Raw genomic sequence first — 57,671 nt, forward strand, 5'->3', positions numbered from 1 at the left:
GCAGGGAAACGCCCGGTCCCATTCCGAACCCGGAAGCTAAGCCTGCGTCGCGCTGATGGTACTGCACTCGGGAGGGTGTGGGAGAGTAGGTTGCTGCCGACACTTAATAATTTCATGTTTTGAGGGTGGACCCGTTAAGGCCGTGTGCACGGTTTGTTCGGGTTCACCCTCTTTTTCGTGTCTCTTGGGGGTGTGCGCGGCTATCGTCAGGCTTTATGCCGAACACAAGACCTGCGTAGCAAACGACCACGCGGTTATTTTATGCGTCTACGTGTGATTATCCGGTTTATCTATACTCTTTTTATAGCCGCTTTGTGCTCGTCACTCCGTGACAGTTGGTTCAAATAGTTAGCCAGAACACCATGCATGCGGTAACCTCAAACCGGTTATTGATCATTTATTCCCGCATGGAGGCGCCGTGGAACCCATATCCGGAGTTTTATTGTTCATCATGGGTATACTCGCTGGCATTATTAACTCCGCAGTCGGCTCTGGTTCTCTGCTCACACTCCCAGTACTCCTAGCACTAGGCATTCCTCCTGGAGTCGCAGTACGAACCAACACTATCGGCATGATGTTCGCTTCTTTCGGTACGGTCTATGGCTTCCGCCGAGAGATACGCCGAGAGATTTCATTCCTCGTCCCAATGACGCTCGCCACGATTGTGTTTTCGGCCTTAGGCTCCATATTATTGCTCGGTGCCTCCACACAGGCGCTCGACTTTGTTATCCCAATTTTGATTATCTTTGCGTTGTTACTGGTGATCTTCCAACAACGCATTGTCTCGTATGCGTCTCGCTGGCAAAAGGAAACGCAGACGACTCAAGTACCAGCCGAACCAAATGCCGAACTATACAGTGTTGTCGGTGAGCCATATCGAAAACCAGGTTTGATCGCCCCGATGAGTCTGGCAGCCATGTACGGGGGATTCTTCACTGCCGCCCAAGGCATCCTCTACATGGCGATCCTCGGCGTCGGTACCGGCCGCTCATTTAAGGACGTTAATCCTGCGAAAAACTTCCTTTCGATGATCGTCAACGTCACGGCTGCCCTGGTCTATGTGGTCGCCTTTATTTTTTTCGGCTCGGAAGTTCTGTGGATCGGAGTAGCAGTCCTCGCGCTTGGCGGTGTACTTGGTGGAGTTATCGGCGCCGGCATCGCGAAGAAACTTTCCAACCGGGTGCTGAAAGGAATCATCGTCGTGGTGGCCCTCGCTGCCCTCATTCGCCAGTTCGTGTAATGCCGGGCGCTACGGCGCGCAGTGTTGAGCAACGACGATCCAAGCCGCCTGGAGACTTTGTTGACGAGCTATTTATTCTTTAGCGATGCCATATGAGTCGCGCAATTTCACGGTGCGTTCACCATCGAGATCGCCTTCGACCTGGTAGAAATCAATCTTGAAGGTATTCTCGCTGACGGTATACACCGCGAAGCTTTGTTTCAGCGATTGCCGATAGTTCGTGTGCGAGTCTTCGAATTCTGTCGAGTCATCCGGCTGTTCTGCTACGTCATAAAGACTATTCCAGTAGTCGGTATCGTCTGTGGTCATCCAATCTAGCTTGGGGCGTACGTTTGCGACGTGCTCTGCACCCTTTTGGTAAATCGCGTCGTAAGCCTTCGTACCGGAGTTATTCGGGATGACATAGGTGACGCCTTCTGGGTTCACGTGGTATTCGACGCCGTCGATTATTTTCTTTTCGGTGTCTTCGACTTCACCGTATGCAAAGTTGTCCGGTGTATAGACCAACGATTTGGTGCGGGTGAGGTTGTGGTCATGCCCCTGCATCACGATGTCGACGCCCAATTCGTCGGCAAGCTGCACGAACTCCTCACGAGTTACCTGCACATCTTCATCCTGTAAGGCGTGATAGGACGCGGAATATACCGGCTTATGGTAGGCCAGAACCACCCAGTTCGCGCCATTCTCACGAGCTTCGGCAATATCTTGCTTTGCCCATTCCATCTGTTCGCGTCCGATCGCGCCCTGCTCCGGGTTGTCTGCAGATTCTTTGTTGTCGTTGGTGTTCAACACAACGAAATGCGCACCAGAATGGTCAAACGAATAATATGAACCACCAGTGACAGCCTCGTTGGTGACCGGCACGTTGGTGTGTTCGTTAAATGCCGTCAGGTCCTTGTCATCGTGGTAAATCAAGTTGTATTCATCGTGATTACCCGGGGTATACGCGTGCGGAAGGTGCAGGTTGGATTCGCGGGCGAAATCCAGATTATCGACCCACTCGTCTTCCACGCTCGCGGTTTCCACGAAATCTCCGGTATGCAACGCAAACAACGCCTCTGGTGCGGTTTCACGGGCTAGCTCGAGAGTGTTAGCACCGTACTCGGCTTCGTTGTTCACATTCGCATTCCAGTAGGCGTTTTGGGTATCGGTGTAATGAATAAAGCTAAACTCCTCTGCATCAGCAGCAGAGGTGCGGAAGCTACCGACGTCAGAAAAGCCTTCTGTTTCTGATCCGACTTCGAAGAAGTACTCCGTCCCTGGTTCTAAGCCGGTGGCCGTGGCCTTATTGGTGTATTCAGTAACGTTGTGCAGCTCGAGATAGCCCAGCTTGGACCCTCCACCGGTCCATTCCTTGTTGCTGCGGTCTAATTGCTCATCAGTGAAATATCCGCGAATTTCTTCCGGCTTGCCTTCATCGTCGAGAAGAAAATCGCCATCGTCGTCAGTAGTGACGTCAGCGTAAATATAAAAACCGTCGGCATCGCGCTCGGCGTACTCACTGGTGGCTTCCTGGGTTTCTGCGGGGAATTCGACAGGCTCCGCCATGCTTGCATCCTTGGAAACACGAACCACCGAGTCTTCGATCTCGTCGGTGGTGTACCAGTTGAACGACATCTCCGTCGAAGGATCTTCCGGCAAATTCATCGCAATGCGGTTGGGCTCATTATTTTCTGCAACCGGAGCGACCGCAGGCTTGTGCTCGGTCAGCTGCACCGTCTGCGAACCAATCTCGGCGGTCATGGCTTCGGCAGTGGCGGTTGAATCAGCAGCGGAAGAATCAGCAGCACTGTCTTCGGCAGGTGCGGAACATCCGGCCAGCAACAGCGTGCAGCTGGCCGCCGCAATCAATGAATGGTTCGTCCGTGTAAGTTCCACCACGAAATTGTGTCCCTTCTCGATTTCTCAATGTGGCAACACACAGTGTGCCGTGGTGGGATAACTTGCGGGTTACGTCACACTGATTTCTGTGTGAACTCTTGTTAACCTGCGGATGAACTCGCAAATGCCTGCGAAATCCTGGCTTTAATCCAAAAGCAGCAGGTCGAGCCTTGTGTTTTGCACTTCTTCTAAACGATCCAGGTTTTTCTGCAGCTTTGTCCACTGGTCGTGGGGGATCGAAGTCCGCGCGATGCGCACAACCTCTGCATCTGGCGTGCCCCAGGCAATTGGCATGGGGCTAATCTGTCCCCACGTGTCTGGTCCTGAAGCATTACGTTGCAGACGACCAGATACCGCGGCAACCGGAACCTGCGCACCAACTTTTTTGTGCTCAAGACCAGGAATATTCGTCACGGTACGCAGCGCGAGAGCAGGCTGCGGCTGCGCCTGCGGATCAATCGCTGCATTGACCAAAGCCATCACCACCATGTCCCGCTCATTGACCTTGGCGACGATGGCCGGTGCGAGCGGGTAGCGATCATAGAGCTGCTGGGCCGTACCGACTTTCTTCGAACCGGCGACACCCACGATGGCCATCAAGATACCGAATAACGCTAAACCGATGCCGACGGTGATGCTCCACACCGGCTCAACGAACACGCCAATCAAAATTCCGACCGCCAACAAAATGCCGCCGAACAGAAGACCAGAGACCATCAGCCGCCGTGAATCGCGCAACATCTCATTGTGTTGTTTCGCAAATGCCTCATCGACGTCGAACTTGAATACTTTCATTGCCATGATCTGTTCCTTAGCCAGTTCCTTAGTCTGTTCTAGTCTGTTTTTGGTGCTCGGGTGTGCTGCGTAGCTGCGCAGTTATTCGTCGATAAGCTCTAATGATGGAATATCGGCGGCATCGACCAGGCGGTAGCCGTAGCCCTGTTCGGCGAGAAAGCGCTGTCGGTGCAGGGCGAATGTCGCGTCCACCGTATCGCGGGTAACCACTGTGTAGAAATAGGCCACTTCGCCGGTCGATTTCGGACGCAGCAGGCGACCGAGCCGCTGCGCTTCTTCTTGCCGGGAGCCGAAAGTGCCAGAAAGCTGCACCACCACGGCAGTATCCGGTAGATCGATCGAAAAGTTTGCCACTTTGGAAACCACCAACGTGGTGATCTCCCCGGCACGGAATTTCGCGAATAAGCGCTCGCGCTTTGCCGCTGAAGTACGACCATCGATCAGCGGGGCATCACAGCGTTTTGCTAAGGCTTTGAGCTGGTCAATATAGGCGCCGATCAACAAGGTTTGCTTGCCACGATGCTTGTCCAAAATCTTGTCGACGACCGAAAACTTCACCGAAGAGCAGGCAGCCAAGCGATAGCGATCCTTTGGCGCCGCGGTAGCGTATTCCATTTTCTCGGCGGTCGGCATGTCTGCGCGCACTTCGATGCATTCTGCGGTAGCGATAAAACCTTGGGTTTCCAGCTCTTTCCACGGTGCGTCGTAACGCTTCGGGCCGATGAGGGAAAAGACGTCGCCTTCGCGGCCATCTTCACGGATCAGCGTTGCGGTCAACCCCAAGCGACGTCGCGACTGTAAATCAGCTGCCATGCGGAACACCGGAGCGGGAAGCAGGTGTACCTCGTCATAGATGATGAGCCCCCAATCGCGGGAATCAAACAGTTCGAGTGCGCGGTATTCGCCCTGGGTTTTGCGGGTTACCACTTGGTAGGTCGCAATGGTGACTGGCTTGATTTCTTTTTTCTCCCCGGAATACTCACCGATTTCGTGTGCTTCGAGGCTGGTGCGGCGTATCAGTTCATCGCGCCATTGCCGGCCAGCGATTGTGCTGGTCACCAAGATCAAGGTGGTGGCTTGGGCTTTCGCCATCGCCGCTGCGCCCACCATTGTCTTGCCCGCCCCGCACGGCAGGACGACCACACCTGAGCCGCCTTGCCAAAACGATTCGGTGGCATAACGCTGGTAGTCGCGCAACTGCCAGTCGACGTTGGCCGTCGACAAAGAAATAGGGTGTGCTTCGCCGTCGACGTAGCCAGCCAAATCCTCGACGGGCCACCCGAGTTTCAGAAGCTCTTGTTTGAGTCGGCCACGCTCGGATGGAGGCACGGAAAAGGTGGACTCGTCGATACGTGTGCCCAGCATGCCTGCAATCACGCGGTGGCGGGAGACTTCTTCGAGCACCGCGCGCTCGGCAGATTCTAAGATCAACCCCTGCGTCGGGTGATTGTGCAGGCGCAGGCGCCCGTAGCGCGACATGGTTTCTGCAGTATCGACGAGCAGCGATTGCGGCACGGGGAACTTGGAGTAGGTTTCGAGAACATCGACGACTTGCTCGGCATCGAAGCCGGCCGCGCGTGCGTTCCAGAGCGCGAGCGGCGTGATGCGGTAAGTATGCACGTGCTCGGGGGCTTTTTCGAGCTCCGCGAACGGGGAGAGCGCAACACGCGCTGCATCGGCTTGTGGGTGGGCGATTTCGAGCAAACAGGTCTTATCTGATTGCACGATCAACGGACCATCGCCTAAGGGCACGGATTGCTCCTTTCTCACACAGACAGTCGTGCCCATGGTACTCGCTTGACGCTGCTAGACGGGTGCTTGGCGCTGGTGCGCTGTCTCCGTGTACGGTCGTTAACACAACCGCAAAAAGACAGGTGTACAAAGCAGAACTGCTTAAGAACTACGTTTTCTGCCGTTCGGGAGGAGAAATCCGTGCCAGGAGTTTTTGATGCTGTTGTTGAGTGCCAGCGCTGCCACCACATCGGTTTTGCCGACCCAGCCAAGGGGTGTACAGAATGCGGGCACCAGAATGTTTCTATCTTGGTGGCGTAATTAATCGTCCTGTGTGATATCGATGATGCGGTGCAGCGGAATCCGTCGTACCTGTTCACCACTGCCTGCATGAGTATCCGGCGCGTCACCGTCGCCGCCATCGCTCAGGCCATCCCCGGAGCCGGTGTCGCGCACGCGGATATCCACATTCCCGCCGAAAATTGACAACACCTGTGCACGAACCTGTTTACGCTGACCACTCTTCGTGGCATAGCCCAACACCACCGTGCGTCGGCTGCGCTGGGCAAGCTCGATGACGTTGCTGATCTCCGCCGGGCTGGTATCCGTATGCACTTCGGGGGCACCGGCAGTGAGCTTGTCGACGATAGCAGTAATCCGAGTGCGATGTAACCGCGGCGCAGATGCCGCTTTGGCGCGGGGCAGTGGTACCCGCGCCGGAGTATGACGAATATCGACGCCATGCCCATTGCTGTCTTCGGCGACGGCATAAAAACCATGCTGGGCCAACGCCTTGACGACGAATGCCACGGTTCGTTGCGATATCACCACCGTGGGAGCGATCCGGTGAATGGACAATTCTGCAGCCACCGCAGAATGTTCGAGCACATCTAGAGTGGCAGGATCCTCGCAACGCAGATACGACACGGCCGGTCCGCCGCGTAATCCACCATGATGGCGGGCTAGATCACGGATGACGGAGATCATGCCATCGGGCATCGGGGTCAGACTATGGTTGCGCAAAAATTCCACGATTTGTTCACCTGATCGACCCGCATCCAGGCTCCGGCGCACTGATGATTCTTCTAGGCGATACAAGCTAGCCAAGCCTGGTGATTCCATGTTCGCACACAGCTCTAGCTCGGTACGTACTGCTGGCTCTAATGGTCCGGGGCACATGATCGTGAAGTCTGCTTGCACGATAAATTCACTCACGGGTGCTGGACACAGCTGCTGTGCTGCGGCGGTGACGGGATCCACGGAACTCGCTGGATCTAATACAGCCTCGGGCCGCTGCCCAGATTGTGCGGTGGCGTCGTCGAGAAGCACCGCCACCGCAGGGGCAGTGAGAACCCCATCGTTGATCGCTCCGACCCATTCGGCCTCGCGCAGCAAGGGAGTGAGCAAAGGTTGGCTAGCAGGGGTGATCTGCTTCGGGTGTAAAAACAGCACATCTTGCCAAAATTCCAGTTCCGACGTCGGGGTTTCGGCGCTGCTGCGAGCAAAAGTGTGTAGTGCGAGACGGCGGAACGCAAGCAGTCGGTGCGCAGAAAATTCTGGGTGCAGAAGACGTTGCTGCGCCTCAGTGCCGGAAGACACTTGCCACCATGGCCACGGCGAATCGAGCCATCCGCGCAATACGGTCGACCACCGAGTCGCCAGATCTGCATCGTGCCAGTCATCTGCGTGCCGGGTCGGTGCAAGGTAGTTGCCTTCGCCGTCGGCAGGCAATGGTTTCGGCTCCCCGGTGCCGACGAGCCCTGCTGCGTGTGCGATAGCGACCGTGCGCTCAACGTCGTGGGGCGAGATACCGAGCCGTTGGGATAATTGCTTGGTGCTGCGTTGCCCGAGGCCACCGTTTTTTAACAGCGAGACTGGCTGTTCGCCAAGACAATCCAGCAGGCCAGAAATTTCGCGACAGGCTTCTAGACCTGCTGCGGTTCCTGCTTGGTTCGTGGCAATCGTGCGGTTGGAGCCGCTAGTCTGGGGTGCTTCGTCAGTGCCGTAGCCGGTCAACACGGTGGTGATGTCATCCCACAGTGCTGGGGCAATGCGGGCCGAGGGCAGTAGCTGCACATCGGTGGCAGGAACGCCGCTGAGAATACGGGCAACGGCGACCGGTAGAGCAACCGTCGCATCCGCAACGCGGTAGAGCACCCCCGAGGCAATCATCTGCGAGATTGGATGGTCCGGATCTGCATTATCGGCATGCTTCGTGGTCCCGAGTCCACCGCCAGCGTGAATCCGACGCAAAATTTCCTGGTGTTTTTCGGGAAGGGCAGCGATGGTATCCGGGCTGACCGAGCGCTGGTGTAAAAGGCGATCACGGTGGGACAGCAAGCTGTGAATCCGTGCCGGGACCCAGTAGGACACCGCCTGCGCATCGTCTGTCGGATAACTCAGCACGAGGGCTGTGGAGTGCAAATGGTGCAGGGTGTGCGAAAGCACTGAGTTGGTGTCACTACTGCTTGTGCTGGCGCTGGCGGCGCTGTCGCTGCTGGTGGCGCTGACGGTGTTGTTGGCGCTATCGACATGCGTTTTATCTAGTTGCGTGCCACGCACGGCGGCAAGGAGTTGGTCATGGCTGACTGGCTGCGTGTGCGCACCGGCAGTAAGCAAGGCTTCAAGTACTGCGAGTTCTGCAGCATTGCGCTGTTCTAGTGCGCGGGCGAGTGAGGCTGGGAGAAGTAGTCGGTGCGCGAGTGTGTGCATATCGCGTGGTTCCGGAATCCCGGCGTCGTCACGCGCCTGCAAAATCTCCGTGAGCTGCTGATTTGTGCGTGAGAGTAGCCACTGTGCGAGGTGCTGTGCAGGTGCTTGCATAATTGGATGATCAGCCATAGTACTGCCAGATTTTACGCTGCTGAATTTTGCGGTGGTTCCGCTTACTATTTGCAGAATTTTTTGGCAGAATAAGGTTTATGGCAAACGTAGAAAAATTCAACCCCGCATGGCCGACTCACCTGGAAGACGGTGATCACCCGGTCACTGAGCTGCATTCGAAATTGACCGGCGCATCGAGCCCATTCGGTGATGATTTGGTTCTGCCAATTCCCGCCGAAAAACTGAACTACGTGCACCCGTACACACGCATTAATAAATAACGCGTACTGACGATAGTAAAAACCTCCAGTCCCGAGGAAAACTCAGGGGCTGGAGGTTTTTCGTGCTGGATTGAGACCCAGCTGCGGTTTAGCGCAGGTTCAAGATGGCGTCGATGGCGCCAGCGTTGGCCTGGTAGAAGGCCTCAACGCTGGGGGCGCCAGCAACGGCCCCCTTGGCCTGTGCCAGGGCGTGTTGGTAAGCCTGTGTAATCGGAGCAGGAACAGCCAGGCCGTGCTCAGCCAGGGTGGATTCGATGCGCTGGTACAGATCCTCTACCGGCTGGAATGCATTGTTTTCTGCTGGGGCAGCGGCTTCACGCTGACCGGCGTATTGAGCCGGTGCTGGGGCAGGAGCTGGTGCGGCGCCGCCGTTAGGGGAACGGTCCAGGTTAGGAGCCGAGTTGAGGCCCAGTTTTGCGGAGCAGGCAGGCCATGCGCCCCAGCCTTGTCCGGCCAAAGTGCGTTCTGCAACCCAGATCTGCTGCGACTTGGTTGCCTGGTGTGCATTCGGCGCGAACTGTCCGCCGCCGAATGCGTGCCAGGTGGAGTTAGTGAACTGCAGACCACCGTGGAAGCCGTTTCCGGTGTTTATGGACCAGTCGCCATTTGATTCACACTGCGCCAAGCGCTCCCAGTCGGAGATCGGGGCAGCGTCAGCAGCTGGGCTGAATAGTGCAGCAGAAGCGCCAACGGCGGCGGTGGCTGCTGCAAGTTTGGTGATGCGCTTGCTCTTCACGTTGCTGTGGCGTCCCATTGGATTTCTCCTCGTGCCGCATACAGAACCCGTGTGTGACGATTGCTGCACAAATCGTAATGGCCATGATCGCGCCCTGCTCGGGTTCGTCGTGCGGACTTGTTTGGTGCAGGTGCGCGAAGCTGACCGTGTGCCTGTCTAGAAACACTAGCGATTTATAACGAATGTGTCACGCTTTGGCGCAAAATTGGATACAAATTCGTGAATGATGTGGTGAATGTGAATGAAAAATCCGCAAAATCGCAGTTCAGGGTTAATTGTGAACTGAAACACATAAAATCTCAGGTGCTTGCTCATCGGCTGATTTTGGGGTGTTTTTGCCGCGCGCGATGCGGGAAAAATCACGTCGCAGTGTAGTTGGTGCAGAAAATAATTGCCCGATATAATGGAGCCTTTACGCAGTGTCGAGCAGCAGACAATAAGCAATAACCAATGAGAAATAACAATGAGCAAGAATATCGAAGGTGGTGACGATCGTGCCGATTGGAAAAGTGAAGTGGTACGACGCTAACAAGGGATTTGGTTTCGCCTCCAACCCGGGAGATGCAGACGTATTCGTCGGCAAGAATGTATTGCCCAAAGGCGTCGACGAGCTATTACCAGGCCAGCGCATCGAATTCGATTTCGCTGCTGGCCGACGTGGGCCGCAAGCGCTGCGCGTTAAAGTGCTCGATAACCCGCGCCGTAAAGCCGGAATCGCCCGCAAGCCGGAAGAGCTGCATTCCCTGGTGTCTGATGTCATGACGGTGTTGGAAAACCAAGTGCAGCCAGCCTTAGAAAATGGTCGCTACCCAGACCGCAAGACCGGGCGCCACGTTTCGGAGATTCTGCGCGCAATCGCGAAAGACCTTGATAGCTAATTCCGTACCCGGCTGCTCGGCCGGGGCGGGGAGCTAGTTCTGCTCGTCTTTCATCGTGGAGATCGACCACACGACTGAATACGGAGACTCCTCGCCGTCATCATCGGTGCCTATCAACACCGTAGAGATCTCCACGACCAGCAGACGGGCATCGCCAGCCGACCCGTCAATTTCGACAGAATCGGTGTCGTAGGCGCCGTGCAGCACTTCGTCGTTGGCGGCCGGGTCGTCGTAAATCTGTAGTACCCGCCACTGTGTGCTGTAGATTTCTTTCGGAATATCAATGTGCAAGGTTTCGTCGGCGTCGACAAGCAACTCATTGACTTCTGCTTCGGGGCATTCCTCACCCAATTCGCACACTAAATACGGGCTAACCTCAATCTCCCGATCACCGACGCTGGCGTGCAAAGTAATATTGTCCGGCTCTGGCCCGGGGCGAGACGTCCACCAGTTTTGGAACACCAAGGCGGCGACCGCAACCACCGCGACGGCGACGATCAGCACCAAAATCTGAATCAGCGATTTTCGCTTAGCTTCTTTACGGGTAGCCATAGCTCCCAGCTTACTTTTCGCCGGGGGCCGCGCCGAACTCGCCTAGCCGAGAGCTATGGAGCGCCAGGCGCCGGCACAAACTCCACCTCGTACAAATCCGGCCAACGTTTTCCAGTGAGAAAGAAATGCCCGCTGCGCTGATCGAAGGCAATGCCGTTGAGCACATGATCAGGATCGGATTCGGCGTTATTCTCTAGTGCCGAGGCATCGATGATCGCATTCACCTCGCCGGTCAACGCCGAAAACCGGATGATCTCATCAGACATAAACCGGTTGGCATAAACCTCATCACCGATGCATTCCAATTCATTAATCTTGTCGACGGCGGCGCCACCGGCTGTAACCACTAGTTCTGCGCCATCGAGTAGTTCGAAGGTTTCCGGGTCACGCTTGTCGACGACCGCCGTGCCATCCGAGACCAATAACTCGCCATCGCGGGCGCAAATCCCCCAGCCCTCGCCGTCGTAATGAGCCCGCCCGATCTCTTCCAGGGTGTCGGCGTCCCGCTGGAATGCTTCACCAGATTGCCAGGTCAGATGCCAGATACTAGCGCCGCTGCGGGTGATACCTTCGCCGAAAAACTCGTCGGCAAGCTTGTGCTGTGTAGAGACCCGGTGGGTAGCAAGGTCTGCCCGGTAGATACGGGATTCCCCCCATTGTCCGGTGGCGACCAGCAAGGAGCCATCGTCGTCGAATTCGAGGCCCTGGGTGAACGAATCCGTAGAAAACGGGTGGGTGGCAATCACTCGTGGCACGAGTCGTTCAATCGGTGCGTCGCTGCCGGTATGCGTCGTTGTTTCGGACGGGCCAGCAGTCTGTGTGCCCGCACGTGTCTTTCCAGCAGTCTGCGCGGTTTCATCGGCACTGCTGCAGGAAGTCAGCAGCATTAGTGCAGTTAAGCCCAGCGCGGTGGCGCTGCTGCGAAAACGACGGTGCGAAGCTGTGAATATAGTCAGGGGACCCATGCATTTAATTGTGCCGTATGTGGTTCATAATGGGGTGCATGACAAGACCGTCTTCACAGGCAGAAGAATCTACTGCCGGACTCAATACAGTAAACGCACAGACTGAACGCGGTTTCCTAGACCGCTATTTCCACATCAGCGAGCGTGGCTCCACGATCCCATCCGAAATTCGCGCGGGTGTCGTCACCTTCTTCGCGATGGCTTATATCATCATCCTCAACCCATTGATCTTGGGAACCACAGAGGATGTGGAAGGCACCGTTCTCGGAATCCCGCAGGTTGCGGCCGTGACCGCGTTGGCGGCGGGCATCATGACCATCTTGTTCGGTGTCATCGCGAAATACCCCTTCGGATTCGCCGCCGGTTTAGGCATCAACACCCTGGTTGCCGTCACCCTGGTGATGGGGGAGGGCCTGACCTGGGCACAAGCCATGGGCTTGGTGGTCATCGACGGAATCATCATCGTCATTTTGGCGGTCACCGGTTTCCGTGAGGCCGTTTTCCACGCAATCCCAGCGGCCATGAAATCCGCAATCGGCGTCGGTATCGGTTTGTTCATCACCATGATCGGCATGGTCGATGCAGGCTTCGTGCGCCGCATCCCGGATGCCGCTGGCACTACCGTTCCAGTGCAACTCGGCATCGATGGTTCGATCGCCAGCTGGCCAACGCTCGTGTTCGTACTCGGTTTGTTGATCTGTGGTTTCATGATGGTCCGCGGGATTCGTGGTGGCCTGTTCATCGGCATCGTGGCTACCACCATCATTGCCGTCATCGTCGAAGCTGTCGTGGAAGCCGGACCGTCCGTTGATGCTGATGGTGAGGCTCATCCGACGGGCTGGAACCTGGCAGTACCGTCGGTGCCTGACTCTTTGGGTGGATTGCCTGACCTGTCTTTGGTCGGCGCCATTGACATCTTTGGTGCTTTCACTGAGGTCGGTGCTTTGGCAGCCACGCTGTTGGTGTTTGCGCTGGTGCTAGCGAACTTCTTCGATGCCATGGGCACGATGACCGCATTGGGTAAGCAGGGCAAGCTTGTCGACGACAACGGCAACCTTCCCAACCTGAAAAAAGCCCTGGTAGTTGAAGGCTTCGGTGCCGTACTTGGTGGTGCAACTTCGTCGTCGTCCAACACGGTCTATGCCGATTCCGCCGCTGGTGTCGCTGATGGTGCCCGCACTGGTCTGGCAAATGTTGTTACCGGACTGCTGTTTTTGGCCGCGATGTTTTTGACTCCGCTGTATGAGATCGTTCCGATGGAAGCAGCTGCGCCCGTCTTGGTCGTCGTCGGCGTGTTGATGATGGGGCAGGTCAAAGACATCGAATGGGATAAATTCCACATCGCGTTGCCGTCATTTTTGACCATCCTGGTGATGCCTTTTACATACTCGATCGTCAATGGCATCGGGGTGGGCGTGATTGCCTTCACCGCGATGAGCTTGTTCGCCGGCAAAGGACAGAAGATCCACTGGATCATGTGGTTGCTGACCGCACTGTTCGTTGTCTTCTTTGCCATTGAACCGCTGCGTGCGGTCGTGGGCTAGTTGCGCGAAATTTTCATGACTACGGCAAAGCACAACTCCTCTGCGCAGACACCACGGGTGATCACCGTGCATGACGGCGACGTCAGTCCAGACGACAGCCGGTTTTCTGATATTCGCCTGCTGAATCACCCGCGCCTGCGCCCGGATCGCCAGCCACGTTTGCAGCTTGCTGTACATGGCGAGTACGTGCCGGCGCAGCGAGAACCCGTCGTGCTTGCCGACGGTGCCCTGCCGGTGGCACGCATGTGCGCGGCTGATTCGTTGGTGGCCCCGAACGCCGTTTTTGGACGTGCCGAAAAACTGCGGCAATTCGCCGCGGAATACCCGAGCCAGTGGGCAGCGATAGCCACCCGAGAAATACCGGTCTATGAACTTTCGCAGCAGCTGTTACGTGAGATCGTCGGCTTTGAGTTGCACCGCGGTTTACTGGCGGTGGCGGCGCGCCCAGCAGCAGTCGAGCTTGGCGCTCTCAGCGAGAACCGCGACGCTGCTGAAGCAGACCACGATTCGGATCCGCTCGCTGGTGCCCGCACCGTCGTAGTTTTAGAAGGGGTAGGCGACCCGGACAATATCGGTGCGATCTTTCGTTCTGCAGCATCGCTGGGAGCAGACGCGATTGTCTTCGGCGCGGGGTGCTCTGATCAGTGGGACCGGCGCGTGGTCCGCGTGTCGATGGGGCAGGCACTACGTGTGCAGAGCGTGCAACTGCCCGGTGGCCCGAATGACTGGCACTACGGATTGGAAGAATTGCGCAACCGTGGTTTTCATGTGGCGGCGCTGAGCCCAGGCAGCGGTTCTGTGGAGCTACGCGATGGGTTGGTGGATGCTGCTGGGGCACCCCACGAGAAAGTAGCTCTGTTGCTGGGGGCGGAAGGCCCGGGGCTCAGCCAGCACGCGATGAAAGCTGCCGATAGCTTGGTGGTCATCCCGATGGCTGCCGGGGCGGATTCACTCAACGTCGCGACCACCGCTGCATGTTGTCTCTACGAGCGCTGGCGCAGCATGAGCGGGCGCTAGTCCCGATCCAGGTGGCGCAGTTGTTCGCGCAGCTTGCCCCATCCTTTGCGGGTTTGCCGTGCGGCAGTTTTACTGAACTTTCCGAGAACCCGCGCGGTGGTGGTGGCACCCGCCATAAAAGTCTCGGTAATCGAAGATTGTTCGGCTCGTGCCGCGTGATCTTCGTAGTCATCGTAATTTTCTATCTCAGCACCTGTTGCACGGTTTGCTGATGTGCGCCCGCCTGCGGCTGTCTTATTGCCGGTGGCTCCTTTGTCATTGCGCACCAGTGCGTGCGAGCCGCCGCGTTCGCGAGCGAATTTCGGTTCTGGACGCCCATCGAGCGCGAAGCCGACAACATCGATATCAGGGCCGTCGGCAGAAAAGTTAACGCCGAGCCAGGCTTTGTGGGCGTCGGCAAGCAAGTCAGCCGGTGCAAACGGCAAGGCAATGCCGCCCAGTTGTGGGCTGCGCTCCCCGGCCCACAGTGGAGCCTCGAAACCGTCGGGAAGCCCTTCGTTTTCAAACGTCGCATAGCGCGTGGCTGTCAGGCTGCGATAAAGCTCGCCGTTGTGCCAGTGAGCGATTCCACCAAATCCGGTGTGATCGTTGAATGCGAAAGCGTAGAGGTCTGTCGCCGGCAGCGAATTACGTAATTGGGTGGACAGTGCAGATAATTGCAAAGCATCGTCAATGATGGTTTGGACCACCGTGACGCCCGGGTAGGCGCCGATATAAAACTCATCGGCAGACACTTGCGCAGAACGATTCAGCGGGAACTGCCCCAACAGCGTTATCGGCGCCGATGGATACATTTGCGCCAGGTATTTTCGGCCAAACCCGCGATCGGCGACGGGGTTGCTCGCCAAGACGTCGGCAGGATTATCCGCAGAGTCTACAAACCACAAGGTGAGTACCGCAGAACGGTCTGCAGGCTGTGAACCGTCGGAAAGTGGGTCCGGACTGCCCGGCTGGTGAGACTCAAACTGCGTCATGGGAAACCTTCGATGCGATGGTGAGTGTTAGCGGCGAGGCCGCTTTGTGTTGGCACGAACGCCGAGCAAGACATCTTCCCAGTGCGGGGTGGTTGCTTTGCGACGGCGCTTTTTCGGTGTATCTGCTTCTGGATGTTGCAAGAAATCGTCGTCGCTGTCGTCGCCGTCGTTCGAGTTTTTCGTTCTTTTGGCGGATTCTTTTGCGGCGTAATCGTCGTCTTCTTGCACCACGGGGATATCGTCGCGGGTGTCTTCTTCGTCGTTGATCGGGTCGGAATTTTCGACTGCGTTCTGGGAGGTGTCCGCCGTCTGCAGAGGGTGCGAGGAACCATGCTTGCGTTTTTTGTGCGCTGCGAGCTCGTCATCTGCCAACGGGTCGCCAGAAATGATGCCGTCGAAACCCGCGTTGTAAGCATCGCGAGCAGCGTCGTCGACGCGCTGCGAACGGGTCAGCGACGTCACCGAGCGCACTGGCTGGATGAAGTCGGGATCAACGAGATCAGCGGCGACGGAATTGCGTGGCTCGACGGTATCCGCCGAGGTTGGGTGCCGGTGGAACAACCACTGTGCTGAATTCTGCGATAGGCCGGCGGTCCAGGAAACTTCGATCGTCCATGGCTCACCGGCGACGCTGCGGTGAGCATCCCAGTGTGAATCGGCGAGCGAGTGTCCGCGGGCGGCAAAAGCAGTGGCGAGTACTTCCCAGAGTGTGAGACGATCGGGACCGCCATCGCGCACTGGGTGGGCTTGTTTCGCCATCTCGGCGATGCGCTCGCGCTCCAGAACTACCGGGTGTGCGAATGGTTCTACGCGGGAGACGGCCACCCCCATTTCGTCGGCAAGCTCTTGTGCACTCGCCCCGGCACGGATGCGCTGCTGAATCTGGTTCGGGCGCATCGACATGGGTTGATTGCGGGAACGATCACGATCCGGTATGCCGCGACCCCCCGAGGCGCCGGTGCTGCCAGTGGAGCCGGTAGGGCTCAAGTGCGGAACTTCGGGAACGGCGCTTAAGTTCGGGCGCTCAGAACCTGGGTGCTCCGTGCCGTGCTCTTCCGCAGGTCCAACGTTCTCGTTGTCGTTGGTGGAAGCAGCAGTCTGTGCAGTCTGTGCAGTCTGCTCACCGTGGTCTGCGCCTGGTGCCGAGTCACCAACGTGTTCCGCAGAGCGCGTGTTGTCAGAGCCAGACTGGCCATCGGCGGTTGTCGGTGCAACCTCGTCGATGATGGTTACGGCAGAATCGTGCGCACCAGTTGCAGACGGTCCGGTGGACTTGTGGGTTCCTAAAATGCGTAGCAGCTCTTCGCTGACGGGTAGCTCAAAACTTTGGCCGGTCTCGTCGCGAAAGTAGAGAACTGACGCTTCTAGGTTGTGTCCCTCGAATGCTAACTGGTGCATACCTGACTCCTTAGTGTGCAGTAGCTGCAGAAAATACTACCGGTTCTGGCTACCGTTATCGAGAATATAATCGATAGCTTTCGTGAGGATGGAGACATCACCGGGTTCAATGGCGGGGAACATGCCAACGCGCAGCTGGTTGCGCCCAAGCTTTCGGTATGGTTCGACATCAAGGATTCCGTTAGCGCGCAGGGTTTTTGCCAACTGCGCTGCATCGACCGAATCATCGAAGTCAACCGTGCCGACGACTAGCGAGCGGCTGTCCTCATCGCTGATAAATGGCGTCGCTTCGGCGCGCTGGGTTGCCCAGTCATAAAGGATCGCCGATGACTCACGAGTGCGCTCTACCATGCCGGCCAAGCCACCGTTGTTGTTCATCCACTTGATCTGAGCGTTGAGCATCAGCAGCGTGGCGACGGCTGGCGTGTTGTACGTCTGGTTTTTGCGGGAATTGTCCACGGCGGTTTGTAGATCCAAAAATGCTGGAATGAAACGACCCGAATCTTTGATTTCCTGGATGCGTTCGATAGCAGCGGGGGAGACAATTGCACACCACAGGCCGCCGTCGGAGGCAAAGCACTTCTGTGGGGAGAAGTAGTAAACGTCAGTTTCTGCAATGTCGACCTCGAGGCCGCCGGCACCGGAAGTCGCATCAACGACGATCAACGCGTCGCTGTCTTTCGGGCGGGTGACTGGAACCATTGCACCCGTGGAGGTTTCGTTGTGCGCCCAAGCGATGACATCGCAGCCGTCCATCGCTTGCGGTTTTGGTGCGTTGCCAGGTTCTTCTTTGATGACCGTTGGCTCGTCCAACCACGGAGCTTGTTGGGAGGCCTTGGCGAACTTGGCGGAAAATTCACCGAAGCTCAAGTGGCCGGACTTTTTCTTGATTAAGCCATACGTTGCTGCATCCCAAAACGCGGTGGCGCCACCGACTGACATGATGACCTCATAGCCTTCGGGGATATTAAACAGCGTGGCCAATCCTTCGCGAATCTCGCCGACCAGGTTTTTGACTGCCGGTTGGCGGTGGGAGGTGCCGATGATGTTGTTGGCGCCGTCAACCACAGCCTGAATCTGGGCGGGCTGGACCTTGGAAGGGCCACAACCGAAGCGGCCATCCGAAGGGATTAAGTGTTCAGGCAACGTTAAAGGGTGTGCAGAATCCATTTCCAAGCAAGGCCTTTCCTGATTTTCGACGGTAGGCACGCTGCGCATCTCGCGTCTAGCGTGCGCAGCAAGCGTGCTCTTTTACTATAGGCTGTGAGTGCCCTGCACACGGCACAGGGCTAGAGTTTTGAGCCACTAAATAGCAAGTATTGTTGATGGCATCACACAGTTTGGTAGAGTAAGTGACACCAGGATGCGGCTGAAATTGGCCGGGTCCGCCGTAGGTGAGTCGTTTTCCGTACTATCGAATTTGTATCGAACTTGCGATTCAACCAAATAGCGAAAGGTTCATTGTGGCTTCTGACAATAATGACAAGGCTGTACTTCACTACCCTGGTGGTGAATACGAACTGCCAATCGTTAAAGCAACCGAAGGAAACTCCGGTCTTGCATTAGGCAAGATGCTCGGAGAAACCGGCTATGTTACGTACGATCCAGGCTACGTTTCTACTGGCTCGACTGAATCGGCAATCACCTTCATTGATGGTGATGAAGGCATTCTGCGTCACCGTGGATACGACATCGCAGACTTGGCCAACAACTGCAGCTTCAACGAAGTCGCCTACCTGTTGATCAAGGGCGAACTGCCAAACAAAGAGCAGCTGGACACTTGGAACAACGAAATCCTGCGCCACACCCTGCTGGATGAGGACTTCAAGGCGCAATTCAACATCTTCCCACGCGATGCTCACCCGATGGCGGTTCTGGCATCTTCGGTCAACATTTTGTCGACTTATTACCAAAACGAGCTGAACCCGCTCGATGAGAAGCAGCTCGACAAGGCAACTATCCGCCTGCTGGCCAAGGTTCCAATGCTGGCTGCCTACGCTTACCGCGCATCTCAGGGTAAGCCGTACATGTATCCGGACAACTCCCTGGACCCAGCATCGAACTTCTTGCGCATGATGTTCGGTTACCCAACTGAAAAATACGACGTAGACCCAGTCCTGTCCAAGGCGCTGGATAAACTCCTCATCCTGCACGCGGATCACGAGCAGAACTGCTCGACTTCCACTGTGCGCATGGTTGGTTCGGCGCAGGCCAACATGTTTGTTTCCATCGCAGGCGGTATCAACGCATTGTCCGGTCCTTTGCACGGTGGTGCGAACCAGGCCGTTCTGGAAATGCTGGACGATATCCAGAACAACCACGACGGCGATGCCACGGAATTCATGAACCGTGTGAAGAACAAGGAAAAAGGCGTACGCCTGATGGGCTTCGGCCACCGCGTGTACAAGAACTACGATCCACGCGCGGCCATCGTCAAGGAATCCGCACACGAGATTCTCGAGCACCTCGGTGGCGATCCAATGTTGGATCTGGCAATGAAGCTGGAAGAAATCGCCTTGAATGACGATTACTTCGTCGAGCGTAAGCTGTACCCGAACGTGGACTTCTACACCGGTTTGATTTACCGCGCTATGGGCTTTCCGACGGACTTCTTCACCGTCTTGTTCGCCATGGGCCGCCTGCCAGGCTGGATCGCGCAGTACCGCGAGCAGCTCACCGAGCAGACCAAGATCAACCGTCCGCGTCAGATTTACACCGGCGAAGGCCGTCGCGACGTGCCATCGCTGGACCAGCGCTAAACATAATCGCGTAGGTCGAAGGCTTGCCGTGGTTGGCGAGCACGTGGCTAACAGCTAGGCTGGATCTAGTTCGGCTAGGTCCAGCCTTTTTGGCTGCCACATTTGATCGCTCGTGGATGTTGGTAGATGCTAACGAAAAATCTCACCGCGTCCTGCACTCAGCGAGAAGATGAAGATATTTCCCAGTTCACAAGGAGAATTATGGCAATGGAAAAACCCGAGATCGAAGAATTTTCGGGACCAGCACCGACGGAGCTTGCGTCCACAGACATCGTTGTCGGCGATGGCGCGGAAGCCGAAGCAGGTTGCTTCGTCGAAGTTCATTACGTCGGCGTTGACTATGAAACCGGCCAGGAATTCGACTCGTCTTGGGATCGCGGGCAGTCCATTGAATTCCCGCTGCAGGGACTGATCGCCGGCTGGCAAGAAGGCATTCCGGGCATGAAGGTCGGCGGTCGTCGACAGTTGATCATTCCGCCGGACAAGGCGTATGGCCCTGCTGGCGGTGGACACCCATTGTCCGGCCGCACGCTCGTTTTCATGATCGACTTGTTGTCGGTGGGTGAAGGCAACTAGTGCTGAAGGCTCTGGCTAGCTAAAAATAGGCGCCGTGGTTCTCACGATCACGGCGCCTTTGGCGTATCTAGTGGCATCATGGGGGATATGTCTATTCCGAATTATGCACTTAACGATGACACGGTGATGCCACAGCTTGGTCTGGGCACCTATAAAATTGCGCCGGACGAGGTCGCATCGATTGTGCGCACGGCGATTGAGCTGGGCTACCGTCACTTCGATACCGCACGCCTTTATGACAATGAAGAAGCGGTGGGGCGGGCACTCAACGATGCGATTAATGCCGGTGATGTTACTCGCGAGGAGTTGTACGTCGTCAGCAAACTCTGGCACGATCAACACGGTACCGACGAGGCAAAACAGGGGTTCGCAGAATCGTTGCGCAAACTCGACGTGGGCTACCTGGATAACTTTTTGATCCATTGGCCGTACCCGCAGGGCGGACGCTTCGTAGAGACCTGGGAATCCTTGTTGCAAATTCGAGAGACCGATGAACTTGTCTCGGCGGGTGTCGCGAACTTTAACGCAGAGCATCTCGACGAGCTTGTCGATGCCACTGGAGTTGCGCCCAGCCTGAACCAAATTGAATTGCACCCGGGCTTCCATCAGCCAGAGCAACTTGCGGCGAACGAGAAGCACGGCATTCGTGTCGAAGCGTGGTCACCGTTAGCGCGTGGCATCGTGCTGAACAATCCGCAATTGGAAGAAATCGCTCTTGCTACTGGCTCGACCGTAGCGCAGGTCGTATTGCGTTACCTGCTGGACAAAGGCGTGTCGGTGGTTCCGAAAGCTTCTTCTGCGCAGCGCTTGCGGCAAAACGCTGCGGCGATCGACGTGGAGCTGTCAGCAGATGATACTGCCACGATTGATGGGTTGGCCGGTTTGCCGGGGTTCGGCCGTATTTTCGGTGACCCAGCGGTGTTTCCACACCAAACGTAGAAAGCGTGTGCGCAGCGCGGATACACCGTGTTGCAAAACCATTTCATTCATCGGTGCGCTGCTGCAGCGACGATGCAGCATTTTTGCAGAAATGATGTCTGTGCGCTGATGGCTTCATCGGCCCCGGTTCTCGCAAGAGCTAGCAATCCTAGTAATCGGGGCCACGTGGGGGATGAGGCTGTTTTTTATTTGTGCAGGTGATCACACCTATCGGGGGTGATTTCTTTTAGGAAACTTTCTTGTGATGGGGGTTAAGTTATTCCTGAGACTGTAAGCAAGGTAACATGTGATTCGCAGGAAAATGCCACACTCGCACAATTGTGTGGGTGGTGTTTCACAGTGAAGTGAACAGGAATGTGACGTGTAATCGTCGTACCAGAAGTAATAGGAGAGAAAATGGCAGGAGCTCCTTCCAATCAACCCCGGCGTAAAGCTACGTCCGAGGAATTTATTGAGATGAGCAAATCCGAAGAATTTGCTGATCTGAAGACTCGCTTTCGGGGGTTTACTTTCCCTGCGATCATCATCGCGCTGTTGTGGTTTTTCGTCTTCCTTGTTGTCGCTACGTTTTTCCCAGAAGCAATGGCGATTGAAGTGGGCGGTGGCTTCAACATCGGCTTAGTACTCGGCATCCTTCAATTTGTTACGACCTTCGTGATCACCTGGATGTATGTGAAATTTGCTAACAAGAACCTGGAACCGCGCCAGGCGGCTATCCGCGAGAAAATGGAGGGCTAAACTATGCTTACCGCTTCGCTTGCACAAGCAAGCACGAACGTCTCCACCGTGGCCCAGGCAGCAGCTGACGAAGGCCTTGACGCTGGTAACCCGTTGATCAATATTGCCGTGTTCGCGGCGTTCATTATCATCACGATGACAATCGTGACCAGTGTTGGTAAAACCACCTCAGAGGCATCGGACTTCTATACCGGTGGTGGACAGTTCTCCGGACGCCAGAATGGTCTGGCGATTTCTGGTGACTACCTCTCGGCCGCATCCTTCCTGGGAATTGTTGGTGCTATCGCCTTGCACGGCTACGACGGATTCCTGTATTCCATTGGATTCTTCGTCGCTTGGTTGTTTGCTCTGCTGCTCGTCGCAGAGCCAATGCGTAACGTCGGACGGTTTACCATGGCGGACGTGCTCTCGTTCCGCTTGCGGCAAAAGCCGGTGCGCCTGGCAGCCGCTATTGCGACCGTGTTCGTTTCGTTGTTCTACCTCGTTGCACAGATGGCTGGTGCAGGTTCCCTGGTGTCGGTTCTGCTGGGGCTGGATGAAAAAATCTGGCAGTACGTCACCGTCGGCATCGTTGGTCTGGTCATGACTGCCTACGTGTTGATCGGCGGAATGAAAGGCACCACCTATGTGCAGATGATCAAGGCCGTGTTGCTGGTGACCGCTGTTGTCATCATGATCATTCTGACCTTCGTTATTGCTGGTGGTGGGTTTACGACCCTGTTCGACCAGGCAGTGGAAACGCACCGCAACTCCGCGTACCTGGCAGAACGTGCCTATGAAGCAGAAGACATCATGAAGCCGGGCCTGAAATACGGCACGGATATCTGGACGCAGCTGGACTTCATTTCTTTGGGCGTTTCCCTGATCTTCGGTGTTGGTGGTCTGCCGCACGTGTTGATGCGCTTCTACACGGTTCCAACTGCGGTTGAGGCTCGACGCTCCGTGACCTGGGCGATCGTTATCATTGGTTCTTTCTACTTGATGACCCTGGTTCTGGGCTACGGCGCTGCTGCATTGGTTGGCCCGGATGCCATCATGGATGCACCAGGTACCGCTAACGCAGCTGCTCCACTGCTGGCATTGGAGCTGGCAGGACCAATTTTTATGGCCGTGGTCGCTGCGGTTGCCTTCGCTACCGTGCTGGCTGTGGTCGCGGGACTGACGATTACCGCCTCTGCCTCCGTGGCGCACGATATTTATGACGCTGTGTTGCGTGACGGCGAAGCTTCGGAAGAATCCCAGGTGCGTGTCTCGCGCATTACGGTAATCATCATGGGTGTTGTCTCTGTCATCCTGGGTATCCTGGCTATGGAACAAAACGTGGCATTCTTGGTCTCGCTGGCTTTCGCTATCGCGGCTTCTGCAAACTTGCCGACGATTCTCTACTCGCTGTACTGGCGTAAGTTCAGCACTAATGGTGCGGTTGCTTCGATGTATACCGGCTTGATCAGCTCGCTGCTGTTGATCTTCTTGTCGCCAGCCGTTTCTGGTACGCCTTCATCCATGGTTCCTGGTGCGGACTGGGCAATCTTCCCGCTGACCTCTCCAGGTCTGGTCTCTATTCCGCTGGCCTTCCTGGCCGGTTACCTGGGCACCGTCTTGTCCAAGCCGGACAAACTGGATCACCTCGCCGCAGAGATGGAAGTACGTTCCATGACCGGCGTCGGTGTCGAGGCACCTGTGGACCACTAATTCCACAGCTTGCAGCGCGGTGATGGTGTATTATCACATCATCCCATGACGCACACTGAGATCCCTGAGCGTAGCTTTACGCTCAGGGATCTTGCTATTGTGGTGCATCTTTTGCGGTATCGCCGCAGTGCGTTGTGGCTGTTTTGTAAAATGCCAAGTTGTGATGCATTCAAAATTTTCCGGGCTCCAGGCGTGGAGCTGGTTCGGCTTGATCTTCGCTGTTATTGCCATCATTATTGCCCTGGTAGCAGGAAGTCATAACGGTTCCAGTGCTTCGCATTTGGCGGTTAGCTCTAATGGGCAGCTTGCCGACGCTGAACAACGCGGCGATGGCGAAAGTAGCGATGGTCGCGACAACAGCGCTAGCAATCGTGAAGCCGGCGCTGCTGCGGCTGCAGACTCTGCAAGCCCAAGTGGCACTAAGAGCAAAGCACAGTCTGGCACGGAACTAACCCCGGACAGTAATATTTTGCGGCCGAAGAAAATCGATTTTGCCGAAAGCCTGCAAGGCAGTCAGTTCACTCTGTACCGGTTTTCGGATAACACCAAATTGGGAAGCACGAGCGACCGCCTGGCCCGGCCTGCATTGTCATTGGCAAAACTGTTTATTGCCGAATATGTGTTGGAAAACGGTACGGCAGCAGACGAAGAACTTGTCGAGGCCATGATCACGGAATCCAGTGACGCAGCAGCCGATCAATTATGGGCCCAGTATCCGGAATCGATTGACGAAATCGCTGAAGAGTATCGCCTGTTTTCTACTAGAGCGGGCCAGCGTTGGGGGTTTTCGGTTACTTCGACCTATGACGTCGTCAGCTTCATTGCCCAACTGAAAGACGACAATCCGCGTCACCCGTTGCTGGAGATGATGAAAAACACCGTGCCAGTCGCAGCTGATGGCTATGAGCAGGATTTCGGCACCGCGAAGCTTCCTGGGGTGCAGGGGTCTAAATGGGGCTGGTCTGATGATCGCACGCTGCATTCGTCAGTATCGTTCGGCAAAGATTTCGTAGCCGCTGCGGCGATCACCGGCAGTGCGGACGAGTTGTCTGCCACGGTGGAAAAACAGTTTTCTGACTACCTGAACTAGCATTCCCAAACGCTGTTCACCCCTGGGGATCGTCGATCACTCCGAATCCGTTGCCGGGTCTTTGATGTTAGGATAAGTTTGTAATCCACATCATATTTAGACCCGAAAGGATTCGCGTCACATCATGATCGACCACGAAGTGCGAACACGGCCTTCCGCAGAAGATTTTCCGTATGAGGAGCACTTGGCGCACAAGATCGCCACGGTCGCTGCTGACCCCGTTGAGGTCCCAGCTGATACCGCTGAGATGATCAAAAACCGCCTGATTGATAATGCATCGGTGGCAATGGCTTCGCTGGTACGCCGCCCGGTCACCTCGGCACGGGTAATGGCTACAGCGCATCCGGTCAGCGATGGGGGAGCCACAGTTTTCGGTGTCGATGGAACTTACTCCGCTGAATGGGCGGCCCTGGCCAACGGCACTGCGGTGCGTGAGCTGGATTTCCACGACACCTTCTTGGCAGCGGAATACTCCCACCCGGGCGATAACATTCCGCCGATTTTGGCTGTTGCTCAGCACAAGGGCTTGGACGGTAAAGCGCTGATCCGCGGTATTGCCACTGGATATGAAATTCAGGTCAACTTGGTCAAGGGCATCTGTTTGCACGAGTTCAAGATTGACCACGTTGCCCACCTCGGCCCCTCAGTGGCAGCCGGCATCGGCACGATGCTCAACCTTGACGTCGACACTATTTACCAGGCCATCGGCCAGGCATTGCACACCACGACCGCAACCCGGCAATCCCGCAAAGGCCTGATTTCTTCCTGGAAGGCTTACGCCCCAGCTTTCGCCGGAAAGATGGCGATCGAAGCAGTAGACCGCACCATGCGCGGAGAAGGTGCGCCAGCACCAATCTGGGAAGGTGAAGACGGTTTCATCGCCTGGATGCTGCACTCGCCAGACAAGACCTACACCGTCCCGCTGCCAGATAAGGGCGAAGAAAAGCGCGCGATCCTGGAAACCTACACCAAAGAACACTCTGCGGAATACCAGTCGCAGGCGCCGATCGATTTGGCCCGGCGCATGAAAAAGACCTTGGAAGACAAGGGCTTGGACGTCGCTGATATCGAATCAATTGTGCTGCACACCTCGCACCACACCCATTACGTCATCGGAACTGGCGCGAATGACCCGCAGAAGATGGATCCACACGCATCGCGCGAGACTCTGGATCACTCCATCATGTACATCTTCGCGGTTGCGCTGCAGGATGGCGATTGGCACCACATCGATAGCTATGCGCCAGAACGCGCGCAGCGGGAAGATACCGTTGAGCTGTGGCACAAGGTTTCCACGGTGGAAGACCCAGCGTGGACCAAGCGTTATCATTCGACTGATCCGAACGAAAAAGCCTTTGGTGCCAAAGCAGTGATCACCTTCAAAGATGGCACCGTTGTGGAAGATGAGATGGCCGTTGCCGACGCCCACCCATTCGGCGCACGCCCATTCGAGCGCGAGAACTACCGCGCGAAATTCCGCACTTTGGCAGAGGGCATCGTTTCCGAAGAAGAACAAGAACGCTTCTTGGCTGCGGTCGACAACTTGGAAAATCTCACCGACTTGCGTGAGCTCAACATTCAAGTTTCTGACGAGGTACTCGCGCAGGCACCACAGACTCCGGAGGGAATTTTCTAATGACAGGATTATTTTCTTCGCAGACTACTGCAAACCAAAAGCGCAAGAACTTTCGTGCCTCGTTGCAAGCAACAGAAATCACCACGCTGCCGGGAGCTTTCAACCCGCTAACTGCAAAGCTCATCGAGGATATCGGTGGTTTTTCCGGGGTCTATGTTTCCGGCGCCGTACTTGCCAATGATTTGGGCTTGCCGGATATTGGTTTGACGACGCTGACCGAAGTCGCCAATCGTGCAGGCCAGATCGCGCGTGCCACAGAACTGCCCGTGCTTGTCGACGCCGATACCGGCTTCGGCGAACCTATGTCAGCCGCGCGTACCATCTCCGCGCTGGAAGATACTGGGTTGGCGGGTTGCCACTTGGAAGACCAAGTCAATCCGAAGCGTTGTGGACACCTCGACGGCAAAGAAGTGGTGAGCACCGAGTTGATGGTGCGCCGGATCTCGGCAGCCGTTGGCCAGCGTCGCGACGACGATTTCGTGATTTGTGCCCGCACGGATGCCGCCGGAGTCAACGGCATCGATGATGCCATCGAGCGTGCCAAGGCTTATGCCGAGGCTGGCGCGGATTTGATTTTCACTGAAGCGCTGCGCACTACGGAAGATTTTGAAAAATTCCGTGCGGCCGTCGACACGCCACTGTTGGCGAATATGACGGAGTTCGGCAAAACCGAGCTGCAAAACGCCAAGACGCTGGAATCGATCGGCTATAACGCCGTGATCTGGCCAGTCTCGTCATTCCGCGTCGCTATGGGAGCAACCGAACGTTTCCTGCGCGACCTGCAAGCAAACGGCGACCAAAAATCCTGGTTGGACGATATGCAGCACCGTTCGCGGCTGTATGAGCTCGTACGTTACGAGGATTACAACGCGTTCGACCAAGACGTCTTTACCTATTCACCGGAGCAGAACCTGTGATCTAACTGATCGGTCCGGCATGCACGCAATGCATCGCCGTTCTAGCAAAAGCTCAGAAAGGAGCTTGACATGACTACCAACACTGAAATTCGTAAGGGCCTTTACGGGGTCGTGGCTGATTACACCGCGGTCTCCAAGGTGATGCCAGAAACCAACTCACTGACGTATGCCGGCTATCCGGTGCAGGAGTTGGCGAAACACTGCAGTTTTGAAGAAGTAGCCTACTTGCTGTGGAACGGTGAGCTGCCTGATGCCGAACAGCTAGCAGAATTTTCTGCTTCCGAACGTGAACTCCGCGGGTTGACCGATGCAGAAATCCAGCTGATTGAATCGATGCCGGATAACTGCCATCCGATGGACACTCTGCGCACTTTCACCTCGTTTGTTGGCCAGTTTGACCAGCCATTTACCCGAGACGCTGACCACATCCGGGAGATTGGTCTGCGGTTGCTCGCGAAGTTCCCGACAGCGGTGGCCTTGGACATTCGTCGTCGCAAAGGCAAAGGGTACGTGGAACCGTCGAAAGACAAAGGTTTTGCAGAAAACTTTTTGTCGATGGTCTTTGGGGATGAGCCAGACTCCCCGGCGCTGCAGAAAGAAGCCATCCAGGCTTTTGATCAATCGCTGATCCTGTATGCCGAGCACTCGTTTAATGCCTCGACGTTTAGCTCGCGCGTGATTACCTCGACGACCTCGGATGTATATTCTGCGGTCACCGGCGGTATTGGCGCGCTGAAAGGTCCACTGCATGGTGGAGCGAACGAGGCCGTCATGCACAATATGCTCGAGATTGGTGATCCTGACAAGGCCGAGCAGTGGTGCAAAGATCGGTTGTCCAACAAGCAAGTTGTCATGGGCTTTGGTCACCGCGTGTACAAAACGGGTGATTCTCGCGTGCCGACGATGGAAGCTGCGTTCAAAAAGCTTGCGGCCAACACCGGCGGTGCGGATAAATGGGTCGAGATGTACGACATCATGGCGAAGACGATGGAAGAAAACACTTCCATCAACATCAAGCCGAACCTGGACTTCCCGGCTGGTCCTGCCTACTACCTGTTGGGATTGGAGATTGAATTTTTCACCCCAATTTTTGTGATGGCACGTATCACGGGTTGGACGGCACACATCTTGGAGCAGTATGAAAACAACTCACTGATCCGCCCGCTGTCGGCATACAACGGGCCAGAAGAGCGCTCGGTTCCAGCAGAAAACTAGTCTGCCGGACGAACTAGGGCCACAAGCCTAGGAAATCTAGGCTTTTAGAGCCCGAATTGCTTGGCGAGGTGCGCGTTATCCTGGGCGAGTTTGATTAACTCTTGCAGGGTGCGCGCACCTTGCTGTACTGCAGGATCAGAGCTGAGCTGTTGCAGGTCGGCAAGGTTCGGTGGCGTCGTGCTACCTGGAATAGCTGGGAATTGACCTGGTGCGTTCTGCTGCTGTCCTTGTGGGCGTGGCTGGTTATTGTGTTGGTTGGTGTTTGGGGGAGTGCTGCCAGCTCCTGACGCGACGCCTGGCTTCCACTGTCCCCAATCCCGGGCATAGACGTTGTTGATGTCGCAGACCACGCCGCCGATGGTCTTCTGCTTGTTCTGTGGCAGCTGATGGATTGTGGTGCGCGGGTGGATTTTTCCGCCGGAACCCCAATCGTGCATCCAGAAATACGAACCGATGCCGTCTTTGATTGCCCAGTCGATGACGTTGTAGTTGCCGTAGATGCCAGCGGAATACCCGGAAGTTTTCAGCACAGCTTCGAATGCGCGAAGATATGGCGCGATTAAGCTGTCATACTCGTTGCGGCTCGGGTTGTCGTCGATAGCAATATAAATTGGACGGCCGGTTGGCCCACCCGCGCTGACGTGCAAAGCGATTGCCTTTGGCGCGTGCGTAGCTGCGCCCAATGCACCTTGTTTCCAGTCCGCGGTTTCCGCGCGCCCGAACTGGTAGACAGATGCAGTCTCTAGCCCCAGTGCCGCCAGGTTGTTGGTTTCGGTGGCGCTGACGGGCTTGCCCAGCATCCATGCTGCACCGGGGCGTCGTTCGGAAACGTAGCGCACGGCACCGAGAAAACCGCCATCTTTGATGGAGCGTGCCGACGGCACACCCGCGGCATAGTCCAGCACTTGACCGAGCACAGGGCCCGGACCCGGCGCAGCGGCAGCGAGCGGGGCAGTGCGTGCCGTGCCAGCGGTGGCGAAGGCACCAGCTATCGCAAGTGCGCCGGTGGTGCGGAATAAGCTACGTCGGCTGAGATTGTGGGAAGCATTCATTGAGATTTCTCCAATCAGGAATGAATAATCTTCACAACAATAACATCAGTAACATTTGTTTCAGGTGTGCAACGCGAGTGATCGTGGGCTCTTTTGGGAAGGGGGGGCTAAATCATCCATGCGCGATCATCGATGCGCGATGGCAGCTCTCAGCAAAAAAGTCTTGAGACATCGTCGACACAATGATCGCCGACATAACGAACGACGTCTCAAGACAAAGTGTGTGCCCCAGAGTGGATTCGAACCACCGACACCGGCTTTAGGAGAGCCGTGCTCTATCCCCTGAGCTACTGGGGCCAAACGCTGACCAGAAAAGATTCTGGCCAGCCAGTCCAGCCAATAGCTTAGCGCACACCGCCCTCGGTGGGGCAACGTGGCCGTCGGGGCGCCTAGCTAGCGCAGTCAAGCAATTGGCTGAGGCCAGTGCCGAAAAAACGTCGACACGGCCTCGAGGACGATTAGCTTTGCAGTTCTTCCAGCTTCTTTGCGACCTCAGCGGCAGGCGGGTTGGTCAGCGAAGTGCCATCGGAAAACAGCACGGTAGGGATGATGCGGTTTCCGTCGTTGACGGATTCGATCCAGGGGTTGGCGTTTTTGGCTTGACCTTCTTCCGAGTCTGGATCGATCACCGTAAATGGGGTGCCGTTGGCTTCCAAATCGCCGATCAGTTTGCGGCAAAACGGGCACCAACTGGCAGCGAAGACGGTGATGTGCTGGGAAGTTTCTGGGGTTTGTACGTCAGACATTTAGGCTGCAGCCTTTCGTTCGTAGGATAAGAAGCGATATTTCAGTGGTAAATCACTGGGCTCATGTCCCGGAATCTGCAGATGGCCATTGGCAGAGACCTGCCATTCGCTGTCTGCAACGAGCCCGAAGTCATCCGGGATCTCCGGGGCATAGACAGCCCTTCGCCCGTAAATGCTACCAATATTCGCCCCCATCAGAGTGATCTCTAGCCGGTCCACATCACCAAGCGTGGCCGCATAAACCTTGCCACCACCCATGATCCAGGCGGTGGACAGCGTGGCGACGTCGTCAAGCGAGTTCACGACCTCCGCACCAGCCGACCACGGACCAGGAGCCGTCGAGGACAGCACGTAATTATCCCGCCCCGGCAGCGGACGGAAACGCTCGGGGAGCGATTGCCAGGTCTTGCGCCCCATGATCACTGGCGCACCGGTGGTGATGTCTTTGAAATGCGCGAGATCTTCCGGCACATGCCACGGCATGGACACACCATCACCAATGATGCCGTCCAGCGATTGCGCCCAAATTGCACCCAACATGGCCGTTACACCGAAACCTGGGCTTTGATGGCTGGGTGCGGATCGTAACCATCGACGGCGATATCAGAAAAATCATAGTCGAAGATGCTCGCAGCCTTGTGCAATTTCAACTGTGGATAAGGCCTGGGGCTACGGCTCAGCTGCTCACGGACCTGCTCGACGTGATCGTTATAGATGTGGCAATCGCCGCCGGTCCAAATCAGTTCGCCAACTTCCAGGCCAGCCTGCTGGGCGAACATGTGCGCCAACAGGGCATACGAGGCAATATTAAACGGCACACCCAAAAATAGGTCGGCACTGCGCTGATAGACCTGCAGCGAAAGTTTGCCATCGGCGACGTACAACTGGAACAGCAAATGGCACGGCATCAGCGCCATGTTGTCGAGTTCCGCGACATTCCAGGCGCTGACTACCATGCGGCGGGAATCCGGGTTGTTCTGTAAATCCTGCACGGCCTGGGAAATCTGGTCGATGTGGGTGCCATCTGGGCTGGGCCACGAGCGCCACTGCACGCCATAGACCGGGCCGAGTTCGCCGTCGTCATCAGCCCATTCGTTCCAGATACGCACGCCATTCTCGCGCAACCAACCGACATTGGAATCGCCACGCAAAAACCACAACAGCTCACCGACCACCGCGTGGAAATACACCTTCTTGGTGGTCAACAGCGGGAAAGACTCCGCCAGGTTATAGCGCAGCTGGCGGCCAAACACGCTGGTTGTTCCGGTACCTGTGCGATCGTGCTTGGTGGTGCCGTTGGCTAAAACATCGCGCAGCAAATCTTCGTATGGTGTGGGAATTCCGGCGCTGGAATTGTTGGCGTGAGAAAAACGTGCGTCGTCCGTCTGGTTGTCCGTCTGGTTGTCAGTAAAGCTCGATGGGCCAGTCATGGCCTATAGCCTACTAGTTGCTGTCCTCGGCATACTGTGGTTATTAATAACTGCCGTGCTGGCTGGCATAATCTGCGATGTGGCCGAGCATTTCGTCGGCAAGCTCTTTGCGGCAGATCAGCAGATCTGGAATATAAGTATCGGCGCGGTTAAAGCGATGCTGCGAACCATCCAAGCGGCTCACGTGCAACCCTGCTGCTTGTGCGACACCAACGGGCGCAGCTTGATCCCACTCGTACTGCCCGCCGGAATGGATATAAGCATCCACATCGCCCAGCAACACTTTCATGGCCTTCGCCCCGGCCGAACCCAGCCGTACGGTTTCTAGTCCCATGTGCTTGCCGACGTAGTGCGCAATCTCTGGCGGGCGATTGCGGGAGACCACGATGCGCCGCGAAAACGGGCCCGAGACCGCACGCACATCAGAGGAGCGAAACACCACGCCGAGATCCGGCAAACCCACTGCCGCATGCAGTGGCACTCCGTTTTCGACCAGCGCGATGTGCACCGCCCAATCCTGGCGCCCGGTGGCGAACTCTTTGGTGCCATCGAGTGGGTCGACGATCCAGACGCGCTGTTTATCCAGCCGTTCCGGGTTGTCTTTGGCTTCTTCGGACAAAAAACCGTCGTCTGGGCGGTGTTGTGCCAGCACACGTGCGATCCAGTTTTGCGCGAGTTCATCGCCGGCTTGGGCGAGTTCTTTATCGCGGAGCAAACCGACCCCACGGATGCCTTTGAGAATCTCGCCGGAACCTTGGGCCAAAAGGTTGGTCAACCGGATATCTGATAACACGCCTGTCATGGCTCATACTGTAGCCGTAGAGTGGTGGTCATGCCCGATGACGTCCTGTCCCGTTTCAGCCCGCCGGTGGCAGGCTGGTTCCGTGAAGTCTTCGCCCAGCCCACCGAAGTTCAGCAACAAGCCTGGCAGGTGGTCTCGGAAGGCAAAAATGCGCTGGTGGTGGCACCAACGGGATCTGGTAAAACACTGGCGGCTTTTTACTGGGCGCTCAATGGCTTAATCAGCGGTGCTGGCCAGTTGAGCCTGCCGGTGGGTGGCCCGCGGGCCGTAGATGCCCACAAACCTGGGGTGAAGGTGCTGTATATTTCACCACTGAAAGCCTTGGGAGTTGATGTCGAACGCAACCTGCACGCTCCGTTGACCGGAATTGAGCGGGTCGCAGCACGCATGGGCTTTGATACCCCGTCGGTGACGGTGGGGGTGCGCAGCGGGGATACTCCGCAAGCAGAGCGCGCCCGCCAGCTTCGTCGGCCACCAGATATTTTGATCACCACCCCGGAATCTGCCTACCTCATGCTCACCGGCAAAGCTGCCGGTATCTTGTCGACGGTCAGCACCGTCATCGTCGATGAAATTCACGCACTTGCCGGCAGCAAACGTGGGGTGCACCTGGCATTGACACTGGAGCGCCTGGCGCGAATCGCAGCTGATCCGCAACGCATAGGATTGTCTGCGACGGTGCGGCCTATCGAAGCTGTCGCCCAATTTTTAGGCGGTGATCGTGACGTAGAAATCGTCGTCCCGCCCGCGCAGAAATCCTGGGAGCTCGCGGTGCGTGTACCAGTGGATAACATGGCGGATCTACCCGTGCCAGAGCAAGCCTCGACGATCGGGGAGATGACGGTCGACGACCCGTTGGGTTTAAGCACCGCTGGAGCTGCGGCTAACAACTCCACCTTTGCCAGTGATTCTGCCTTGCCCACGGCAAAATCAATTTGGCCACACATCGAAGCTGAGCTGTATCAGACCATCATGGCGCAGACGTCCACGTTGGTCTTTGTGAACTCACGCCGCACCGCAGAGCGGCTGACCTCACGACTCAACGAACTCTATGCCGCCGAATTTGCTCCAGAATCGCTATCGGCGCCGACGCGCAGAGACCCCGCGCAGTTGATGAAGCAGACGGATGTCGCTGGAACCGCCCCGTCGGTGATCGCCCGTGCACACCATGGCTCTGTGTCGAAAGATGAGCGCGCCCAGACCGAATCGCTGTTGAAGCAAGGCACATTGAAAGCCGTCGTCGCCACCAGTTCGCTTGAACTCGGCATCGATATGGGCGCTGTCGACCAGGTGGTGCAGGTGGAATCGCCGTCGTCGGTGGCCTCCGCACTGCAACGCGTAGGTCGTGCTGGCCACAGCGTCGGCGCGGTATCCAAAGGCGATTTTTATCCGAAACACCGCGCAGATCTGGTACAAACCGCGGTGACCGTCGGCAGGGTAGAACCCGGTCTGATCGAAAAGATCCACATCCCACGTAATCCGTTGGATGTGTTGGTACAGCACACTATTGCCGCGGTGGCGGTCGAAGACCTCGACGCCGACGAGTGGTTTTCCACCATCCGGCGCGCCTGGCCCTACCGGGATCTGGACCGCGAAGTCTATGAATCAGTGCTGGATCTGGCCAGCGGCTTGTATCCCAGCACCGATTTTTCTGAGCTGAAACCGCGCATCGTTTTTGATCGGGTGCGCAACACCTTGAGCACCCGGCCTGGTTCGCAACGCGTCGCCGTGACCAGCGGTGGCACCATCCCAGACCGCGGCTTGTTCGGGGTTTTCCTGGCGGGCACAACCGCAGACACTGCAGACGGGCACACGGGACGACGCTCCACCCCGCGCCGGGTCGGGGAACTCGACGAAGAAATGGTCTACGAGTCTCGCGTCGGCGATGTCTTCACCCTGGGGGCAAGTAGCTGGCGTATCGAAGACATCACCCGCGACCAAGTGTTGGTATCTCCCGCGCCTGGCCACACTGGGCGGCTGCCATTTTGGAGCGGCGACCAATTGGGCAGACCCTATGAGCTGGGCCTGGCCCTGGGCGCTTTTCGACGCCAGGTGCACCGCGAACGCGAGCAAGCGCTTGAATCTCTCCCCTTGGAAGAACGCGCGCGCACCAATCTGCTGGGGTATCTCGATGAACAATTCGCGGCCACGGGCATCATCCCAGATGAAAAGACCCTGGTTCTCGAGCGCTTCCGAGATGAGCTCGGCGACTGGCGCGTTGTTTTGCACACTCCGTTTGGGCGCGGAGTCAACGCGGCCTGGGCGTTGGCGGTCGGCGCGCGCATTGCGGAAAACACCGGCATGGATGCCCAAGCCGTCGCTGGGGATGACGGCATCGTGCTGCGGGTTCCGGAAGGCGATCGCCAGCCTGATGCGTCGTTGTTTATCTTTGATCCCGACGAAATTGACGACGTTGTCACCGCGCAGGTGGGAAATTCTGCGCTTTTTGCTTCTCGTTTCCGGGAGTGTGCCGCCCGCGCCTTATTATTGCCGCGCTATGATCCGGGCAAACGCGCACCGCTGTGGCAGCAACGGCAAAAAGCAGAACAACTGCTGGATGTGGCCAGAAAGTACCCGTCGTTTCCTATCATCTTGGAAACCGTTCGCGAATGTTTGCAAGATGTCTATGACCTGCCCGCATTGAACGAGGTCACCCAGTCGATTGCCCAGCGCACCATCCGGATCGCAGAGGTAACCACGGAACAGCCCTCGCCGTTTTCGTCGTCGTTGTTGTTTAACTACACCGGCGCGTTTATGTATGAAGGCGATAGCCCGCTGGCAGAAAAGCGCGCGGCTGCGCTCTCGCTGGACCCGAGCTTGCTGGCGAAGCTGCTCGGCACCGTTGAGCTGCGGGAGCTTCTCGACGCCGACGTCATCGTGGAAGTCCACCAGTCCTTGCAGCACACTAGTCCGCAACGTCGCGCTCGCACGAGCGAACAGCTTGCTGATACGCTCCGCCGCATCGGTCCGATTCCCGTCGCGCGGATCGCTGAGTATGCCGAAATTACCGCTGAACAAGCCCGCCGTGAGCTGGGATCACGCATCATGGTGGTGCGCATGGTGGGCGAAGAGTACCTGGCGCAAGCCGCCGATGCAGCGTTGCTGCGCGACGGGCTGGGAATTCCCGTGCCACCGGGGGTTCCAGCCAGCACCGATAGCATCGGCGATGCATTAGCACAGTTGGTGAAGCGCTGGGCGCGCTCGCGTGGCCCGTTCGTGCTTGACGACGTCGTCGCTGCCTTTGGAATCAGTATCTCGAGTGCCTGGCATATCGTCAACGAACTCAGCGCTACCGGTGAGCTGGTCGAAGGCCACTACCGGCAGGGCGTCGATGCGCTGGAATATTGTGCAACCGGGGTGCTGAAACAGATTCGTTCACGCTCGCTCGCGGCGGCTCGCAAGGCGTTGAATCCGGTGAGCGCGTCGGCCTTTGCGAGGTTTGTGCTGGACTGGCACCACATCACCGACAGGCCGTCTGGTCTCGGTGGTGTCGACGGCGTGTTCGCTGCCGTGGAACAACTCGCCGGTGTGCGGCTGCCTGCCAGCGCGTGGGAGCAATTGGTGTTGCCTGCCCGCGTGCCTGGGTTTAGCCCACGCGACCTTGATGAACTCACCAGCAACGGGGAAGTGCTGATCCGCGGGGCGGGCCAAGCCGGGCGCAACGACCCGTGGGTGATGTTGCTGCCGGCAGACTACGCCGCGCAGCTCGCCCCGCTGTCCGACGCTGCCGCGCATGCCGATGCAGAACGACCGAACCTGACCGTCGTGCAGCAGTCCATCGTGGATACGTTAAGCAGCGGTGGTGGCTATTTGTTCGCCGATATCGTCGATCAGCTTCCCCTGCACGGCAGCGATGCGGTGCGCGAAGGGTTGTGGGAACTGGTGGATCTTGGCTTGGTCAGCCCCGATAGCTTCGCCCCGCTGCGTGCACGCTTGGCCGGTGGCACTGGCCGCGCGCATAAGTCCAAGCGGCAACCACGCCGTTCGCGGCTGCGCATGGGGCGAACGAGTTTTGCACACGGCCAATTAGCCCGCCCGGGTCACACCACCCCGCCGGATATGGTCGGCCGGTGGGCGCTCAGCGTAGCACCGGATACTGATGCGACCGCGCGCTCGGTGGCCCAGGGCGAGGCCTGGCTGGATCGGTACGGAGTGGTGACACGTGGCAGCGTGGTCGCCGAGGATGTCACCGGAGGGTTCGCCCTGGCATACAAGGTGCTCAGCGAATTCGAAGCTGCGGGTAAAGCTCAGCGCGGCTATTTCATCGCAGGATTAGGCGCGGCGCAGTTTTCCACGCCCTCTGTCGTCGACCGGTTACGCGGCGCTGATGATGCCCCCGAGGTCCAGGGCTGGCCCTCAGGAACCACCGATCCCAGCCTCGTCGTGCTGGCAGCGACTGATCCGGCGAACCCCTACGGTGCCGTGTTGGAATGGCCACCTGCCGATGGCGTGGGCGCACACGACAATGCGCAAGCAGGTTCTCGGCCGGCGCGGGCGGCTGGTGCGCTGGTTATACTCGCCGACGGACTGTGCCTGGCACACCTGAGCCGGGGCGGGAAAACCTTGACGACGTTTTTCGATGCACTGCCCGAAGGCATCGATGAACAACCCGCACAGTTGGTGGTTGCTGCGTTAAACCAAGCACTTGCCGACGAGTGGATCCGCCCGTTGATCATCGAAAAAGCTAATGGTGCCGCTATCCTCGGAACCCCGCTAGCGATGGCGATGCGCGATGCCGGAGCTAAACTCAGCCCGAAGGGCCTGCGGTTGAGTAATTAAAATATGCACATAGATAGGGAGCACCCGATATGCCAGAAGGTGATTCTGTCCTGCAGCTTTCGCAGCGGTTGCAGTTTCTCGTCGACAAGCAGGTGACGCGGACCTCGATTCGCACCCCGCGATATGCCACCCGGGATTTTACGGGTGCACGCTGCGAAAAGATTTGGCCGTACGGAAAATACTTGTTCATGCTTTTCGACGACCAGATTCTCGCCACGCATTTAAAGATGGAAGGAACCTGGGCGATGCACCTGGCGGGGGACCGGTGGCGTAAACCGGGGCATACCGCCCGGGTCGTGCTCCGGTTTGCACACCAACCGCGGGATATCGAAGTCGTCGGGCACCAGCTGGGTACGGTGCGGGTGTTTCCGGCAGACGAATACCAGCAATTTATTGGTCAGCTGGGCCCGGATATTTTGGCTGGCGACTGGGATGCTGCGGGCGCAGCTACAAACACTGGGCAATCTAGCGCTGGGCAAGCCAGCTCTGTCCAAGCTGGCTCTGGGAAAGCCACGGTGATCCACCGGATCATGCAACAACCACAACGCCCCATCGGCACCGCGTTGCTTGATCAAACAAATTTGGTGGGGATCGGCAATGAATACCGCGCCGAAATTTGCTTTTTAGCGGGCCTGCACCCGGCCAGCACCGTCGGCTCGCTCGGCAGACAGCGGGTGGCAGAAATACTAGATATTGCTCGCCGCATCATGTGGGCGAACAGAAACGAACCGGTGCGGGTTACTACTGGCATCAAGCGCGCCGGGGAAACGACGTATGTTTTTGGACGCAATAACCGGCCGTGCCGGCGGTGTCGCAGCCTGATCGTTTCGGATACGTTAGGTGGCCCGGACGACACTGCGCACGGAGGCAGGCAAGACGAACTCGAACGCATCATTTGGTGGTGTCCGAGCTGTCAGCCGTTGCTGGCTTAGCTCAACCAGGTGCTAGTGTCGGGTGCTTGTACCAGGAGGCTCGTGCTAATACCTGGCTGCTAATACCCGGCTCTGGTCAGACCTGCTGTTAGTTTTCTCGGTGCTCGCGGTACCACTGAATCAGGTGATCCGTGGAGGCGTCGCCGGAATCGATGTGATCTGCTCCCGCGATGGCGGGCAATAATGCGTCGGCTTGGATTTTGCCCAGTTCCACACCCCATTGATCAAAGGAATTGACATCCCAGATCACGCCCTGGACGAAGGTGATGTGCTCATACAGTGCGATCAGACTACCCAATACCGACGGGCTCAATAGTGGCGCTAGGATGGTGGTTGTCGGCCGGTTGCCAGGCATCACTCGGTGGGGGACTAGCTCTGCAGCAACGCCTTCAGCGGCAACCTCGTCAGCGGTTTTGCCAAAGGCCATGACTTTGGATTGCGCGAAGAAATTGCTCATCAACAAATCGTGCAACGAGCCATTGCCATCGATGGACGCGAGATCATTGTGTGGGCGCGCAAAACCAATGAAATCTGCCGGGATCAGGTGGGTGCCCTGGTGCAGTAGCTGGAAAAACGCATGTTGGCCGTTGGTTCCCGCCTGGCCCCAGTAAATCTCGCCGGTGGAATAATCCACGCTCGCGCCATCGCGACGCACGGATTTGCCGTTGGATTCCATGGTGAGCTGCTGCAGATACGCAGGGAAACGTCGTAAATGCTGCGAATACGGCAAAACCGCATGGCTGGCTGCACCGTGGAAATTCGTGTACCACACGCCCAACAGGCCCATGAGTACGACGACGTTGTCGCGCAGGTCAGTGCGGTAAAAATAATCGTCGATGGCGTGGAATCCCGCCAAGAAGCGACGGAAGTCTTCCGGCCCGATACACAGCATCAACGACAACCCAATTGCCGAAGTGACTGAATAGCGGCCGCCGACCCAGTCCCAGAACACGAACATGTTGTCCGGGTCGATGCCGAACTCGCGGACCTTTTCTTCGTTCGTCGAGACCGCCACGAAATGGCTGGCCACCGCATCCGTGCTGCCAAGCTTGTCGACGAGCCAACGCCGGGCAGCCGTGGCATTCGATAGGGTTTCTTGGGTCCCAAAAGACTTCGAGCTGACGATGAACAACGTAGTTTCTGGATCTACCACGCCTAGAGTATCGCTCATGTCCGCGGGGTCGACGTTGGAGACATATTCGGCATGGATTCCGGCGGTGTTGTATTCCTGCAGCGCCAGTGCTGCAAATGCTGGGCCGAGATCAGAACCGCCGATGCCGATATTGACGATGGTGCGGATTTTCTTTCCGGTAAAACCAGTCCGGGTGCCATCGCGCAGAGAATTGGCAAAACGTTCCATCTTGTCCAACTCGGCGTGGACATCGCGAGTGACGTTTTGCCCGTCGACAAGCAAGTCATGATCGCCGCTTGTGGCGTCGCTGCGCGCAGAGAATGCTCCTGGTGCCCGTAGCGCAGTGTGCAACACGGCCCGATCTTCGGTGTTGTTGATATGAGAACCAGAAAACAGGCGTTCTATGGCATCGTGCAGACCCGCGCGCTCTGCTAAGGCGAGCAGGTGCGAATGGACGGTGTCATCGATCCAGTTTTTCGACAGGTCGAGGTGCAGCTCTCCGGCAGAAAAAGACCACCGCCGGGCGCGGTCTGGATCCGCCTGGAATAACGAACGAAGATCAAAATCTTGCTCGTTAGCCAGGGTTTCGAGACGCTGCCATTCCGGGGTGGTGGTTATAGATGCAAAAGAACTCACGTGGTTAGATGATACCGATTTTCACGGCCGCGTATGACAGAGCCGCGCCAGTTTCTCGTGCATGTCACAGCAGTTTTATCCCACAGTTGCCAGCCCTGGTGCTCAGTGCTGAGTGGGTGGTGTGCAGCAGCACGTGTCGGGGTGGCAGCGTGCTCACCAGTCCGGTCTGCTTGGGCAGTGTGGGAACAGTGCGAGTGTGGCAGATAAGCGTCGACAAGCTCGCTCATAGGGGGAGCGAACTCCAGCTGCACGGTCGTGCGGGTGATACCGAATTTCGTGCGCAAAATGTCTTCGACGTGGCGTAAAATCGCCTGATACTCGTGTTGATAGCCCTGTTGCTGCGCTGGGTCTTGCTGCGCTGGGCTTTGCTGTGCTGCGACGATGTGCACCGTTGCCACCGCATCCGTGCCCGTCAGCGACCACAAATGCAGATCGTAGACCCGCTGTACACCAGGAATTCGCAGCAGCTCACGCTGGATCGCCACAAAATCTAGGCCGGCGGGTGCGTGCTGCATCAACACTGAGAAAGATTGTTTGAGCAATTGCCAGCAGCGCGGCAACAACACCGCCATGATCAGCACGGATACAAGAATATCCACGCCATTCCAGCCGGTTGCCCACACCACGAGAGAAGCAAAAATGACGCCGATGGAGCTGAGCATATCCGAAACAATATGCAGGTAGGCACCTTTGATATTCAGCGAATCTTGCGAAGGCTTGTGCAGCACCAGCATGGCCAGCAAATTCGCAGCCAAGCCGATGGTGGCGACGGTCAACATGACTTCGGCGGAAAGCTCGGCGGGGTGGTGGATACGCCGGATCGCGGCGATCACGATCCACACCGCAATCGCCATGACCATCAGCGCGTTTAACGCAGAGGCGATAACTTCCGCACGGGAGAAGCCGTAGGTTGCCAATTGGGTGGCTTTACGTTTGCCCCACCATAGCGCGAGCCCGGCCATGATGAGGCCGACCGAGTCAGTAGCCATGTGTCCGGCGTCGGCAAGCAAAGCCAATGAGCCAGACCAGAGTGCACCGATGACTTCTGCCACCAAAATGGTGCTGGTCAGCATAATGACCGCCACCAGCCGGGCGCCTGTCGCCGAGCCGTGGTGACAGTGGCTGTGGTCATGGCCGCACTGGTGGCTCGGTCTGTGGTGGCCGTGCTGGCCGTGCTGGTGGTGTTGGCTGCGTGAATGCGTGCACATGTGTGAAACCGCCCCTTCCTGCCTAACGCGAAGAGCTATCTCTGGTGATCAAGAGTTGTCTCTAGTGGTTATGCGAATCGTCGTCTTCGGAGATTTCGATGTGCCCGGTGGTTGGGTCATAGGTGATGGAACCGTGCTGGAACTTCACCTGGACTGGGCTGGTGCCGTCGTAGTTTTCGGGCGTGCTCAACGGCAAGCCCAGCGACTCGACCGCGCCGTTAGCCCAGACGCGAGCGATTTCACCCCACAGTGCTTGCGGGCCAGTTTCTTCCGAATCGATGACTACGCCGTTGTCAAAGACTGCAAAATCGACGTCTGTGTTGAAGCCAGCTGCAGCGCCGGCGGTACCGATTCCGGTGATCGGAGTGCCCAACACCGGACCGAGGAGGGCGTTGATACGTGCCCAAGTTTGCTCGATATTTGAATCGCCGGTCAGCTTGACGACGCGACCAACCAGCCCAGGGACCTCGCCGAGGCTGAGCCCGGAAGAAATCTCAATTTGCGCAAGATTATTGGCGTTGCCCGGCAGGCTGCTGGTTTGCGAGTTTTTCAGCAACGTCATCACGATCGGGGCAATTAAACCGATCGCCGTGGTAGCAAGGGCAGCGATATCTTGGCCACCTTTGTTTGCGCCTTGGTTCGAGCCCTGGCTATTCGAGTTGCTCGGCGTCGACGGGCGCTGGTTCTGGGGGGCCGGGGATGGTTGGCCCTGCTGGCTTGGGGTCGTGCCCGAGTTACCAGTGATCATGTTAGACACGTTGGCGTACGCCTGGTTGGTTGCGGCGCGGATCGACGCCCACTGTTTGACAGCTTCATCGCCGGGACACTCGGTGTTGACGACATCGCGGTGGCCGTGGAAACGGTTGAACGTCCGAGTGTCGCCAGCAGGGTAGCGAGCGTATTGGCTACCTTCGGAGGTCAACGACACGGTTCCGGAAGGGTCGAAGCCAGATTGCGCAGCGCGCCAACCAGCAATTTGGCCCACGGAGTTGATCGTTGGTTGTGGGACTGGAGCAATCTGGTGGTTACCGATCATTGCGATGCCGAAGGTGCCGGTGTTGTAGCCACCCGCGTGTGCGCCGAGTACACCTGCGTTCAAGCCGTCGCGACGGCCTTCGTAAATGGTGCCGAACTTGTCGACAAGCGCGTGGTAGCCGATATCGCACCAACCCAGCGTTTGGGTGTGATATTGGTAGGCGCCGCGGACCTGGGCAGCAGCGGATTCACGGGTGTAGTTGTTGACTCCTGCGGTGTGGTGCAGCGTCATCGCTTTGTAATCCATGCCCGTGGGGCCGCAGTTGCCGCGGTAGGATTCGTTGGCTCCCCAGGCTTGGCGGGTGACCACGCTGGGCATGCCGACGGCAAGGTTTGCGGTTTGCTGAATTCCAGCCGGGGTCGCGCCTTCGTGTCCGTTGACGAACACTGCACTCAGCTCTTCGGCTTTCGGTAGCGGTGCAGTGCCGATGGCGTCGTGGGTGTGTGCGAGATCAACCGAGTCTGCCTCCGGTGTGGAGCCTCCTGCTGGGGCCGAATCTGCTACCGGTTGGATGATGCCGTCAGAGGTTTCCAACCCAGCTTTCGGGATGCTGATCTGTGGAGTGCCAGAGCGTTCACCGTGCTCAGCGTGTTCACGGTGCTCAGCGTGTTCACTGTGCCCGCCGTGCTCGGCGTTCCCGGCCTGCTCACCGTGCTCGTCATGTTCACCATGCTCGGTGCTGCCATACAGATCCACACCAGCCAAGGAGACCTGCACCTTGTTGGTCGGAGCAACATAAATTAACTCAGTGCCCTGCTTAGTAGCCTCGTCGGGATTCGGCAGTGGGTGTGTTTCCAACCATGGCCCCCAAGAACCATCAGCCGCCTGGGCGCGGAAAAATGCGAGGACGTCACGATCGCCTTCCCACGTGAGCGCGAAGGAATCGAATTCTTCCTCCTGAGTGAACTCTTGCACAGCACGGGGCTCAGCTGCTGCGTGTTCGTCGTGGCTGTGGCCATGGCCGTGGTCGTGGGCACCCTGGGTAGAGATCGCAGGATCATCGACGACGGTAGTGGTGCCGCTGGAAAAACTTGCGGTCTTTAATGTGGCGTCCACTGGCCCGTCGCCAGCGCTTTGGGTATTGAGAACGTGGTTGCCGCCGAAGGCAGCAGCGACGATGAGGGCAGAAGTGCTCGTGATCGCTATCGCAGGGGTTAATCCGCGGGGGCGGCGAGGGTGGAGGTGTCGACGCATCCTCATAAAAGGCTCCTTGTACAGATATTTAAACGGCGTAGTGTTTGTGATCACAGTAAGGATTAGCAAAGTTAGTTCATGCAACTGAAGTTACAAGTGTTACTGATGTTAATAATGTTTCGACACGCCAGAAAAATCTATATAAAGAAACTTGAATATTTCTCCTGAATTTGCCAAGCGATAAGAAATGCGAAAAGCCCGCAAGCGAAGTGCTTGCGGGCTAGGTTCAAAACGCACTGCTCTTGCTGTGCGAGGTGAATCGAATACTAAATAGAGGAGGGGCGCCACCCGAGTTCTGGCCAGCGATGGAATTCCCCGCCCTGATAGAGCAGCGGGGCAATTTCTGCATCTGAATCACAATCTTCCACGTGGACGATGACGATCGTGTGATCTCCTGCCGGGGTTTTCGATTGGATCGTGCCGGTAAACCACGACGCACACCCCGAGATGACTGGCACGCCCAAAGACGTGCGCTGGGTTTCTACCCCGGCGAAGCGATCGATACCTTTGCGGGCAAACTGCTGTGCTAGCGGAGCTTGGCCCTGTGCCAAAACGGAAATTGCCACGGGGTTACCTTCGACCAGCTTGGGCAAAGAGCTCGAGTGGTTGCCCACCGAGAGCATCACCAACGGCGGATTCAGCGACAGTGAAGAAAACGCTGAGACCGTCATTCCGGCGTCTTTGCCTTCGTGCAACGTTGTGACGATAGTGGTGCCTTTCGGGAAAGCACCCGATGCACCGCGCAATTTATCGTTGAGGCTGAGTCGGGAGTTGCCAGATGAGTTTGGCACATCCGTGCTTGTCGACGTGGCCGGGCTTGCGGGCGAATCGGTGTTGGACGATTGAGGTTTCGGATCTGCCACTTTCTAGCTTTCTGCTTCGCGTGCCAATTGCCATTTCAGCTGGCCTTCCGAGGGCGACTGTACCGGGATGAAAGTCGCCTCACGGTAGCGGCGCGAAGCCGGGGAAGACTTCGCATAGCCTGCACCGCCAGCTACTCGAATCTCTAGGTTAGCGGCATTTACTGCTGCCTGTGCTGCAGCTAAACGCAGGCGCAGCAAATCGGCGAATGCTACTTGCTGCCCGCTACCCGCCTGGTCAGCAAGGGCTTCTTGGGTGGAGACCAGATCAGTGATTTCTTGATAAGTATCCGCAATATCACCGGCAAAGACTTCGTTGATCCCGACTGCCTTGCCGCTTGCTGCCGCAATCGCCGATTCTGCTACGCCGAGGCACTCGGAGGTCTGCAGCAACAAAAACGTCGGGCGAACGTGCGGCAGATAGTCTTTGAAGCTGGTGGTCAGAACTTGTTCTTCCGGTACGAAGACCTCGTCAAACTCGACCCAGGCCGACGCGGTTGCGTTGAGTCCCAACAGGCCGAATGGCGTGCCCAGGGTGAGGCCTGGTGCGTCGCCGTCGACGACGAACAAGAACTGTCCTCCCTGGTCGGAGTGTGCGCCAGAGACGATGATGGAATCGTTGGCAAGGTTTGATGCCCATTTCAACTTGCCGGATACCTTGTAGCCACCATTGACCGCCGAGGCTTGTAGATCCAGATCACCAGCACCAGCGGCATATTTGAACACCGAAGCCATGCCGGTCACGCCCGGGCGTGTGCCGGACTGAAGGGCGTCGACAAGCTTCGGGTGCTCGGTGTCTGCGGCCTGCAGGTACGTCAGCACCATCAAGTCTGCCCAGGTGCTGAAAGCTACCGAGAGGTCTTCGCGTGCGAGAGCGCGCACGAGACGCACCGTCGAGACGAGGTTGTCGGTGTTGAGCAGCCCGTGTTCGGCGAGTAACTCCAAGCCGTAACGGGCGGGTTTTTCGCCCTTGTCGACGGCAGAGGCGTTTTCTTGCAACGTCGCACGGATAGTCTCGTCGAGGTCGAGCGGGGCTAATTCAATGCTGGGGGTAGCGGAAGTCATGGGATGCGCCTTACTTGCAGGGGGCCGACAGTGCAAATACGCAGGCCGACAGGGCTAGAGAATTGCTGCCGGGACTGCGTGATCAGAAAGGATTTCGGCTAGACCACTTCGTGGGTCAGATTTGCCGGACGGGTGTAGGTGTTGACGACAGGTGACCACTGGATGGCGTCGGCAACAATCTTTTCGAGGGTGTCGCGCTCTGCATCACCGTCAATATCGACCTTGACGCGCACATCGGAGACACCCGGGCGGGCGTCTTCGCGTGGGCTTACACCCCAGGTTGGCGAGATGTCGATGTCGGATTCAATGTCGATGTCAATCTTGGTCAGCGTGATCTTGCGGTGGGTGGCAATCGCCTGGATTCCCACAGAGATGCAAGCAGCCAAACCAGCCTGAGCGATCTCAGTTGGGTTGGGAGCGGAGTCATCGCCCAACAGCTTTGGTGGTTCGGCAACCAGGGTTGGTTTCAGGTCACGGACCTGGGTGTAGTTACGGAACTGACCGTCTGCCTCGGTGTGGGTACGGATGACCTTCTTGCCGCCCTCTGGATTTTCCGTGTTTTTGTCTGCCATTGCTTGCAGGCTGTCACCGTCAATAGGTGCCAGTGGTTCGCCAGCGTTGTGGTTCGGGGTGAGATCAGACATGTGAAACCTCCTTGGTTAGCGGCGGTAAGCGATGGTGCTTACCGTCATGAACTCTCGCCACGTTAGCACTATTAGCCTGACGTTATTAGACCAAGCGGTCTACGGAAAATGGACGATGCGGGACAGTGTGGTGAATGATGTGGTTTTTCGTGCAGAAACCCTGTTGTATTCGTCCACAAAATTAAAAAATGAGGTGTGAATATAAAACAGCGAATGGGTGCAAACTATCGACGCCGACGTACGTCATATACCGCTTGGTCTAGACAGTGAAAACCTATCGCGCAGCGCGCTGGCTCCAGGACGCGATGACACAAGTTGCGATGAGACGGGGTGGTGAAACCGGCTATCCCAGCCGTCCGCGCCCTAACCGCAGCAGCGCATTAGCAATATCGACACCGTCGCTGCCGAGTTCATCGCGGAAATAATTAATGATCGCCACTTCGCGGGTATGCACCAGGCGCGTGCCACCTGAGCTCATGCGCGTCTTGCCGATTGCCTGAGCAACTTCAGTGCGCCGCTTTACCGCGTCGAGGATGATCTCATTCATTTTGTCGATTTCTTCGCGGTATTGTGCAATTTCTTTATCCGAAAGTGGGTCATCAGTCCCGGTAGGGGTGCGTACAGAAAAGTTCGAAGCCACGTTGTCCATACCAGGCATTCTACTGCGATGCTCGTATGTGACAGTGAAATAGTAGTTTGGAGGCATTATGAACTCTTCGTCGTTTCAGCCCCGCGCCCGCCACAATGCCAGCAATGATACGAACAATGACAACGGCATAAATAAAGACAACGGTGCCCCAACGCTTTTTGGGCATTCCCAATTCGGCGGTTTCCAACCGCAGCAGTCGAGTTCTTCGCTGTCTGAATCGTCGTCAGCCGGAATTTTTACGCCAAAAACGACGGGGCTTGGCACTGCACAGGCCGGCTCTCATGGTGTCGGCACCTCGAGCAATCTGTCTAGTCAGCAACTCGTCGCGGACCTCAACGAGCAACAACGCCAAGCCGTCGAACACACCGGAAGCCCATTGCTGATTGTCGCTGGAGCTGGATCTGGAAAAACCGCGGTGCTTACTCGCCGCATCGCTTATCTCATGCAGCATCGTGGGGTTGGGCCGCACCAAATTTTGGCGATTACCTTTACCAATAAGGCCGCCCGCGAGATGCGCGAGCGCGTCGGCCAGCTTGTGGGCCCGATTGCCGAGCGCATGTGGGTCGCAACTTTTCACTCCACGTGCGTGCGTATTTTGCGGCAACACGCGCAGCTTGTCGACGGGCTAAACACAAATTTCAGCATTTACGACGGAGACGACGCCCGGCGGCTGCTGTCCATGATTGCGAAAGAGATGAATCTGGATTTAAAGAAGTTCACTGGCCGGGTATTAGCGAACGCGATCTCGAATCACAAAAACGAGTTGCACACACCTGCTGCGGCGGCTTCTGCTGCGGCAACGACGAAAAACCCTTTCGAGACCACCGTCGCCGAAGTTTATGCCGAGTATCAGCGCCGTTTGCGCGCGGCCAATGCCGTGGATTTTGATGATCTGATTGCTGAGGTCGTGCGCATTTTCCGTGAGCATGACTCCGTCGCGGAATATTACCGGCGCCGTTTCCGGCATGTGCTGATCGACGAATACCAAGACACCAACCATGCGCAGTATGCTCTGGTCGCAGCGCTGGTTGGTAACAAGGGAGCGCACACCGCAGGCTCAGAACATCCAGGCCAACCACCAGAGCGCATTGCCGTACCAGAACTGTGCGTGGTGGGCGATTCTGATCAGTCGATTTATGCTTTCCGCGGTGCGACGATCCGCAATATCGAAGAATTTGAACGTGACTATCCACAGGCACGGGCGATTTTATTGGAGCAAAATTATCGCTCGACGCAAAATATCCTGACTGCCGCCAACGCTGTGATCACCAATAACTCTGGTCGTCGAGAGAAAAAGCTGTGGACGGACCAAGGCGATGGTGACAACATCATCGGCTATGTCGCTGACAATGAGCATGATGAAGCCCGCTTTATCGCCAGCGAAATTGATGAGCTCAGCGATCAGGGTTATAGCTACAACGATATTTCAGTGATGTATCGGACGAACAATGCCTCGCGTGCGCTGGAAGATATTTTCATTCGCTCCGGCATCCCGTACAAGGTCGTCGGCGGTACAAAATTCTATGAGCGCAAAGAAATCCGCGATATCGTCGCGTATCTCCGCGTGCTTGAAAACCCGGACGATACCGTCAGCATGCGTCGTATCGTTAACGTTCCCAAACGTGGTATCGGGGATAAAGCGCAAGGCCAGGTTGCTTTGCATGCCGAGAACCACAACATCAGCTTCGGTAAAGCGCTGCAAGCAGCGGCAGCTGGAGACGTTGCGGGCATGAGCGCTCGTGCCCGCAACGCACTGCGTGGGTTTGCCGAAATGCTCGCGACTGTACGCGAAGAAATTCCGGCAATGACCAATGAGGCCACCGGCCAACCGCATCTTGGCGAGTTGATTGGACGGATTCTGGATATCACTGGTTATAAAGCAGAACTGGAATCGTCCAATGATCCGCAAGACGGCACCCGCCTGGATAACCTGAATGAGCTGGTTTCAGTGGCTCGGGAGTTTTCTTCGGATGCGGCAAATTCAGCTGGTGTGGAAGATCTGGAACTTGCTGAGGGCGAAGCTCCGGCTGGTTCTCTGGCGGCCTTTTTGGAAAAAGTCTCACTGGTTGCTGATGCCGACCAAATCCCCGACCACGAACACGGGGTGGTCACATTGATGACTCTGCACACCGCCAAGGGGCTGGAGTTTCCCGTTGTGTTTGTGAGCGGCTGGGAAGATGGGCAATTCCCACACCTGCGTGCACTCGGCGATCCGCATGAGCTGTCTGAAGAACGTCGTTTGGCCTACGTCGGCATTACCCGCGCACGCAAAAAGCTGTATCTGACCCGAGCGATGATGCGCTCTGCCTGGGGGCGCCCAGTCGAAAACCCAGCGAGCCGTTTCTTGGCGGAAATTCCGGCGGAAGTGATCACCTGGAAACGTGAAGAACCCACCGCAGGCTTTGGCTCTGGGTGGGGTGGTAGTAGCTATGGCTCCGGCAGCTTCAGTGGTGGCGACGATGATGCGTGGTCGGATATTTCCTATGGTGCCCGTCGTTCGCGCCGTATGGGCGGCTCCGCTGCGTCTTCCCCTTCGCAACGGGGCCGCGCCGGAATTCCGAAGAAAGCTTCCGGCGGCGCGAAATTAGACTTGGCGGTCGGTGACAAAGTTAACCACGCCAAGTATGGTTTGGGCACCGTGATCGCTGCTGATGGGCAGGGGGCGCGAGCTACCGTGACGATTGATTTCGGATCTTCGGGAACCATTCGTTTGATGCTGGTGGGCGCACCACCAATGGAAAAACTCTAAACCCCACGTTGGTGGGGCCAAGCCACCCGATCACGCTGATGCTCTGACGGTGGCTGCTGCTGGGGAGCTACTATTTTGCTCCACGCACGGTGATGCCCTGCTGGGCGAACCATGGCACCGGATCAACCGGGTTGGCACCGTCGGGGCGAATTTCGAAGTGCAGGTGTGGGCCCGTCGAGTGGCCCTCGTTGCCCATGGTGGCGATCTGGTCACCTGCTTTGACCCGCTGGCCAACGCTGACGTTATACGAATGCACGTGGCCGTAAACGGAGATTTCACCGTTATCGTGCTTCACACGCACCCATTTGCCGTAGCCCTGGGCTGGGCCCGCACTGATGACAGTGCCATCCATGATCGAATAGATCGGGGTGCCGATACCGTTCCCAATATCGATGCCCTGGTGCATCCGTCCCCAGCGCGGACCATATGGTGAGGTGAAAATACCCTCGGTCGGGAACACCACGGTACGACCATCGGCAGTGGTGCCCTTGTCGGCTGTCATGTAGCTGGTCGAAGGGGAGGTCTTGGCAGCCTCTTCTACAGGATTAGCTTCTGGGGCCGTCAGCGGATCGATGATGATCTCAAAAATATCGCTACTGGTTTGCAGCGAAGGCGTGCCGCCATTCTTGTTTAATTGTTCAACGGTTGTAGCCAAGCCTTCAGCTACTCGTAACAAAGCATCAATATCGTGGCCGTTGATAGTGGGAGCTTGCGAGCTGTCAGGATTGACAGTTGCAGTCAGGGCCGGCTTGGCCTGGGCTGCTGGCGCGAAACCGGTCGAGCTCACAGCGACCGCGAGGCCGACGGCGCTCAACGCTAGGGTGAGCCGTCGAAAGCGGTGAGATGGCGTCATACAAGATCCTGTCTAATCGTGCAGTCGTACTACTACTACTGAACGCGCCGTGAAAGTTTTCAGCAGGCGTTTTCAGAACATCGTTAAAGCTACCGTTATTTATTTGTGATGGCAATGCCATAAGCGCTGGTTAATGGGTTGATTTGTTCGATTTTGTCCAATTATCCAGCTCACGCGGCGTGTTTCTGATGTTATTAATGTGACAGTTGAGGTTTAGAACTGCTGGATTTGGGGGTGATTTTTAGGGGTGAAAAGGGTGGGGTGATGGTTAGCTGAGGTAACGCTGAGATTGATTAGCGGATGTTGGGCAAGACAAAACCCACCCACACCGCTGTGGGAAACGCAGACAGGTTTGCGGTGTGAGTGGGTATGAGAGTGACTGTTAGACGGAGATGCCGCGCTCTGCTAGCCAAGCAGCAGGATCGACTGGTCCACCGCCTCCTGGGTGAACTTCGAAGTGCAGGTGGGTACCAGTGGAGAATCCTAGGTTGCCCATGCCCGCGATCTTTTGGCCAGCATGCACGCGCTGCCCGGTGGACACATCCAATGATTCCATGTGGCCGTACAGCGAAATGGTTCCGTCGTCGTGCTGAATACGGATCCAGTTGCCGTAACCGGAGGCTGGGCCGGAATCCAGAACGACGCCGTCCATGATCGCTAAAATTGGGGTGCCGTTAGCGTTGGCGATATCGATGCCATTGTGGAACGAACCCCAGCGGGGGCCGAAGCCAGAGGTGAATGCACCTTCTGCTGGCTTGACGATGCTTGGCAGGCGGGAGCTTAAATCCGCGGCGATGCGTTCCGTGGAATGCGCTACTGCTTTGTCGAGCTGTTCTGCCAAGTTCGATACTGGACGGAATTCGTTGATCTCAAGAATCTGTGGAGCGACAGTGGACGATGGGATGAGAGCATCCGCATCGTTTGCCAAGGTGTAATCCACGTCGGTGGTTCCGGCGTCGACGGTAGAGTCTTGCTCAGTAACTTCCGCAGCGCTGAGCTGACCGGCGGTGGCACCACCGATACCAGCGGAAGAGACGGTTCCCGCTGCCACCGTAACCAGGGCAATGCGTCCTTTAACAGTTTGCGACGCGTTGACCTTGCGGTGACGACCCCCACGGGAGCGAATGGAAGAGCTTTGCATCAATAGTTTCCGTTCCTGTTGCAGCAATTCTCGAATAAATGATTCTGTACGACGTTTTCCGATCAGCGTGCTGGCCAGTAAACGTGACATTGAATTGTAACCTGTCTGTTATCTAACGAATGTAACAATAATGTCTCGACTGCGATCGATCAACTCTTTCGGCAATAATTTTTTCCAGTCTGATGTGTTATCCCTTACATGGGTGTAATTGCTAGTAAATGATGGTGTCTTTGTGGCAATAATAAAGAAATGGGCTGGTTGTGAAAGTCCATGTGAAGACTGTCGTGCTGCCACAGCTTGGCAGGTTTCGCCGTGCCAGCATTGTCGAGCTGAAAGAACATGGCAAAGTAGTAGACGATGAATAGCAACTCTAGCCCGCATTCGCGTCCTGCGCGCCGCCCGCAACGTCGCCCCCGGAGTACTGCTAATGCCTCTGGTGCCGGTAGCTCACGGAATTCCCCCGGTGACATCACGCGCGGTGCAGTACGGGTGCAACGTGCACACAAATCCGCCGAAGGTGCGAAAGCTGCACCAGCTGCCGCACACTTAAGCATCGGGCAGCGTATTCGCAGGGTGGGGCTCAAGCTGGCGATTCCGCATGCGGTGATCATCATGTCGATCATCGTTATAGCGGTTGCCGCGTTGCTGATTGCTTCAGAGTCAATTGCCGTGCTGCCGAGCATCATCGCCACTGCTTGGTTAATCATGCAGGCTGCTCCGGTAGCCGGTGACGATGCAGTGATTGCGGCAGTGCCGATTCTTCCTGTCGTACTCACTATCGCGCTGAGCGCCCGGCAAATACGCGCCAGTGTGCGCAAGCGCTTCAGCATTATTGACCTACTGATGGTTTTTGCTTGGTCTTTGGTTATACCCCTGGTGCTTTCGGTGATCGCGCTGTTAATGCTTGCCGATGCGCAAACGGTGTATCCGGTTGCAGTGCCGCCTATCAGTTCAGTGATGCTGTCTGTGGTGGTTGTGCATTTGCTGGCCTTTGTGTGTGGGCTCGGCCCGAAGGCCTGGCGAGCTCTCGCACGGCGCTATCGCGTCCCTGAGTCGATCGTCGATGGTGTGGTCATCGGGGTGAAGTCATTGGGCTGGCTGTGCTTGGCGGCTGCCGTGGTCGGTGTTGCACTCTTTGTGCTGGGCTGGGAAAAGCAGGAACAGATTATGGTTGCCTATCCGCAGGCGGAGACCGGCGCCAGGTTTGCTCTGTTGTTATTGTCTGTGCTGTATATTCCGAATGCTGTCATCGGAGTTGCTGGTGTATTGCTGGGATCGGAGTATCAGTTCGGAGCAGCCAGTGTCTCGTTGTTTGAAACGCACCTGGTGCCGCTACCTCCGCTTCCGCTCATGGGGCTTGTGCCGGCATCCTCGGCAAGCTGGGCATGGATTGGACTATTCGTACCGATTGCAGTGCTGGTTGCAGTCATGCTTCGTCTGCGGCCGAGCCCCATCATGACGCTGAGCGCAGGGTTAACGGCATGGTTGCTCACCTCTGCTGCAGCGTATCTTTCTGGGGGAGTAGTTGGGGCCTACGAAAACACGGGTGTTCCGGTGCTGTGGACGGCTAGCCTCGCACTTATTTGGATCGGCGGCATAGCGTTGGCCGTGACGTTGATGTTGTTCGTCGTCCAGCGACGGCAGCAACCAGCTCTGCTTGTTGACGAAGCGCTTGCGGAGCCTGCAGATGAGGAAATTGCTGGCGGCCGTGCTGACGAACACCCAGAGGCTGATCATTTTGCCGCTGGTGAGCTTGACGACGACTACCGTGACGATGCTTATGGTGACGACGAGTACGGAGACGCCGAGGACCGTGACGACGACGCCACCGTCGCGGAGGAATCTAGCGCTGAAGATAGCGCGGATGAAGAAACCGTTGCCGGCCAAGAAGGCACCGAAGATGCTGGAGAATCCGACGCTCGCGTGAATGAAGATGATGCCGATGTTGGTGCTGGCGAAGATGGAGAAGCTGGCGCTAGCGAAGAAGGAGAAGAAAGCGACGAAAGTGACGACGGCAAACGTACCGAGTAGTCTGGTGAGATGTGAGTATTCCACTGCGTCTAACAGCCTTAGTTTCGGGAAGCGGCACGTTATTACAAGCGCTTCTGGATAACCAAGATGAGAACTACGCCGTCGATTTAGTTGTTTCCGACCGCGAATGCCCAGCATTGGACCGAGCGCGGGAAGCGGGCGTGGAAACTACCGTTGTGCCGTTGCAAGAGGATAGAGCGAGTTGGGATAAACAGCTGGCAGATTCCGTCGGCAAGCCAGACCTGATTGTGTCTGCCGGATTCATGAAAATTCTCGGTTCGAGCTTCGTGCAGAAATACAACGGGCGACTCATCAATACGCATCCGGCATTGTTGCCGGCTTTTCCTGGTGCGCACGCCGTGCGGGATGCGCTGGAATACGGCGTGAAAATCACCGGCTCGACAGTTCACTACGTCGACGAGGGCGTCGATACTGGCCCGATTATCGCGCAGCGTGCCGTGACGATTCACTCCGGGGAACACCAAGATGAACTCCACGAGCGGATTAAGCAAGTCGAACGCGAGTTGTTGGTTTCATTACTGCGCTCGGCAGAAATAGACCACGATTCGAGGAAGGTGGTTTTTCACGATGACTAATCGCGAAGGGATCAACCGCGAACAGACCGACCCCGACCAGGCTCATTCCGATTACGCCCAGAACGCAACCAATGCAGTGAATGCCAACGCACCGACGACCGAAGGAATTAACACAGTGGAAAACAGCAAAATTTCTCGCGCATTAATCAGTGTCTACGACAAGACTGGGTTGGAAGACCTCGCACAGTCTTTGTCCGCGGCCGGAGTCGAAATCGTCTCCACCGGTTCCACGGCAAAAGTTATTGCCGAATCCGGCGTCAACGTCACTCCTGTTGAAAACGTGACTGGCTTTCCGGAGTGCTTCGACGGCCGCGTGAAAACTCTGCACCCACGTGTGCATGGCGGTATTTTGGCTGATCGCACCAAACAAGCACACCGCGAGCAGTTGGAAGAACTCGATATTGCTGCATTCGACCTCGTCGTGGTTAACCTGTACCCATTCGAAGAAACCGTCGCCTCTGGTGCGGGAGTAGAAGAATGCATTGAAAAGATCGACATCGGTGGCCCAGCGATGGTGCGTGCGGCGGCGAAAAACCACAACTCGGTGGCTGTTGTTGTAGATCCCGCAAACTATGGTGCGGTGGAGCGCGCGCTTGCCGGTGGGGGATTCAGCCTCGCGGAGCGTCGACAGTTGGCACTGGAGGCATTCACGCATACCTCAAAATATGATCTCGCTGTCTCATCGTGGATGTTTGCCGAACTGGTTGCGGACGCCGAAGACGAAGCGGAATCCACTCTGGCCCAAGATGTTCCCGCAACCCAGTTGCGTTACGGTGAAAACCCACACCAGGCTGCTTATCTCGAGCGCATCCCTGGTGCCGGCGGCGTTGCCAACGCACAGCAATTGCACGGCAAAGAAATGAGCTTCAATAACTACCAGGACGCGGAAGCAGCCTGGCGTGCCGCACATGATCACCAACGCCCGTGCGTGGCGATCATCAAACACGCCAATCCATGCGGCATCGCAGTTTCTGATGATTCCATTGCAGAAGCACACCGCAATGCTCACGCGTGCGACCCGGTTTCTGCTTTCGGTGGTGTGATCGCGACAAACCGCCCCGTCAGCGTAGACATGGCGCGCCAAGTTGCCGACGTGTTCACGGAAGTGATCTTGGCCCCAGATTATGAAGATGGCGCAGTAGAGATTCTGCAGGGCAAGAAAAACATCCGCATCTTGCAGGTCGACGATGCACAACTGGCAACTGATTCACCGGCACTCGACGCAGGTGATGATGACACCGGTTCTTGGGATACCAAGGTTATTTCCGGTGGTGTGTTGTTCCAGGAGCCAGATCGCTATCAGGCCGAAGGCGATCAAGCTGCGAACTGGAAACTTGCAGCTGGTGAACCAGTCAGCGACGAGGTCCTGGCGGATCTAGAATTCGCTTGGAGGGCTGTGCGCTCGGTGAAATCGAACGCCATTGTGCTTTCCCGCGGCTCCGCTACCGTCGGCGTAGGTATGGGCCAGGTTAATCGTGTGGATTCCGCGCGATTGGCCGTGGAGCGCGCTAACACGCTCGCCGATGATAAACAGCGCGCTGAGGGCTCGGTTGCTGCTTCTGATGCATTCTTCCCGTTTGCCGATGGTCTTGAAGTACTCCTGGACGCCGGAGTGAAAGCAGTGGTTTCACCCGGTGGTTCCATTCGCGACGAGGAAGTCATTGCAGCTGCAGAAAAGGCCGGAGTTGCGCTGTATTTCACCGGAACCCGGCACTTCTTCCACTAGTGGTACCGAATTCGACCTCGCGTTCACAGGCGAAAGAGCGCCGTCGTACCGCGTTGTTCCGCGAGGCGGCGCGTATTATCGCCGACCGCGGGTTCCATCAGACCCGGCTGGCCGATGTCGGTGCGGCCGTCGGAATTTCCGGCCCCGGTGTGTATCGTTATTTTTCCAGTAAAGATGACATGCTCGCGCAGCTGCTGATAGATATTTCTTCGCGTTTGGTTGCCCGTGGCCGCGAAGTGATGGCCGAATATGGTGCAGACTCCGATCCGCAGGTCGTGTTGACCGCGCTGGTGGCGGCGCAGACACATATTGCTGCTACCGAACCTGATTTAATCCGCGTCCAAGAACGCGAGATTCGCAATCTTGTCGACGAAGATCTCTCCCGCGTGAAATCTTTGCAGATGACGTATCTGCACATGTGGGTGGAGGTTTTGCAGCGTTGTCGGCCCGATCTTGATTATGAGCGCGCGCGGTTGCGAGTGCAGCTTGCTGCCGGGCTGATTAATTCGTCCCGGCATGTGTATCACTGGGCAGGTGGGGAATTGATTCGCGAACAAGGCACTCCAATGGCGGTGGCAGCCATGCTTGCCGATGCAGAATCGGTTCCGGGTAATTCTGGCTCCCAGCAGTAAGCGATTCGTTGAGTTGGATGCTTTTTGCGGCAGATTGGGGATGCGGACAAACACACGGGGCTAACGCTATACGGGTGCAGATCCACCCGCCGTGTGCTCGCGAGGCCTGTTTGTCAGCTGGCTAGCGCAGTAGGGCGAAAATTAGCGTAGCGCGGCTACATAGTCGTCGAAACGGTCGGCAATTTTTTGTGGTTTCCGTGCCCAGCGGTTGTGGCCTAATTGCTCTGTGTAGCTCTCGATGGTGATATCCGCGTTGGGCATGCTGGCCGCGAGGTTTTCTACTGCACCTCGTGTGCAGTCGCGGTCGTTGTCAAAGCGGGTGAGCACGACCGGAATGGTTAGAACGTGTTTTGCATCTTCGTAGTCCCGATCTTCTCCGAGCAAGCCGCGCTGCTCATTGGTGCGCGAGTATTTGCTCCACTCCAACATCTGGTGTTTAGCCTGGCGTCCGTACCCCGTAAGATCCAGTTTTCCTGCGGGCTGGTATCCGAATATCGTGACGATTGCGCGAATCAGGATGGTGCCTAGCCGCAGTTTGCGGCGGATAGTCCCAAAATAACCTGGGTAATAAGGGCTTCCCGCGCCCACGCCGAAAAATCCCTGGACATTGAGCTCGGCGGCTTCCTCGCGCGTAAAAAATAGCGGAGCAATTTGGCCACTTAGGGAATGACACAGAAACACGGTGGGGTAGTCAGCAGCCAAACCAAGGTCTCGTTTCACCGCCCGAACGGTACGCGGATAATCCTGGGAGGCAAGGTGGTGGTAGCCCCAGGTGTGTGCGCGGGTTGCCTTGGCAGTTGAATTTCCTTGCCCGCGTAGTTCACCACTGGCGACACGGTATCCACGGCTTGCAAGCTCGCGTCCCATCGGGTCGAAATACCGTGCACCCATGCCAAAACCTGGCCAAATGATCACCAGCGGTGTGCGAGTCTCGTCGTCAGCAGCGTGAGATTCCGTGTACCCGTGATCTTTCGGCTCGAAGATGCGCACGCGGGAAACCGAAGCATCCGGCATAGTGACAGCAAGCAGCCGTGGGGAATCTTCGTTCTGCGGCGTTGCGGTAGATGCAGGCGTCGAGGCTGCTTCTTGGCCGGTAGCGTTGTCGGCTGGTTCTGGGGAGTTGTTGTGTGTGGACGAGCTGGGCATGGGCTTCTCCTATCGAGCTGTCACGTTTCCGAATAGCCGCGCTACGGGCGCCAAGACCATCGGGCGGGCGAATACCACGGCTGCCGTCGTTACAGCTAAGCCGAGGATAAAGAAAATGAAACCGGTCCAGTTTCCTGCATAGACCGTCGGGTCAGCATCGCCTTGTGCCGCCCACATGTGGTTGAGGTTGCGGAGTGCGCCCGTCGCAAAGACCATGAGCACGTGGATGATGACGAATACGGCAAAATACAGGGC

47 protein-coding genes, 1 tRNA gene and 1 rRNA gene (1 of these 49 running past the window's edge) are annotated in these 57,671 nt (G+C 56.9%); 22 read left to right on the forward strand and 27 right to left on the reverse strand.

Annotation, left to right across the window (positions count from 1 at the left end; all coding sequences use genetic code 11):
• Together rrf and U1140_RS00010 are read left to right on the forward strand one after the other, a co-directional pair.
• A 5S ribosomal RNA gene (rrf, locus tag U1140_RS00005) occupies positions 1-102 on the forward strand; the annotation flags it as partial.
• 349 nt (positions 103-451) lie between these two features.
• Positions 452-1,240 (forward strand): sulfite exporter TauE/SafE family protein, encoded by a 789-nt coding sequence (locus U1140_RS00010; RefSeq protein ID WP_369845646.1) that lies wholly within the window; start codon positions 452-454, stop codon positions 1,238-1,240.
• A 72-nt stretch (positions 1,241-1,312) separates the two neighbouring features.
• Here U1140_RS00010 and U1140_RS00015 read toward each other — a convergent pair whose 3' ends face one another.
• From U1140_RS00015 to U1140_RS00030, 4 genes are all read right to left on the reverse strand, one after another.
• Positions 1,313-3,118: a purple acid phosphatase family protein gene (locus U1140_RS00015; RefSeq protein WP_369845327.1), complete on the reverse strand. Its 1,806-nt coding sequence runs from the start codon at positions 3,116-3,118 to the stop codon at positions 1,313-1,315.
• A 147-nt stretch (positions 3,119-3,265) separates the two neighbouring features.
• Complete coding sequence (locus U1140_RS00020; protein ID WP_369845647.1) at positions 3,266-3,916, reverse strand: DUF3239 domain-containing protein; 651 nt, start codon at positions 3,914-3,916, stop codon at positions 3,266-3,268.
• A gap of 81 nt (positions 3,917-3,997) precedes the next feature.
• Positions 3,998-5,668: a DNA repair helicase XPB gene (locus U1140_RS00025; protein ID WP_369845329.1), complete on the reverse strand. Its 1,671-nt coding sequence runs from the start codon at positions 5,666-5,668 to the stop codon at positions 3,998-4,000.
• Between the two features lie 300 nt (positions 5,669-5,968).
• The gene (locus U1140_RS00030; RefSeq protein ID WP_369845331.1) at positions 5,969-8,488 is read right to left on the reverse strand and encodes a helicase-associated domain-containing protein; all 2,520 of its coding nucleotides are present in this window, start codon (positions 8,486-8,488) and stop codon (positions 5,969-5,971) included.
• Positions 8,489-8,568: 80 nt separating this feature from the next.
• Between U1140_RS00030 and U1140_RS00035 the strand changes: the two genes are divergently transcribed.
• Complete coding sequence (locus tag U1140_RS00035; RefSeq protein WP_018121166.1) at positions 8,569-8,751, forward strand: hypothetical protein; 183 nt, start codon at positions 8,569-8,571, stop codon at positions 8,749-8,751.
• 88 nt (positions 8,752-8,839) lie between these two features.
• On the opposite strand, the gene U1140_RS00040 is transcribed toward U1140_RS00035, so the two are convergent.
• Positions 8,840-9,505: a transglycosylase family protein gene (locus U1140_RS00040; RefSeq protein WP_369845333.1), complete on the reverse strand. Its 666-nt coding sequence runs from the start codon at positions 9,503-9,505 to the stop codon at positions 8,840-8,842.
• Between the two features lie 476 nt (positions 9,506-9,981).
• Here U1140_RS00040 and U1140_RS00045 point away from each other — a divergent pair, with 476 nt between their 5' ends.
• A complete protein-coding gene (locus tag U1140_RS00045) occupies positions 9,982-10,365 on the forward strand; it encodes a cold-shock protein (RefSeq protein WP_369845335.1) in 384 nt (127 codons plus the stop codon).
• 33 nt (positions 10,366-10,398) lie between these two features.
• Here U1140_RS00045 and U1140_RS00050 read toward each other — a convergent pair whose 3' ends face one another.
• Both U1140_RS00050 and U1140_RS00055 read right to left on the reverse strand, forming a co-directional pair.
• A complete protein-coding gene (locus tag U1140_RS00050) occupies positions 10,399-10,917 on the reverse strand; it encodes a DUF2771 domain-containing protein (protein WP_369845337.1) in 519 nt (172 codons plus the stop codon).
• A gap of 53 nt (positions 10,918-10,970) precedes the next feature.
• Complete coding sequence (locus U1140_RS00055) at positions 10,971-11,804, reverse strand: glutaminyl-peptide cyclotransferase (RefSeq protein WP_369845338.1); 834 nt, start codon at positions 11,802-11,804, stop codon at positions 10,971-10,973.
• Positions 11,805-11,920: 116 nt separating this feature from the next.
• On the opposite strand from U1140_RS00055, the gene U1140_RS00060 reads away from it, so the two are divergent.
• Entirely contained in the window at positions 11,921-13,426 is a 1,506-nt protein-coding gene (locus tag U1140_RS00060; RefSeq protein WP_369845340.1) for an NCS2 family permease, read from the forward strand.
• A 15-nt stretch (positions 13,427-13,441) separates the two neighbouring features.
• Positions 13,442-14,443: a TrmH family RNA methyltransferase gene (locus U1140_RS00065; protein WP_369845342.1), complete on the forward strand. Its 1,002-nt coding sequence runs from the start codon at positions 13,442-13,444 to the stop codon at positions 14,441-14,443.
• Here the strand turns inward: U1140_RS00065 and U1140_RS00070 are convergent.
• The 3 genes from U1140_RS00070 to serC are packed head-to-tail and all read right to left on the reverse strand — an operon-like array spanning position 14,440 to position 17,985.
• A complete protein-coding gene (locus U1140_RS00070; protein WP_369845345.1) occupies positions 14,440-15,417 on the reverse strand; it encodes a DUF6928 family protein in 978 nt (325 codons plus the stop codon). The two genes, U1140_RS00065 and U1140_RS00070, sit on opposite strands and share 4 nt — an antisense overlap.
• A 27-nt stretch (positions 15,418-15,444) precedes the next feature.
• A complete protein-coding gene (sepH, locus tag U1140_RS00075; RefSeq protein ID WP_369845347.1) occupies positions 15,445-16,815 on the reverse strand; it encodes a septation protein SepH in 1,371 nt (456 codons plus the stop codon).
• 36 nt (positions 16,816-16,851) lie between these two features.
• Positions 16,852-17,985 carry a phosphoserine transaminase gene (serC, locus tag U1140_RS00080; protein ID WP_369845349.1) on the reverse strand — a complete coding sequence of 378 codons (1,134 nt, stop codon included), beginning with the start codon at positions 17,983-17,985 and terminating at the stop codon, positions 16,852-16,854.
• Between the two features lie 293 nt (positions 17,986-18,278).
• Here serC and U1140_RS00085 point away from each other — a divergent pair, with 293 nt between their 5' ends.
• The 9 genes from U1140_RS00085 (at position 18,279) to U1140_RS00125 (ending at position 28,377) form a co-directional block, all read left to right on the forward strand.
• The gene (locus U1140_RS00085) at positions 18,279-19,574 is read left to right on the forward strand and encodes a citrate synthase (RefSeq protein WP_369845351.1); all 1,296 of its coding nucleotides are present in this window, start codon (positions 18,279-18,281) and stop codon (positions 19,572-19,574) included.
• 207 nt (positions 19,575-19,781) lie between these two features.
• Positions 19,782-20,150 carry an FKBP-type peptidyl-prolyl cis-trans isomerase gene (locus U1140_RS00090; protein ID WP_369845648.1) on the forward strand — a complete coding sequence of 123 codons (369 nt, stop codon included), beginning with the start codon at positions 19,782-19,784 and terminating at the stop codon, positions 20,148-20,150.
• Positions 20,151-20,237: 87 nt separating this feature from the next.
• A complete protein-coding gene (locus tag U1140_RS00095; RefSeq protein ID WP_369845352.1) occupies positions 20,238-21,089 on the forward strand; it encodes an aldo/keto reductase in 852 nt (283 codons plus the stop codon).
• A gap of 396 nt (positions 21,090-21,485) precedes the next feature.
• Complete coding sequence (locus U1140_RS00100) at positions 21,486-21,827, forward strand: DUF485 domain-containing protein (RefSeq protein ID WP_369845354.1); 342 nt, start codon at positions 21,486-21,488, stop codon at positions 21,825-21,827.
• Between the two features lie 3 nt (positions 21,828-21,830).
• A complete protein-coding gene (locus U1140_RS00105; RefSeq protein WP_369845356.1) occupies positions 21,831-23,519 on the forward strand; it encodes a solute symporter family protein in 1,689 nt (562 codons plus the stop codon).
• 163 nt (positions 23,520-23,682) lie between these two features.
• Positions 23,683-24,609: a hypothetical protein gene (locus U1140_RS00110; RefSeq protein ID WP_369845649.1), complete on the forward strand. Its 927-nt coding sequence runs from the start codon at positions 23,683-23,685 to the stop codon at positions 24,607-24,609.
• A gap of 124 nt (positions 24,610-24,733) precedes the next feature.
• On the forward strand, positions 24,734-26,245 hold the full coding sequence (gene prpD / locus U1140_RS00115; RefSeq protein WP_369845358.1) for a 2-methylcitrate dehydratase PrpD: 1,512 nt from the start codon (positions 24,734-24,736) through the stop codon (positions 26,243-26,245).
• On the forward strand, positions 26,245-27,162 hold the full coding sequence (gene prpB / locus U1140_RS00120) for a methylisocitrate lyase (RefSeq protein ID WP_369845360.1): 918 nt from the start codon (positions 26,245-26,247) through the stop codon (positions 27,160-27,162). The genes prpD and prpB overlap by 1 nt, the downstream gene beginning before the upstream one ends.
• 69 nt (positions 27,163-27,231) lie before the next feature.
• Positions 27,232-28,377, forward strand: a complete 1,146-nt coding sequence (locus U1140_RS00125) for a bifunctional 2-methylcitrate synthase/citrate synthase (protein WP_369845362.1) — start codon at positions 27,232-27,234, stop codon at positions 28,375-28,377.
• 44 nt (positions 28,378-28,421) lie between these two features.
• Here U1140_RS00125 and U1140_RS00130 read toward each other — a convergent pair whose 3' ends face one another.
• From U1140_RS00130 to U1140_RS00155, 6 genes are all read right to left on the reverse strand, one after another.
• Positions 28,422-29,429: a DUF1906 domain-containing protein gene (locus tag U1140_RS00130; RefSeq protein WP_369845364.1), complete on the reverse strand. Its 1,008-nt coding sequence runs from the start codon at positions 29,427-29,429 to the stop codon at positions 28,422-28,424.
• 224 nt (positions 29,430-29,653) lie between these two features.
• Positions 29,654-29,726 (reverse strand) — tRNA-Arg (locus U1140_RS00135).
• 161 nt (positions 29,727-29,887) lie between these two features.
• The gene (locus tag U1140_RS00140; protein WP_369845366.1) at positions 29,888-30,175 is read right to left on the reverse strand and encodes a glutaredoxin domain-containing protein; all 288 of its coding nucleotides are present in this window, start codon (positions 30,173-30,175) and stop codon (positions 29,888-29,890) included.
• A complete protein-coding gene (locus U1140_RS00145) occupies positions 30,176-30,715 on the reverse strand; it encodes a dihydrofolate reductase (protein WP_369845367.1) in 540 nt (179 codons plus the stop codon).
• A 5-nt stretch (positions 30,716-30,720) separates the two neighbouring features.
• The gene (locus U1140_RS00150; RefSeq protein ID WP_369845369.1) at positions 30,721-31,605 is read right to left on the reverse strand and encodes a thymidylate synthase; all 885 of its coding nucleotides are present in this window, start codon (positions 31,603-31,605) and stop codon (positions 30,721-30,723) included.
• Between the two features lie 43 nt (positions 31,606-31,648).
• Positions 31,649-32,407 (reverse strand): 3'(2'),5'-bisphosphate nucleotidase CysQ, encoded by a 759-nt coding sequence (locus U1140_RS00155; protein WP_369845371.1) that lies wholly within the window; start codon positions 32,405-32,407, stop codon positions 31,649-31,651.
• A 30-nt stretch (positions 32,408-32,437) separates the two neighbouring features.
• Here U1140_RS00155 and U1140_RS00160 point away from each other — a divergent pair, with 30 nt between their 5' ends.
• Complete coding sequence (locus U1140_RS00160) at positions 32,438-37,186, forward strand: ATP-dependent helicase (RefSeq protein WP_369845373.1); 4,749 nt, start codon at positions 32,438-32,440, stop codon at positions 37,184-37,186.
• 29 nt (positions 37,187-37,215) lie between these two features.
• Positions 37,216-38,118: a DNA-formamidopyrimidine glycosylase family protein gene (locus tag U1140_RS00165; protein WP_369845375.1), complete on the forward strand. Its 903-nt coding sequence runs from the start codon at positions 37,216-37,218 to the stop codon at positions 38,116-38,118.
• Between the two features lie 88 nt (positions 38,119-38,206).
• Here U1140_RS00165 and pgi read toward each other — a convergent pair whose 3' ends face one another.
• From pgi to U1140_RS00200, 7 genes are all read right to left on the reverse strand, one after another.
• Positions 38,207-39,886 (reverse strand): glucose-6-phosphate isomerase, encoded by a 1,680-nt coding sequence (gene pgi / locus U1140_RS00170; protein ID WP_369845377.1) that lies wholly within the window; start codon positions 39,884-39,886, stop codon positions 38,207-38,209.
• Complete coding sequence (locus U1140_RS00175) at positions 39,883-41,094, reverse strand: cation diffusion facilitator family transporter (RefSeq protein ID WP_369845379.1); 1,212 nt, start codon at positions 41,092-41,094, stop codon at positions 39,883-39,885. The genes pgi and U1140_RS00175 overlap by 4 nt, the downstream gene beginning before the upstream one ends.
• Before the next feature lie 61 nt (positions 41,095-41,155).
• Complete coding sequence (locus tag U1140_RS00180; protein WP_369845381.1) at positions 41,156-43,330, reverse strand: N-acetylmuramoyl-L-alanine amidase; 2,175 nt, start codon at positions 43,328-43,330, stop codon at positions 41,156-41,158.
• A gap of 260 nt (positions 43,331-43,590) precedes the next feature.
• Positions 43,591-44,187, reverse strand: coding sequence for a flavin reductase family protein (locus U1140_RS00185; RefSeq protein ID WP_369845383.1), 597 nt, complete (start codon positions 44,185-44,187; stop codon positions 43,591-43,593).
• Positions 44,188-44,190: 3 nt separating this feature from the next.
• On the reverse strand, positions 44,191-45,249 hold the full coding sequence (locus tag U1140_RS00190) for an acyl-CoA dehydrogenase (RefSeq protein ID WP_369845385.1): 1,059 nt from the start codon (positions 45,247-45,249) through the stop codon (positions 44,191-44,193).
• A 98-nt stretch (positions 45,250-45,347) separates the two neighbouring features.
• The gene (locus tag U1140_RS00195) at positions 45,348-45,893 is read right to left on the reverse strand and encodes an OsmC family protein (RefSeq protein ID WP_369845387.1); all 546 of its coding nucleotides are present in this window, start codon (positions 45,891-45,893) and stop codon (positions 45,348-45,350) included.
• A 343-nt stretch (positions 45,894-46,236) separates the two neighbouring features.
• On the reverse strand, positions 46,237-46,542 hold the full coding sequence (locus tag U1140_RS00200; RefSeq protein ID WP_369845389.1) for a chorismate mutase: 306 nt from the start codon (positions 46,540-46,542) through the stop codon (positions 46,237-46,239).
• Between the two features lie 58 nt (positions 46,543-46,600).
• Between U1140_RS00200 and pcrA the strand changes: the two genes are divergently transcribed.
• On the forward strand, positions 46,601-49,291 hold the full coding sequence (gene pcrA, locus U1140_RS00205) for a DNA helicase PcrA (RefSeq protein ID WP_369845391.1): 2,691 nt from the start codon (positions 46,601-46,603) through the stop codon (positions 49,289-49,291).
• A gap of 70 nt (positions 49,292-49,361) precedes the next feature.
• Here the strand turns inward: pcrA and U1140_RS00210 are convergent, their stop codons facing one another.
• Positions 49,362-50,144: a M23 family metallopeptidase gene (locus U1140_RS00210; protein WP_369845393.1), complete on the reverse strand. Its 783-nt coding sequence runs from the start codon at positions 50,142-50,144 to the stop codon at positions 49,362-49,364.
• Between the two features lie 382 nt (positions 50,145-50,526).
• On the reverse strand, positions 50,527-51,285 hold the full coding sequence (locus U1140_RS00215; protein WP_369845650.1) for a M23 family metallopeptidase: 759 nt from the start codon (positions 51,283-51,285) through the stop codon (positions 50,527-50,529).
• A gap of 357 nt (positions 51,286-51,642) precedes the next feature.
• On the opposite strand from U1140_RS00215, the gene U1140_RS00220 reads away from it, so the two are divergent.
• From U1140_RS00220 to U1140_RS00235, 4 genes are read left to right on the forward strand one after another with little or no spacing between them, the layout of a single operon-like run.
• A complete protein-coding gene (locus U1140_RS00220; RefSeq protein ID WP_369845395.1) occupies positions 51,643-53,316 on the forward strand; it encodes a cell division protein PerM in 1,674 nt (557 codons plus the stop codon).
• A gap of 11 nt (positions 53,317-53,327) precedes the next feature.
• Positions 53,328-53,912, forward strand: a complete 585-nt coding sequence (purN, locus tag U1140_RS00225; RefSeq protein ID WP_369845397.1) for a phosphoribosylglycinamide formyltransferase — start codon at positions 53,328-53,330, stop codon at positions 53,910-53,912.
• Complete coding sequence (gene purH, locus U1140_RS00230) at positions 53,905-55,638, forward strand: bifunctional phosphoribosylaminoimidazolecarboxamide formyltransferase/IMP cyclohydrolase (RefSeq protein ID WP_369845399.1); 1,734 nt, start codon at positions 53,905-53,907, stop codon at positions 55,636-55,638. Before purN ends, purH begins: the two co-directional genes overlap by 8 nt.
• Positions 55,638-56,270 carry a TetR/AcrR family transcriptional regulator gene (locus U1140_RS00235; RefSeq protein WP_369845401.1) on the forward strand — a complete coding sequence of 211 codons (633 nt, stop codon included), beginning with the start codon at positions 55,638-55,640 and terminating at the stop codon, positions 56,268-56,270. The genes purH and U1140_RS00235 overlap by 1 nt, the downstream gene beginning before the upstream one ends.
• A gap of 141 nt (positions 56,271-56,411) precedes the next feature.
• On the opposite strand, the gene U1140_RS00240 is transcribed toward U1140_RS00235, so the two are convergent.
• Both U1140_RS00240 and U1140_RS00245 read right to left on the reverse strand, forming a co-directional pair.
• Entirely contained in the window at positions 56,412-57,416 is a 1,005-nt protein-coding gene (locus tag U1140_RS00240; RefSeq protein ID WP_369845403.1) for an alpha/beta fold hydrolase, read from the reverse strand.
• 9 nt (positions 57,417-57,425) lie between these two features.
• Positions 57,426-57,671: the 3' end of a cytochrome b/b6 domain-containing protein gene (locus tag U1140_RS00245; RefSeq protein WP_369845405.1), read on the reverse strand. Its footprint extends 1,293 nt past the window's final position; only the last 246 of its 1,539 coding nucleotides appear in the window; its start codon lies beyond the right edge, outside the window — the gene reads right to left on this strand; its stop codon occupies positions 57,426-57,428.

It is taken from the genome of Corynebacterium drakensteinense, assembly GCF_041224285.1.
Classification (GTDB): domain Bacteria; phylum Actinomycetota; class Actinomycetes; order Mycobacteriales; family Mycobacteriaceae; genus Corynebacterium.

Coding starts and splice junctions, on each gene's coding strand:
- U1140_RS00165 (WP_369845375.1), top strand. CDS start 37,216: ATGCCAGAAGGTGATTCTGTCCTGCAGCTTTCGCAGCGGTTGCAGTTT.
- U1140_RS00140 (WP_369845366.1), bottom strand. CDS start 30,175: ATGTCTGACGTACAAACCCCAGAAACTTCCCAGCACATCACCGTCTTC.
- U1140_RS00055 (WP_369845338.1), bottom strand. CDS start 11,804: ATGCTGCTGACTTCCTGCAGCAGTGCCGATGAAACCGCGCAGACTGCT.
- pcrA (WP_369845391.1), top strand. CDS start 46,601: ATGAACTCTTCGTCGTTTCAGCCCCGCGCCCGCCACAATGCCAGCAAT.
- U1140_RS00065 (WP_369845342.1), top strand. CDS start 13,442: ATGACTACGGCAAAGCACAACTCCTCTGCGCAGACACCACGGGTGATC.
- U1140_RS00010 (WP_369845646.1), top strand. CDS start 452: ATGGGTATACTCGCTGGCATTATTAACTCCGCAGTCGGCTCTGGTTCT.
- sepH (WP_369845347.1), bottom strand. CDS start 16,815: ATGCACCAGTTAGCATTCGAGGGACACAACCTAGAAGCGTCAGTTCTC.
- U1140_RS00030 (WP_369845331.1), bottom strand. CDS start 8,488: ATGGCTGATCATCCAATTATGCAAGCACCTGCACAGCACCTCGCACAG.
- U1140_RS00220 (WP_369845395.1), top strand. CDS start 51,643: ATGAATAGCAACTCTAGCCCGCATTCGCGTCCTGCGCGCCGCCCGCAA.
- U1140_RS00105 (WP_369845356.1), top strand. CDS start 21,831: ATGCTTACCGCTTCGCTTGCACAAGCAAGCACGAACGTCTCCACCGTG.
- U1140_RS00130 (WP_369845364.1), bottom strand. CDS start 29,429: ATGAATGCTTCCCACAATCTCAGCCGACGTAGCTTATTCCGCACCACC.
- serC (WP_369845349.1), bottom strand. CDS start 17,985: ATGGATTCTGCACACCCTTTAACGTTGCCTGAACACTTAATCCCTTCG.
- U1140_RS00040 (WP_369845333.1), bottom strand. CDS start 9,505: ATGGGACGCCACAGCAACGTGAAGAGCAAGCGCATCACCAAACTTGCA.
- U1140_RS00050 (WP_369845337.1), bottom strand. CDS start 10,917: ATGGCTACCCGTAAAGAAGCTAAGCGAAAATCGCTGATTCAGATTTTG.
- U1140_RS00125 (WP_369845362.1), top strand. CDS start 27,232: ATGACTACCAACACTGAAATTCGTAAGGGCCTTTACGGGGTCGTGGCT.
- U1140_RS00090 (WP_369845648.1), top strand. CDS start 19,782: ATGGAAAAACCCGAGATCGAAGAATTTTCGGGACCAGCACCGACGGAG.
- U1140_RS00035 (WP_018121166.1), top strand. CDS start 8,569: ATGGCAAACGTAGAAAAATTCAACCCCGCATGGCCGACTCACCTGGAA.
- U1140_RS00180 (WP_369845381.1), bottom strand. CDS start 43,330: ATGAGGATGCGTCGACACCTCCACCCTCGCCGCCCCCGCGGATTAACC.
- U1140_RS00190 (WP_369845385.1), bottom strand. CDS start 45,249: ATGACTTCCGCTACCCCCAGCATTGAATTAGCCCCGCTCGACCTCGAC.
- U1140_RS00060 (WP_369845340.1), top strand. CDS start 11,921: ATGACAAGACCGTCTTCACAGGCAGAAGAATCTACTGCCGGACTCAAT.
- U1140_RS00215 (WP_369845650.1), bottom strand. CDS start 51,285: ATGCAAAGCTCTTCCATTCGCTCCCGTGGGGGTCGTCACCGCAAGGTC.
- U1140_RS00145 (WP_369845367.1), bottom strand. CDS start 30,715: ATGTTGGGTGCAATTTGGGCGCAATCGCTGGACGGCATCATTGGTGAT.
- U1140_RS00020 (WP_369845647.1), bottom strand. CDS start 3,916: ATGAAAGTATTCAAGTTCGACGTCGATGAGGCATTTGCGAAACAACAC.
- U1140_RS00175 (WP_369845379.1), bottom strand. CDS start 41,094: ATGTGCACGCATTCACGCAGCCAACACCACCAGCACGGCCAGCACGGC.
- U1140_RS00200 (WP_369845389.1), bottom strand. CDS start 46,542: ATGGACAACGTGGCTTCGAACTTTTCTGTACGCACCCCTACCGGGACT.
- U1140_RS00195 (WP_369845387.1), bottom strand. CDS start 45,893: ATGTCTGATCTCACCCCGAACCACAACGCTGGCGAACCACTGGCACCT.
- U1140_RS00160 (WP_369845373.1), top strand. CDS start 32,438: ATGCCCGATGACGTCCTGTCCCGTTTCAGCCCGCCGGTGGCAGGCTGG.
- U1140_RS00110 (WP_369845649.1), top strand. CDS start 23,683: ATGCATTCAAAATTTTCCGGGCTCCAGGCGTGGAGCTGGTTCGGCTTG.
- U1140_RS00150 (WP_369845369.1), bottom strand. CDS start 31,605: ATGACTGGCCCATCGAGCTTTACTGACAACCAGACGGACAACCAGACG.
- U1140_RS00155 (WP_369845371.1), bottom strand. CDS start 32,407: ATGACAGGCGTGTTATCAGATATCCGGTTGACCAACCTTTTGGCCCAA.
- prpB (WP_369845360.1), top strand. CDS start 26,245: ATGACAGGATTATTTTCTTCGCAGACTACTGCAAACCAAAAGCGCAAG.
- purH (WP_369845399.1), top strand. CDS start 53,905: ATGACTAATCGCGAAGGGATCAACCGCGAACAGACCGACCCCGACCAG.
- U1140_RS00095 (WP_369845352.1), top strand. CDS start 20,238: ATGTCTATTCCGAATTATGCACTTAACGATGACACGGTGATGCCACAG.
- U1140_RS00210 (WP_369845393.1), bottom strand. CDS start 50,144: ATGACGCCATCTCACCGCTTTCGACGGCTCACCCTAGCGTTGAGCGCC.
- prpD (WP_369845358.1), top strand. CDS start 24,734: ATGATCGACCACGAAGTGCGAACACGGCCTTCCGCAGAAGATTTTCCG.
- U1140_RS00240 (WP_369845403.1), bottom strand. CDS start 57,416: ATGCCCAGCTCGTCCACACACAACAACTCCCCAGAACCAGCCGACAAC.
- U1140_RS00070 (WP_369845345.1), bottom strand. CDS start 15,417: ATGACGCAGTTTGAGTCTCACCAGCCGGGCAGTCCGGACCCACTTTCC.
- U1140_RS00100 (WP_369845354.1), top strand. CDS start 21,486: ATGGCAGGAGCTCCTTCCAATCAACCCCGGCGTAAAGCTACGTCCGAG.